General features: G+C 35.0%; 26 protein-coding genes and 1 pseudogene. 18 read left to right on the top strand and 9 right to left on the bottom strand.

Going from position 1 to position 53,869, the window contains the following annotated elements:
• Positions 1–2,031, bottom strand: a pseudogene (locus tag JE46_RS22125) (hypothetical protein); the annotation flags it as partial.
• A 1,252-nt stretch (positions 2,032–3,283) separates the two neighbouring features.
• Here JE46_RS22125 and JE46_RS22120 point away from each other — a divergent pair.
• The 3 genes from JE46_RS22120 (at position 3,284) to JE46_RS22105 (ending at position 6,941) form a co-directional block, all read left to right on the top strand.
• The gene (locus JE46_RS22120; protein WP_035137026.1) at positions 3,284–5,428 is read left to right on the top strand and encodes a TonB-dependent siderophore receptor; all 2,145 of its coding nucleotides are present in this window, start codon (positions 3,284–3,286) and stop codon (positions 5,426–5,428) included.
• Between the two features lie 118 nt (positions 5,429–5,546).
• Positions 5,547–5,903, top strand: a complete 357-nt coding sequence (locus tag JE46_RS22115; protein ID WP_236010671.1) for a hypothetical protein — start codon at positions 5,547–5,549, stop codon at positions 5,901–5,903.
• A gap of 852 nt (positions 5,904–6,755) precedes the next feature.
• Entirely contained in the window at positions 6,756–6,941 is a 186-nt protein-coding gene (locus tag JE46_RS22105; protein ID WP_236010673.1) for a hypothetical protein, read from the top strand.
• A 7-nt stretch (positions 6,942–6,948) separates the two neighbouring features.
• Here the strand turns inward: JE46_RS22105 and JE46_RS22100 are convergent, their stop codons facing one another.
• On the bottom strand, positions 6,949–7,944 hold the full coding sequence (locus JE46_RS22100) for a helix-turn-helix domain-containing protein (RefSeq protein WP_051872984.1): 996 nt from the start codon (positions 7,942–7,944) through the stop codon (positions 6,949–6,951).
• A gap of 111 nt (positions 7,945–8,055) precedes the next feature.
• On the opposite strand from JE46_RS22100, the gene JE46_RS22095 reads away from it, so the two are divergent.
• From JE46_RS22095 to JE46_RS22075, 5 genes are all read left to right on the top strand, one after another.
• The gene (locus JE46_RS22095) at positions 8,056–10,452 is read left to right on the top strand and encodes a TonB-dependent receptor (RefSeq protein ID WP_031457467.1); all 2,397 of its coding nucleotides are present in this window, start codon (positions 8,056–8,058) and stop codon (positions 10,450–10,452) included.
• Positions 10,453–10,534: 82 nt separating this feature from the next.
• Positions 10,535–11,707, top strand: coding sequence for a PepSY-associated TM helix domain-containing protein (locus tag JE46_RS22090; RefSeq protein ID WP_031457466.1), 1,173 nt, complete (start codon positions 10,535–10,537; stop codon positions 11,705–11,707).
• 105 nt (positions 11,708–11,812) lie between these two features.
• Positions 11,813–12,997, top strand: a complete 1,185-nt coding sequence (locus JE46_RS22085; RefSeq protein ID WP_051872983.1) for an alpha/beta hydrolase-fold protein — start codon at positions 11,813–11,815, stop codon at positions 12,995–12,997.
• Positions 12,998–13,364: 367 nt separating this feature from the next.
• Positions 13,365–15,752, top strand: a complete 2,388-nt coding sequence (locus JE46_RS22080; RefSeq protein WP_031457464.1) for a TonB-dependent receptor — start codon at positions 13,365–13,367, stop codon at positions 15,750–15,752.
• Positions 15,753–15,868: 116 nt separating this feature from the next.
• The gene (locus JE46_RS22075) at positions 15,869–16,972 is read left to right on the top strand and encodes a PepSY-associated TM helix domain-containing protein (protein WP_031457463.1); all 1,104 of its coding nucleotides are present in this window, start codon (positions 15,869–15,871) and stop codon (positions 16,970–16,972) included.
• Between the two features lie 106 nt (positions 16,973–17,078).
• Here the strand turns inward: JE46_RS22075 and JE46_RS22070 are convergent, their stop codons facing one another.
• The 4 genes from JE46_RS22070 to JE46_RS22055 are packed head-to-tail and all read right to left on the bottom strand — an operon-like array spanning position 17,079 to position 23,269.
• Positions 17,079–19,514: a TonB-dependent receptor domain-containing protein gene (locus tag JE46_RS22070; protein WP_031457462.1), complete on the bottom strand. Its 2,436-nt coding sequence runs from the start codon at positions 19,512–19,514 to the stop codon at positions 17,079–17,081.
• On the bottom strand, positions 19,495–20,868 hold the full coding sequence (locus JE46_RS22065) for an HTTM domain-containing protein (protein ID WP_083480922.1): 1,374 nt from the start codon (positions 20,866–20,868) through the stop codon (positions 19,495–19,497). The genes JE46_RS22070 and JE46_RS22065 overlap by 20 nt, the downstream gene beginning before the upstream one ends.
• Positions 20,858–21,973: an imelysin family protein gene (locus JE46_RS22060; RefSeq protein WP_031457460.1), complete on the bottom strand. Its 1,116-nt coding sequence runs from the start codon at positions 21,971–21,973 to the stop codon at positions 20,858–20,860. The genes JE46_RS22065 and JE46_RS22060 overlap by 11 nt, the downstream gene beginning before the upstream one ends.
• Positions 21,974–22,033: 60 nt before the next feature.
• Complete coding sequence (locus tag JE46_RS22055; protein WP_236010676.1) at positions 22,034–23,269, bottom strand: DUF4856 domain-containing protein; 1,236 nt, start codon at positions 23,267–23,269, stop codon at positions 22,034–22,036.
• A gap of 356 nt (positions 23,270–23,625) precedes the next feature.
• On the opposite strand from JE46_RS22055, the gene JE46_RS22050 reads away from it, so the two are divergent.
• A complete protein-coding gene (locus JE46_RS22050) occupies positions 23,626–24,807 on the top strand; it encodes an imelysin family protein (RefSeq protein ID WP_031457458.1) in 1,182 nt (393 codons plus the stop codon).
• 63 nt (positions 24,808–24,870) lie between these two features.
• Positions 24,871–26,274 carry a di-heme oxidoreductase family protein gene (locus tag JE46_RS22045; protein WP_031457457.1) on the top strand — a complete coding sequence of 468 codons (1,404 nt, stop codon included), beginning with the start codon at positions 24,871–24,873 and terminating at the stop codon, positions 26,272–26,274.
• Between the two features lie 295 nt (positions 26,275–26,569).
• Here the strand turns inward: JE46_RS22045 and JE46_RS22040 are convergent, their stop codons facing one another.
• Complete coding sequence (locus JE46_RS22040) at positions 26,570–27,430, bottom strand: helix-turn-helix domain-containing protein (protein WP_031457456.1); 861 nt, start codon at positions 27,428–27,430, stop codon at positions 26,570–26,572.
• 227 nt (positions 27,431–27,657) lie between these two features.
• Here JE46_RS22040 and JE46_RS22035 point away from each other — a divergent pair, with 227 nt between their 5' ends.
• From JE46_RS22035 to JE46_RS22025, 3 genes are all read left to right on the top strand, one after another.
• Positions 27,658–29,835 (top strand): TonB-dependent receptor plug domain-containing protein, encoded by a 2,178-nt coding sequence (locus tag JE46_RS22035; protein ID WP_035137025.1) that lies wholly within the window; start codon positions 27,658–27,660, stop codon positions 29,833–29,835.
• A 28-nt stretch (positions 29,836–29,863) separates the two neighbouring features.
• The gene (locus JE46_RS22030) at positions 29,864–31,087 is read left to right on the top strand and encodes a hypothetical protein (protein ID WP_157505979.1); all 1,224 of its coding nucleotides are present in this window, start codon (positions 29,864–29,866) and stop codon (positions 31,085–31,087) included.
• 89 nt (positions 31,088–31,176) lie between these two features.
• A complete protein-coding gene (locus JE46_RS22025) occupies positions 31,177–31,590 on the top strand; it encodes a hypothetical protein (RefSeq protein ID WP_157505978.1) in 414 nt (137 codons plus the stop codon).
• Between the two features lie 151 nt (positions 31,591–31,741).
• On the opposite strand, the gene JE46_RS22020 is transcribed toward JE46_RS22025, so the two are convergent.
• Together JE46_RS22020 and JE46_RS24415 are read right to left on the bottom strand one after the other, a co-directional pair.
• The gene (locus tag JE46_RS22020) at positions 31,742–32,050 is read right to left on the bottom strand and encodes a 6-pyruvoyl trahydropterin synthase family protein (RefSeq protein WP_317041415.1); all 309 of its coding nucleotides are present in this window, start codon (positions 32,048–32,050) and stop codon (positions 31,742–31,744) included.
• 276 nt (positions 32,051–32,326) lie between these two features.
• A complete protein-coding gene (locus tag JE46_RS24415) occupies positions 32,327–32,773 on the bottom strand; it encodes a molybdopterin-binding protein (protein ID WP_209445167.1) in 447 nt (148 codons plus the stop codon).
• Between the two features lie 780 nt (positions 32,774–33,553).
• Here JE46_RS24415 and JE46_RS22010 point away from each other — a divergent pair.
• The 5 genes from JE46_RS22010 to JE46_RS21990 all read left to right on the top strand — a co-directional run.
• Positions 33,554–36,373: an ATP-binding protein gene (locus JE46_RS22010; RefSeq protein ID WP_051872982.1), complete on the top strand. Its 2,820-nt coding sequence runs from the start codon at positions 33,554–33,556 to the stop codon at positions 36,371–36,373.
• Positions 36,374–36,797: 424 nt separating this feature from the next.
• A complete protein-coding gene (locus JE46_RS22005) occupies positions 36,798–37,181 on the top strand; it encodes a hypothetical protein (RefSeq protein ID WP_031457451.1) in 384 nt (127 codons plus the stop codon).
• Positions 37,182–37,214: 33 nt separating this feature from the next.
• On the top strand, positions 37,215–38,327 hold the full coding sequence (locus JE46_RS22000) for a hypothetical protein (protein WP_031457450.1): 1,113 nt from the start codon (positions 37,215–37,217) through the stop codon (positions 38,325–38,327).
• 234 nt (positions 38,328–38,561) lie between these two features.
• Positions 38,562–40,115, top strand: a complete 1,554-nt coding sequence (locus tag JE46_RS21995; RefSeq protein ID WP_051872981.1) for a T9SS type A sorting domain-containing protein — start codon at positions 38,562–38,564, stop codon at positions 40,113–40,115.
• 390 nt (positions 40,116–40,505) lie between these two features.
• Positions 40,506–53,869: BspA family leucine-rich repeat surface protein (locus tag JE46_RS21990; protein WP_157505977.1), on the top strand; the 13,364-nt coding region annotated here is incomplete at its 3' end.

Genomic DNA, 53,869 nt, shown 5'->3' with positions numbered 1-53,869 from the left:
AACGGTATAACTGTCGTTTACTGCAACCGGAACTCGATTAATAATCTGCAATAACGCAGCATTAGATGAAAGTTGCGCACAAACATTTGAAGTACTAGTTACATCTAATCTGTACTGATAGTTATTATATGAAAGCGGAATATTCGTTAAGGTTAAAGAATTTGTAGCTGCATTTGAAAAAGCAGGATTCGTTCCTCCATTAGTAACAGTTGTCCAGTTTAAACCATTATCAATACTTTGCTTCCAAACATATACAAGTTGATTTCCTGTAACTGTAGCTGTAAAAGTTGCATTTAAGCCCGGATTTGTATTTATATCCGTAGGCTGGGCTGTAATTGAAACTTTATTTGATACTAAATAATTTGCTTTTGATGTACCATTAGTATTTACAGGAACGGTATATGGTGCTGCAGTTACCTTACCATCTGCCGCATTTGTTACCGGAGGATTTCCAGTACCATAATATCCATTTGAATCTGGATCTACCGTAGTACTTCCATATGCTTCGACTGAATCCGGACATCCATCATTATCTGAGTCTAAATCCAGTTGGTTTATAATTCCATCTAAATCCTCATCATACCTATCATCAATACCATCAGAATTTGTATCCACAAATCCGGCAGCATCTTTATCTACATAATTCAATTTTTTATCCCCATCTGCATCTCCAAAAGGATCTGTTAAACCTCCTATTTCAACCGTATCTAAAATACCATCATTATCATCATCTAAATCACATTCTACATTAAGACCGTCATTATCCTGATTCCCTTCATAATTAGGATTTTCTATAGGAATATATAACGAAACACTTCCTCCAGTTGATCCATTTTGAGATCCATTTCTTTGTCCATCCAAATGCTGTCCTCCTATACCTCCGGTAGAAATTAATGTTACGTTAGCAGGAAGACTTGCTAAAGAATAAAGCAAAGCACCTCCACCACCTCCACCACCTGGGCCATGATAAGTGTTTGTATTTAAATCCTGACCGTCACCACCTTTAGTAGATACTGTCAGATTACTTGTAAAGACAGGTGACTTTAAAACTACGGTTCCTCCGGCACCTCCACCACCTCCACCATCTGGTGCACCTGTAGGATTAACCGCTAACGGTGCGAAACCATCAGCAATAATTGAATAACCATTTCCTCTAATTTCGTTAGCGAAAATGACAACGATACCTCCGCCATCTGCTGCAGAAGATGGGTTACTTGTTGTTACGTATCCCGATCCTCCGGCTCCACCAAGGAAAACTTTATCCTGAGCAAAATAAGTTGATAAACTTACACCACCTATCCCACCGGCATTTAGTCCATTAACATCACACCAACGTTTTCCTCCTTCTCCTCCGGCTCCGTAGTTGGATCCTCCTCCACCTCCTGAATCACCAGAAACACCCGAGCCTCCTCCATTCGCACGTGGAGATCGTCCTCTGTTGTTATTTGTATTATCTATAACAATACCATCCCCTTTTGTAAAAGAAGCTGTATAAGCACTATTTTGAACGTATTGAATATTAGGATTGATGGTACAATCATTATTAGGTCCATTTGTTAACATTTGGATTCCCTGATATCCCTTTCCTGCAACATCTATATTAGCATTAAAAGTTACTTTATCGGCCTGAATAGCCAATACACCTCCAGTTTTATCTGCATTAATCCAGTCTTTCGCCGTTAAAGTTCCATTAATATTTACTGTTCCTGTGTATTTTGGAACCCTCACAACCTGAACCAAACCACTAATTGTATAGTTTTTAATTAAAGGATATAGAGGTGTTATTACATTACCCACAATATTTTTAATTTCAAAAAACTCATAATTACCTGTATTGTTAATAGCTGATATATTTCCACCTGTACTCGTATTGGTTACATCTATGGCAGCTCCCTTCATTTGAATAATCAAGGCCTTATCTCCAACAGAAAGCCCACCTGAATTACTAACTGTAATCGTATTAACACAGGTTAAATCACAAGGCGCACAGACTGGCTGATTGATCGCTGTAACCGAAAAATAGCTATTCACTATCCCTGAAATATTAGTCTGGGAAAAACCATTCAGGTTAAAAAATAAAAAGAAAAAAAACAGATGTAGATTCAATATTTTTTTTTCATTAATCAATAACATTTTAAGACTAAAAATCATGTGTTCCTTTTTACACAGTTTTTGCAAAAAAGGCTTAAGAAAAATTACCTCAAATAATGGCAACATTTTTAGTTTTTGAAAGACTTCCCAAAAATTAAAGAGTCGTGTTTTTTTCATAAAAATAAATATTCTATTTAGTAGCGTGCAAAAGAACAAAATGAAGTAACCTTTAATTGATGAGCGCGACTAAACCTTGTCCAAAAACGAAGATTTTGGCAAACAAAAATATTTCAGACCAACTCTTCTCTCTCTAACAACTTTAATTCAAAAACTTAACTTAACCCCTTAAGGTGATAATTACTTATAGATATTTTTAAAAAAATATTTTACTTTTAATTGAACTTAAAAAAACTCATTAAAATTCTTACACCACCACTTTTAGTTATTTTTTTCTAATTAAATGACCTATTAAAAATCGAACATTATTCATAATTTCATTTTCTTTGATTAGTTAAGCCCCCACATAACTATTGTCTAATATGGTTTCGTCTAAATCTGTGATGATGGCGAGATTCTTTTTTTTGAGATTCTTTTTAGGGATTTCATTCAATAGCAACGTTGCCAAATTAAAAGCCTGATAGCACAAGGCTCTATATTCTGCCTATGTTTGTTCACACAAAAGGGGGAATATAGTAAATTGACTTTCGGTCTTGTATGCAGTTGATTCTTGTGCAATTATTTCTTTAGAATGAAGAAAGAATGCTAGAAATAGAATGGTAAAACCAATGTAATTGGGGTTTTGTGTTTTCATAAATAAAGTTTTAATCTGTTATTCTTGTTTGTTTTTTAAATGAAATTTGTAGTTTATAAAATGTCCAATTATCATTCCGAAACCTCCCAAAAAAATAAAATCGGTATGGATATTTCGATAATAATACTAGATAAAATAAGTGTAATTGAATTTAAAAGAATAACAATAACAAGCAAATTGGCATTTATTATAATGTTGACAACTACCCAAATGCTTTTCATAAAATAAAAACACCTCTTATTACAAAATCCTGAATTCAAAACACATAGTAGATATAAATATAATAAATTAAACTTTATTTTTATTTATTCTAAATAAACCTTGAAAAACAAAATTAGTTTTTAAATTTGCATCATTATTTTAACCAAACTAAATAAAAAAATGAAGAGTATATTATTACTTTCAACAGCAGTTCTATTTTCGATAGGAACTTTTGGGCAAGATTCCAAAAAAGATACTGTCAGCAATCTAAAAGAAGTAGAAATCAACAACAAGTACAAATACAAACGAGAAAAAAGTACTACTGTTTCTAAAATGCCTTTAAACAATATTGAAAATCCACAGGTGTACAATACTGTTACAAGTGAATTAATGAAAGAACAAGTGGTTACCAATTTAAACGATGCCTTAAAAAATGCTACTGGTATTACTCGCGTTTGGGAATCTACTGGTCGTGGTGGAGATGGAGCAGAATTTTATACCATGAGAGGTTTTGCAGTACAACCTACAATGATTAATGGGTTACCTGGAATTAATAATGGAAGTGTTGATCCTGCCAATGTAGATAATATTGAAGTAATCAAAGGCCCATCAGGCACACTATATGGAAGTAGCTTAATTTCATACGGAGGTTTAATTAACATTGTAACCAAAAAACCATACTCCAAATTTGGTGGGGAAATTGCTTATAATTCCGGTACTTATGGAATGGATAGACTTACTGCTGATTTAAATATTCCATTAAACGGTGATGTTTCTGTTAGAGTAAATACAGCTTACCAAAAAGAAAACTCGTTTCAGGATGCTGGTTTTGGCAAATCATTTTTCTTTGCTCCATCATTGAGTTATAAAGTGAGTGATAAACTTTCGTTCTTTATAAATACTGAATTTACCGATAGAACTTCTGCAAATGCACCGATGATGTTTTTAGGCGGAGATGCTCCAGTACCTGCTCAATCTATGGATCGTTTTGACCAAAATTATAAAAAATCATATACTTCGAATGAGCTTACGATAAGTAATCCCTCTTTTAATTTACAAGCTCAAATGAGTTATAAATTATCTGACCAATGGACTTCGCAAACCGTACTCTCAAGAAGTAACAGTAAAACAGATGGTTATTATTCTTATTTATGGGATTTCGCCAATAAAGATGAATTCACTCGATATGTTTCAAAAAGAAATGGTCAAACTTTAGGCACAGATATTCAACAAAATTTTATTGGAGATTTCAAAATAGGCAACTTAAGAAACCGATTGGTAGCTGGTGTTGATTACTATGTATCCAACATACAAAATGGAAGTTCAGGATGGGTTGATAACGGTACAGTTTCATTAACAAACCAAACTGACACAGGAGATGTAACACAAGCTGGTGTAGACAATTTACTAGTGGGTTCTTTTGAAGGAAATTCAACCGCAGAGACAAAAGTTTTGAGTGCTTATTTTTCGGATGTATTGAATATTACGGATAAACTTTCGGTTATGGGAAGTTTGCGTGTGGACAATTTTAAAGGAAGCGTGTCTTATTGGTCAACTGATGAAGTTAAAAGCCAAACCTCTTTTTCTCCAAAATTTGGTGCAGTATATCAAATCATCGAAAATAAAGTATCTGTTTTTACAAACTATATGAATGGTTTTATAAATCAGGCTCCAGCACAAGTTTCGGATGCTGATGGTTCGAATACCAGAATGCAAAATTATGATCCAGAACACGCTAATCAATATGAATTTGGAGTAAAAACAAACTTATACAAAGATATTATATCGGCAACCATCAGTTATTATAACATAGATGTTACCAATAAATTGATGACCGATCCAAGCAATCCAAATAATTCTATTCAAGGTGGAGAAATTGAAAGCAAAGGATTTGAGGCGAGTTTTACCGCTAATCCAGCAAAAGGATTCAACATTATTGCCGGATATAGTAACAATCAAAATAAAGTAATAAAAGATACCGCAGGAAGTGGACATATAGGATTACGCTCAGATAGTGCTGGTCCAGAAACATTAATTAATTTATGGGCAAATTATGCTATTCCAACAGGTAAATTAAAAGGATTCGGAATTGGATTTGGCGGAAATTATGTCAGCGAAAACAAAACATTAAATTCAACTATAAATGGTACTTTTTCATTGCCTGAATACACTGTATTGAATTCGGCTTTATCCTATAACAATGATAAATTTAACATCTCATTAAAAGTAAACAATTTACTTAACGAGAGATATTATACAGGTTGGTCAACAGTTAGCCCACAAAAGTTAAGAAGCTTAATTGCTGGTTTAACTTATAAATTTTAGTTTCAGAATTAGTAGTTAGTTTAGTTAAGACTCTTCATTACAGTGGAGAGTTTTACTTTTTTTTTAAGCTAAAAATTAATTCAAGGAGATAAAATCAATAAATCAAACATTTAAAATTATGAAATCAAATACATTCAAAAAATTATCATTTATATTATTAATGTTAGTTGTAAGTCCAACACTATTTGCTCACGCTCTTTGGATTGAAACCAAAGCCATTGGAACCAAAGGTAAACTACAGACTATCGACGTATATTTTGGAGAATTCTCCGAAAAAGATATTGAAAAAACGGCAAAATGGTTTTCGGACATCAAAGATTTTTCGTTGATATTGATTACGCCTTCTAAAAAAGAAATCAAATTAACAGCTACAGCTTTGGAAAATAAATACCAAGCTTTTTTTATGATTAAACTAGTGATAGTTGCACCTGTTGTCTTCGCTTTATACGATGGTAATCAGGAAAAACTATACTAGAGTTTAGATAGCACCGTGCCTTATGAATATAAAAAACACCCTTAAAAGCGGCTTATCACATTAATGAATTAATGGCGATGCAAAAAACCAAATGGAATGATTTTGATTTAACCGAAATCAAAATTGAAAATTTGGATATGTTAACATACACCTTACCATTGAAGGGCCAATTATAGCCAATCCAAAAATTTACTGGAACTGGTGAAGTGGTATATAAAGTGGCCACTGGAAAAATCATAAAAGAAAAAGACCCTTATACACAAACTACCTATTTAGATAGTGTAAAAAGTATATTATATCGCATTCATTTTGGTGATTATGCTTTAAAATAATCAGTTTTGTTTTGGGAATTATTACTTGTTTTGTTATTATTTCCAGAGTCATAATTTGGTTGGTTGCAAGAGAAAAAAAGAATATCCCCGAGAAAAAAAGGCGTTTCAATCGTAGGGTAGTTCGGATTTATTTGGCCGTTTGTTTGAGTATGTATCCTATTACAGCTTTAACATTCATAGCATGTAAACTACTTTATTCGCTGGGACAATCTGGAATTTGCACCTTTTATTTTGTGGGATGGCTCTTGCTGACTGGTTTTTTTATAGTGAAAAAAAACGATGCTTTCACCAATAAATACTGTTTGCTTTCTGGAAGTATTCTTGGTTTTTTAGTTCCAATTGCTAATGGAATCGTTAGCAGAAACTGGTTTTAGAATTCTTTTTTTAATAACTGGATTCATCTCTTTTTTGTGGATGTTTTTTGGATTGTGCTGACTTCTATAAGTCTTTATGTTGGTATTAAACTTAATAAAAAAGACAAATATATTATTTCAAAAAACAACATTTAATTTCTGTAGTATTGTTAGACTATACCATATTAATATTAGAAAAAGTGAGTTTTGCTCCCTTGCTATTTTCAAAAGAACTGCAAAAAGCAATGCACACTTTAACACCAGAAGAAATTCAAAAATTAGGCAAGTGGTTTTTGGATTATTCTCAATCACATACTGAATTGGATGAGTTTAAAATTTTGTTTTTGAATTAATGATGTATTACACTATCTTTTTTAGCTTACTAGGCAAATATCCAAACGTTTTTTTGAAAGCTACTGTAAAATGCTGTGGATTTTTATACCCTAATTCTTCCGAAACTCTGCAAATAGAAATATCCTTTTCTAAAATTAATTGCTTGGCATATTCCATACGAAGTTCCGTCAAATATTGAAAAACGGTGGTGTTGAAAACAATCTTGAACTGTTTTTTTATTTTAAAATTATTCAAGCCTACTTGTGATGCAATGCTCGCCAGTGTATGTTTTTCTTTGAATTGTGTCTTTAGAATTTGCTCTACTGCTACAATTTTGAGATAATCACTTTCGCTAAGGTCTTCATTTATTTTAGTATTTTCTTCTTCATTGATAATGGTAAATAGATGGGAAAGAACCTCAACTACTTTTGATTCTAAAAATGCTTTTTTGATAGCTCCAGTATAATTGCATTGAATAATATCTTCAATCAGAATGTGCAGTTTTGGCGAAATGCTTTTGCTCGTATTCCACATGGTGTAAGCCGTATTATTGGTAATAGCATCTGCTAATAGTGGTATGGTAGTTTTCAAATTGGGATAAAATAATTGCTCTAAATAAGCTTCGGTAAATGTGATTTCGAGTGTTTTTCTTCTTTTGGTTCGGTAATTCAAAACCCCTTTTATATTAGGGATATAAAACAAATTATAGTGCCCTTCTGGAATATAAATCCCTCTTCCTAAAGGGTTTTCAGGAATATATTCATTATCACCTTCTATTTCAAAATGCAGTTTTACAAACGAAAAGCTGTGTTCTATTTCAATCGAATAAGATTCATCTCTCATAGTCAAATCCCGACTTACCAGATGAATTCCGTTCAACATAATATCAGTGATAACTCCCGTAATACCTTTATGATTGAAGTCTATTTTTTTTTCAACAAGATCTTCTTTATTAAACTGAATTGGATTCTTTATCACAACCAATTTCTTCTTAAATATCTCGCTTCTCATCTGTGTCTGCATATAATCCGTTTTGCGTTTATTATAATACTGATTGCGTTAGTACTCCCATTTAAAATAAAAATACTTTTGTGTAAAATTAATAATTTTTAATAAATCTAAATAAAAATAGTAATGATTTCTATCAAGCCAAAGACCCAAAAGGTGTTTATAAACACTTTTAAAACCACATTTATATTTATTTTTCTGTGTGCTACAGCATTGGCACAACAAAATACAGGAACAATTAACGGAACAGTAACTACATCCGACGATCATGTTGGAGAATCAGTTACCATTTCTATATCTGAACTAAAAAAAACAACCATTACGGATTCGAACGGTAACTTTACTTTTAATAAAGTACCAACAGGAACTTATCAATTACAAATCAGCATGATGGGACATCAGTCGTCTACAAAACAAGCTATTGTAACTACCAACGAAGTAACAACAGTTAACTTTCAGCTCGAATCTTCCTTAAAAGAATTAAACGAAGTAGTTGTAGTTTCGGCAGCTAAGAAATTTGCCGAAAAGAAGAGTGAATATGTAGCAAGACTGCCAATAAGCAATCTTGAAAACCCACAGGTTTATACCGTTGTACCCAAAGAACTTTTCCAGGAACAAATTGCAGTTGATTTTAGAAGTACTCTAAATTCGGCTCCTGGCTTGAGCAATGTTGTACAAAGCGTGGGCTCTGGTGGTGTAGGTTTGAGTTTGAGAATGCGTGGTTTTAGCGGTGCGTCGGCAGCTGGATCTATACGTAACGGAATGAACACGAACTGGGTAACAATGAGCGATCCCGTAAATCTGGAAAGTATTGAAGTTATCAAAGGGCCATCTGGAACTTTATTCGGATCTGCATTGACTACTTACGGTGGTCTTATCAATAGAGTTACGAAGAAACCTTTTGAAACAGCCAAAGGCGAAGTAAGCTATACTACAGGAAGCTGGGCTCTGAGCCGTACCGCCATAGATTACAATACGCCCATTAACGAAGAAAAAACAATGCTTTTTAGAATCAACGCAGCATTAGACAATCAAAAAACTGGACAGGATTACGGCAAAAGCAAAACCTTCATAATAGCACCGTCATTTACACTTAAGGCAAACGATAAATTGACTTTTGATTTTGATCTAGAAGTGTACAACGGAAGCCGAAATTCAATTTCAATCGGAATGGGTTCTGGCACGCCAACCGCTAAAAGTTTTAATGACTATAATTTTGATTTCAAAAAGTCGTATGCAACAGATGAGTTACAGTCTGAAGCGAAAAACACCAATGCTTATGCAAGAGCCACTTACTTGATTTCGGATAAATGGGTGTCGCAAACCAATTTCTCCAATTCATTTACAGACAACAAAGCTAATTACTTATTCCTGCTGATTAATACCGCAGCCAATAGCAACACTACATTACAAAGACGTTTATATAACATTAACAGTACTTTCAAAACTTCGCAATTACAGCAGAATTTTATTGGTAATCTGAAAACAGGAAGTATCAAGCACCGATTATTAGTAGGTTTGGATTACACCTATATAAGCACTAATGATAACAGATGGTTAATAAATAATTATGATGTTGCCGCTGGAAATCCTGCTCTAACCATAAATGGAAACGCAGCATTTATTAATTTGGAAAAATACAAATCCCTGATTGCCGCAATGCCAAGTCCGACAGTCATTAACAATAGGGATTTTAGAACAACGAGTGCCTATGTGTCGAATGTTGTAAATTTTACAGATAAATTTATTGCAATGGCAAGCGTTCGTTTTGACCACTACGAAAATAAAATTGCCAACTACAATCAAAATACCGTTTCACCAAAAATGGGTTTGATCTATCAAGTGGTAAAAGATAAAGTTTCTGTTTTTGGAAATTATATGAATGGTTACACTAACGTTGCTCCTGGAGCGACTGCCGAAAATCCGCAGACTGAATTTAAACCCGAACAAGCCAATCAATTAGAAGGTGGTGTAAAAGTGGAATTATTAGGTGGAAAACTGAACGGAACTTTGAGCTATTATGACATTGAAGTTAAAAACAAATTGCGCACCGATCCGAACAACAGTTTGTTTTCCGTTCAAGATGCCACGCAGAGAAGCAAAGGTTTTGAAGCGGATTTGATTGCCAATCCATTTAGAGGTTTCCATATTATTTTGGGATATGGCTATAATGAAAGTGAATATACCAAAGCCAATCCAGTGATCGAAGGCAAAAGACCTTACTCTACTCCAGCCAATGTTGCTAATCTTTGGCTGAGCTATAAAATATTGGACGGAAAAGTGAAAGGACTTGGTTTTGGATTTGGTGGAAATATACAAAGCGACAGCTACCTAAATGATGCTAACACTTTTACCGTAAATGGATATACAGTAATGGACGCCACTGTTTTTTACGAAAAACCAAAATTCAGATTGGGCGTAAAACTAAACAATATTGCCAACAAAGAATATTGGTCAGCCGATTATTGGGCAAACATGATGCCTACAAGACAATTAGTAGCCAATCTTACCTTCAAATTTTAGGTTTTAAATTAGTTGAGTTATTTTTTTTCCAGGCTAGCAATGAATAAAACCATTGATAGCTTGGTTTTTATTATTAATGCTTATGACAAAGAATCCACAAAAAAAGGAAACATCAAAAAACACCAAACAAAAAAGCAAATGGAGCAAACTAAACCATTGGATGCATTTATGGTTAGGATTGAGTTCTGGAATAATCGTTTTTATTGTAGCATTTTCTGGTGTTTTATTTATTTTCTGTGATGATATTATTGATGGATTGGCTTACAATTCGTTATATGTTTCAGAAATAAAAGAACAAAAACTCACTCCGGAAGAAATTCTAAAATCATTCAAGCAACAATTTCCTGACAGAAAAGCAAGTTATTACATCAATTACAGAGATCCTGAACGCACCATTAAACTAGCCTCATCGACCAAAGATAGAGATTTGCAGTTTTCGTGGATTGACCCTTATACGGGAATCGTTTTGGATTCTGGCAAAGCCTATGATTTTTTCTATATCGTGGCACACGTTCACAGCGGTGAAATGCCTTTTGGAAAAACAGGAAACTTAATCGTAGAGATTTCTGTTTGGATATTCTTAATAGAACTAATTACTGGTCTTATTTTATGGTGGCCAAAGAAATGGAATAGTTCTACAAAAAAACAAAGTTTTACTATCAAAACAAACGCCAGTTTCAAAAGACTGAATTATGACTTACACAATGTTTCTGGCTTTTATAATTTACTACCTGCATTACTAATTACCATTACGGGATTAATCATTGTCAATAAACCATTAGGAAATGCCACACAAAAAATATTTGGAGGCACGACAAAAGCATATTCAAAACTGCGCGACATCAAACCCGAATACGACAAAACCAAAACTTACGCACCGCTAAGTCCAATCATAGAAAAATTATTCGCTGAAGATAAAACGGTTGAACAAGTTAAATTATCCGTTGCTTTAAAGGATAGCATCACTACAATATTTGCCGTTACAGCCGAAGATATTGGATTAAAAGGTGTCGTAAACGGAAAAACATACGCTATCAACCGCTACACAGGAAAAGAAATGAAAATTCCCATAAAAGTGATGAATGGCCTTGAAATTAATGATTGGACAATGAACCTGCATATTGGTTTTTGGGCTGGCTGGCTTGGAAAAACCCTTACTTTATTTGTGGGGCTTATTTGTACCGCTTTACCTGTTACTGGATTTATAATCTGGTACGGACGAAATAATAAAAAGAAAAAAGAACAATCAAATTAAATCTGTAAAGGCAAAAAACTGCAAATTATGCGCAAAAAAAACAGCATCCAGATTTTGCTGGTTTACGCCGATAAAAAAATAAATTCTTGATATAACACAAACAAAATGAAAAAAACTTTTTTGATACTACTCACACTATTTAATGTAATTAGCTCTTTTTCACAGGACAGCATAACCATTGGAAGCAAACATCATATTTTTTCCAAAGCTCTGAATGAAGAGCGAAACTTTTGGATCTATCTTCCGCCCGATTATGACAATAAAAAATTTGCTCCTGCCAAATATCCTGTCGTTTATTTATTGGATGCCGAAAACAATTTCCATTCCTACACTGGGATTCAGCATTCATTAGCAAAAGGACCTTATGCAATGATTCCGCAGATGATTGTTGTTGGAATTACCAATACCGATCGAACCCGCGATTTAACCCCTACTGAAAGCAATCGTGATGCCTTTTATGACAAAGGCAAAAAATTCTTCAAGCAAAGCGGAGGCAACAAAAACTTCATTACTTTTTTAGAAACCGAATTGCGTCCTTATATCGATTCGCATTACAGAACTTCTGGCTATAATATCTTGAACGGACATTCCTTTGGCGGATTGACAGCTGTGAATATTTTACTGCATCATACTAAATTGTTTAATGCTTATACCATTATAGATCCAAGTCTTTGGTGGGACAATGAAATTATGATTAAAAAGGCTGATTCCATTTTCAAAAACAAAGATTTCAACAACCACAGTATTTATGTGGCTATGGCTAATAAAATAAGTATTCCTCAGGACACTACAACCGACATGGCGAGAGGAATCCGAAAATTTGAAAAATTATTAGAATCTAAAATTCCAAGTAACCTGCGATGGGCATTTAAGTACTATGAAAACGAAGACCACGGAACTATTCCTATTCCAGCAGAATATGATGGCTTGCGATTTATTTTCAAAGACCATTTGGTGAAGGTGAAAGAAGCTGTACAAAATCCATCTTTAGTTGAAGAGCAATATGCAAAACTTTCTAAAGCAACTGGTTTCATATTTCTTCCTTCAGAAAGTTATCTGGATTGGATGGGTAATTTTTGTTTAGAAAGAGAAAAAACCGATTCGGCTCTTGCTTTTTTCCAAATGGCAAAAATGTACTATTCCAATAGCAGTAATGTGTTTATAAGTTTAGGACAGTGCTATGAAAAAAAAGGCAACAAGACCCAAGCCCAACTTTCTTACAAAAAAGCATTGCTTCTGTCTCCCGAAAACAAAAAAGTAATAACATTTTTGAAAAACCTAAATAATTAGAAGAAATTATCATCTAATGAAATCCGTGTAGTCTTTCAATTATAATCCCAAAAAGGGAGGGGGTGTTTTTTCCTGTCATCAATAATATAGCTTAAAAAAACCTTACAATTAAGACTGAAAAAGCATTAGTTAGATGGTCTAAAATAAATAATATAAAATGATCTCAAAGGTGTTTTTTATATTATATCATGTATAAGAGTTTTTTTTATAATTAGTGTAATTAATTATAAAAAAATTACTAATTCTTCAAAAGTCTAAACTATTTAAAATTAATCTAAATAACTTACCGTTAAATATATCTTAATTTCTACATTTGCATTATTCTTATTTAGAATGAATAAATATAATTTAATCAAATTTAAAAATAATGAAGATTATCACCTCACAAACAAAGTGTTTTGTTTTTATAACTTGTTTTCTCTTTGCCTCAATTAACCTTTTTGCTCAACAAAATAAAGGAAAAATAAAAGGAACAATTACCACTTCTGATGGTCAACCAGCTAATGATGTAACTGTAAAAATAAAAGAAATCAAGAAAAATTTTGTTACAGACAGCAATGGAGAATTTGAAGTTAACTCTTTAGCAGACGGAACCTACCAACTTACCACAACATTAGTAGGACAAGAAACCCAAAAACGTACAGTTACTATTACACAGGGAAATACGCTAACTATAGTGATACAACTCAAATCTTCTGAACAACAACTAGATGAAGTTGTAATTAACTCCAATAAAAAATATATAACCGAAAAATTATCTTCGTCTTTACGCTTGAATGCAGAATTAATAGAAATTCCGCAAAATATTATGGTGACCACCAGACAAACTATTTTAGATTTTGGAGCTTTGAATAAAAATGATATGATACGTTCTGTAAGTGGTATTACAAAAACTTATGGAAACGATTTGGATTCCAGCCTTTTGATAAGAGGTACAGACGCAACTTATGGCACCTATCGTAACGGTGTTGGAGGACCAATTTGGTGGAATGCCCAAGAAGATGCCGCAATGATTGAACGCATCGAGTTTGTAAAAGGTCCTGCAGGCTTTATGCTTGCCAATTCTGAACCAGGAGGTTTAGTAAATACCGTTACCAAACAACCAACTCACAACCGTATTAACGAAGTAACTTTTGGTTTAGGTAGCTTTAATATGATGCGTGCATCACTTGATTTAGGTGGCGAATTATCTAAAAACGGAAAACTAACGTATCGTTTAAATACAGGCTACCAACAAAATGCACAATTTTATAAATTAGGGAATTTCAATCGTGTTTTTGTAGCTCCTGTCTTAAAATATGAATTTGATGACAACACATGTCTAACCGTAGAACATGATTATGTAAAAGCAGTTACGGCAAACAATGAATTACAACATATTACTATTAACAAAAAATTCTATGCTCTGCCTAGAGATATGACAACCAACGACCCCAATATTGGGACGTTTACAGGAGCCGATGTTTACACCAGAGCTCATTTGCAACACAAAATCACTGAAAATTGGAAATTGAATGCTCAAACTGCTTTTATGACTACTGATTGGGACGGAATGAGTCTGTATGTAAATAAACTTTCTCCAACCAAAGACACTATTTATAGAACCAGTTCTATGAGTGATTGGTTTGGAAAACTCTTTAATACACAAGTCTTTTTAGATGGAAAATTCAATACTGGAAAGAAACTTGAACACAAAGTATTAATAGGTCTGGACTTTGGAAATGGTTCGGAAGGAAGTACTTATGGTGGAGATTGGAGCAATGCAGAAAGGTTGAAATTAGCTATCAATAATCCTATATACTATGTAGCAAAAGATAGTTTAAGATTATTACCTAAAGACAATACTGGCAGTTGGCTTTCTACCAACAAATGGCAAGCTTTGTACGTTCAAGACCATCTAAAAATTGGTCAAAAAATTATTGTAACACTCGCAGGGCGATATACACAACTTATTACTGGACAAGATTACAATAGTGCTGAAGATCCTGAATATGAGATTACTGATAATAAGTTTACACCTCGATTTGGTCTTACTTATTTGCTATCGGATAAATTTTCGTTTTTTGGACTTTATGACGAAAGTTTTCTTCCCCAACGTGGAGCTGTTTTTGGCAAAGGGCGACTCAAACCACTTACAGGTAGCAATACAGAGTTTGGTGTGAAAGGATTATTCTTCAACAAGCAATTGGTTATGAACGCTTCTCTTTATAATATCAAGAAAAATGATGTAGGTATATCCGATCCCATTTATGATGGTTTTTATCTGCAAACAGGACAAATAACTAGTACCGGTGTAGAAATTGATTTGGTAGGGCAAATTACTCAAAACTTATCCGTAAACGCCAACTATTCGTTTACCAATGCCCGTGTAACAAAAGACAGCGATCCCGATTTAATTGGAATGAAAAACCGAGGAACTCCAGACCAAACCTTTAATGGTTTTGTAAAATACAAAATCAATAATGGAATTTGTAATGGATTAGCATTTGGAGCAGGGATGCAATATATGGGCAGTAGAGGTGCTGTATATACAGGATGGGGAAGCGAATTTGGTAACAAAGATTTACCAACTTACACCATCTTTGATGCATCCGTATCGTACACTTACAAAAAATTAAGTATTGGTTTTAATCTTTATAACTTAACCAACAAAGAGTATGTTGCTTCGGGTTATTACAATCCAGATGCTGATGAATTTAACTATGCGCCTGGAGCACCTATCAATTTTAGGTTGCAAACCGCTTATAGGTTTTAATTAAAAAAAACAAAAGTTTCTCTTTTTATTGATTCAAAAAAGAGAAACTTATTTTGTTCATAGATTCAATGTTGGGACAAATGGATGAAAGATATTTTTAACAATTAACATATGTAATGAACTTAAAAAAAGCAATCCGACAAATTCACTTATGGCTAGGACTAGCCACAGGATTGGTCGTTTTTATAATATGCCTCACAGCTGCAATTTGGGCATTTTCGCCAGAAATAGAAAGTGCAACCCAACCGTATAGACACGTAACGAAACAAGACAAACCATTTTTATCTGTTTCAGGAATTCAAAAAATTGCCCAAAAAGAATTGCCTAAAAAGAAAGTAAATAGAGTTTCTTTTGAAGGAAGAGACAAGGCTGCAACAGCTGATTTTTATGGAGATGACTATTATTACACCGTCTTTATTAATCCATACAATGGAAAAATTTTGGCTTTTATCAATAATGAAAATGGCTTTTTTAGATGGATTATAAAAGGACATTACGAATTATGGATGGGCGAAATTGGAGGAGAGATTGTGCACTGGTCAACACTTATTTTTGTATTGATGCTGATTACAGGAATTGTACTTTGGTGGCCAAAAAATAAAGCCGCCCGTAAACAACGATTTAAAGTAAAAATGGGAACTTCACCCAAACGACTTAATTATGATTTGCACAATGTTTTGGGTTTTTATGCTTCGTGGATTGTAATTTTTGCTGCACTCACAGGAGTAATTTGGACTTTTGAATGTGTAAGCGAAGCCGAATATTGGTTAGCAAGCGGTGGCGAAGAAGCAATAGAATATCCAAATCCTATTGCTAAAAACACAAAAAAAGAAAACCTAAAACCAAATGGAATTGATAGTGTTTTTACGGCAAAACTAAAAAAATACAACAATCCACATTCTGTATCTGTGGGTTTTCCTCAAACCGACAGTACGGCTTATAATGTATCAATATATCCAAATGAAACAGGTTATGATAGCGATGACTTTTATTACAATCAATATACTCTTGAAGAAATTCCTGTAAAAGCTTATGGTAAATATGCCAACGCTAATACTGGAGAAATAGCCAGCCGGATGAATTATGACATTCATATTGGAAGCATTTTTGGACTAACAGGCAGAATCGCAATGTTTTTGGCGGTACTTATTGGAGCTTCCTTACCAATTACTGGATTTTATATTTGGTGGGGACGAAATAATAAAAAGAAACAAAAATAAATAGGTTGTTTATAAATTTTCCAAATATTTTTTTTATTGGTTTAAAGTGCGATAATTGCTGTTTTTTGTGTTCCTTTTAGGGATTTAAACTTTTAAATTAATAGGTCTAGAAAACAAACTCCAGCGTTGTATAAAAAGTTCTTTGGTCAGATGGAATAATTCCAGGACCTGGATAGCCAGTAGCTCTTCTTGTAAAATAACTGTTGTTGGTAAAATTGGTAATTCCGGCTTCGAGTTTAATTTTTTTCCATTTGTAGGAAGTCGAAATATCGGCAACATAATAGGACGGAATTTGCCCGAAAATCCCATACGTATTATCATTTACATCTGTTTTACTGTTGTTTGCATCTGTAAATTGCGACGATACATACGTAAATTGTAGGCTCGACATAAAGTTTTTATATCCAACTCCTGTTCCCGTTTTGATGTTGTAAAGCGGCACAAATTCTACCTTATTTCCTTGAATATTGGGAGCATCCGATTTGAGGTATTCTGAATCTGTGAGGGCAACATTCGAGAAGATATTCCACACAAAGTTTTCTTTTTGCTGGAAGAAAGTTTTGCTTACACTCCAATCCAACATTGTTTCAAAACCGTAGGTTATTGCGGTTCCTATATTGGCTCGATAGCGCACAATGGCAGCGGATCCATTGGGGTTTCTTGTTTCGTATTCGCCAATTTTGTCATTATAATACAAGGTATAAACACTAGCGTCAAAAGTGATTTTGTTGTTTATTTGTCCTCTAATTCCAATATCGGAGGTAAACCCTTTTTCGTCTGTAATATTGGGGTCAATTACTTGGCTTGGCGAAACGGTTCTAATATCATTGAAGGTTACGGAACGATAATTTTGGGAAATGTTTCCATAAAATTCGATTTTGTTTTGGGGTTTGTAACTCATTCCAATTCCCAATAAAACAATTTTACGATCTTTGATATTGTCTTCAAATATGGTTTCATCCAAAATCACATTTCCAGCTAAATCTAAATTTATTTTTCGGTAAGAACCTACAGCTTGTGTTTTTATTTTTTCGAATCGAAAACCCGGTGTTACCGAAAATTGAGGTGTTATTTTAAAAATATTTTCTCCGAAAACAGCAACATTCAAATTCGGAAAAGTATAATCCGATTGATTGGCATAAAATGGAAATTCCTTTGTAGCAAGGTTAAAATTAGCATCACTACCCGAGCTTCCGGGACCTTGAATTCCTGTGTTTCGAGATTGGTAATATTTGGCTCCAATCAGGAAAGCGCTTGTGTTATCTTTAATTTTATATTGTTTCAAATACCGTGCTTCGGCTCCCCAATTGACAAAATCGCCTACAATTAAATCTCGTACTGTTCCCTCAATGTCAGGGTTTGAAACTCGATTGGAACGAAATCCTACTGCTTTTCTACTAGCATCCAAACCAAACAATTGCAAAGAAAAATCAGCGTTGTTTTCAAATTTATACTTCAATCGCAATGCAAATAAATTCCAGTTTACGGCAAACCAGTTTCTGGTTCTATTACTTTGGGTTGGGCTATCCAGAAACATTTTATCGGTTAAACCTCCGGCTTGTTGGGCCAGATAATCGAAATAGGTATAATCAAAATGTAGGGACGTTTTGGGTGTAAATTGATAGATTAAATTGGCAAAATAATTATTGCTTTTAAATTCCGAATTGGGTCTGAAACCATCTCCTTTCTTAAAATTATAAAAGGTGTAATAACTAAATTTTCCTTTTGTTCCAGATAATGAACTAAAATTGGTGTATAAATTATAAGACCCGAGCGTGTTTCTGGTAACAAATTCTATTGGTTTAAGACTAGGAGTTTTGGTTTTAAAATTGACTAATCCGCCAAACTGTGTTCCGTATTGCAAGGAAGCCGCACCACGAACCACCTGAATTTCTGCCAATGCTTCGGTTGGTGTGGCATAATAACTTTCGGGATAACCCAAAACATCGGCACTGATGTCATATCCGTTTTGACGTATATTGAAGTTGGATGTTCTATTGGGATTCAATCCACGACCACCAATGCTTAATTGCAAACCGCCATCCGAACTTTCGTTGATGGTTAGCCCCACAACTTGTGCAAATATTTGACGGGCATTGTTAGTGGCTTTGTTGGCTGTTAATTTATTTATTGAAATAACCTCTGTTTTTTTGCCTGCATAGATAGCCGTTTCGTCTATATCTTTTAGTTTGCTTATGGCGAAAAATTTATCTCTTTGGTTATTAATAACTACTTCTGATAAGTTGGTTATTTTGTTTAATACCACAGAAATAATTGTTTCAGACGCAGAGATTGTTTGCTCTAGCAGTGAATAATTTTCTTTGTAAAATACCAATTCAGAACTACCTGTTGCACTTTTTTCGATCTTAAATTCGCCATTTTTGTTCGAGACCGTTTTGGTTTCAGTAGTTTTATTATAAACAGAAACTAGCGAAATAGCTTCGCCTGAATCGGTTTTGATAACTCCCGAAATTTTGTTTTGAGAGAACGTATTTATAGAAAACAGTATCAACAATAGTATTCTAAAGTCCTTTAATTGCATCGTTAAAAGGTAAAATCCAGTTTTTGTGTTGGAAAGATTCATATTCTTTGGCGAGATTTATTTTTGGGTCAATGTAGGGTTTGCTCAATCGTCCGTTGAGGGCAACGTAGCTTTCTACTCGAACTTCGGGATCATTGACCCCTTGTTCTTTGTAAAAATCGTGTAAAAAATGGGCGTATTCTAATATAAAATCAGGCTGAAAAGCCATTTGTTTCTCCTGAAAAGTGGTCAAAAAACAACCGTTATTGACCATTATTGTTTGGTGTGTCGTGGCATCAGTAACGGTAAATTGGGTATAACCTGCTTTTTCCATCAGCATAACCCGCCACGAAAATCGAAATCCTTCTTCTGTCCAAAACAGTTCGTCTTTGTACAATACATACCGAAAGGGGAATGCAATTTGGAACACCAAAAAACAAGTTATTACAGCTAATTTTGTTTTATAAATCAAGTCGAAATTTTGAATTTTTTCTTTTCCATTTTCAAAAATAGTGCTACTCAAAGAGAAGAATTTTGCAATGTATTCCAATACCTTTTTGTGAAACGAACTATCAAAAAACAACAAAGAAGATACAATCATTATGTATGGAAATACACCAATCGGGAATAGTATTTTTGTCAAAATATGAAAAACAACTACCAATACAAATGCGAAGATTCTAGTCCTTTTGTAAAGCAATAAAAAAGGAATGCTCAAATCGTAGATCATCCCTGTCCAGCTAAAAGCAAAATGCACCCAATTTTCGTTTAACAAAAACCCAATTATGGGTAAATCAGCATTATTGGGCAACCAAATTTTTAATGGCATCGCTTTGAATAGCCAATCCGAGTTGAGTTTGGCAAGTCCGGCATAAAAATAAACGATTCCTAATACTAGTTTTAAAATATCCGTAGTCCAGCGGGGAATTTTCTGGAACACTTTTTTAGAATTTTTATAGGCATCGACCGAAAAATAAGCATTTGCAGGAAGGAATATCAAAATAAAACTAACAATAGTAATAAAATAATAGTGATTCAAATAGGTGGTTTTGTCCATCAATTCGATATAGGTAAAACTCAAGAAAAAGCTAACAATAGCTGTTTTATATTGATAACCAATGGCAACAAACAAAGCCGAAATTCCGCAAATTATAAATAATAAGTAGGTATAAATTCCCAGTGGTTTAACCCACTCAAAACCATAATAGGTAAAATGAAATTGTGGTTTTATGTAGAAATCTTCGATCCAGCCATAACTCGCAAAACGAATCAGGCTAAATAGCATCATAAAACCAAACGCTAGCCTAAAAAAAGCTAGCGTTGAGGCTTGTGTATACGTATTCAGGTATTTTGAAATGCTGTGATTAATCGCCATCGCCATCTACATAATCAATTGTAATGTTTAAGGCTTGCATCATATCGAGTTTAGTGTAAACCACGTTTTGTTGCAAAGCGGTGTAAGCAGCAATCATTTTGGAATTATCAGTCGTTATTTGATCTGAAAAATTATTGCTCAATGCGTTATTCGAAGTCGTGATTGCTGCAAATTGTGTGTTGATGATGTCGCTTAATTTTTTCCCATCTCGAACGGCATTTACATAATCCAAATACGATTTTAAACTTGGTCCAGTAGTTGCACTATTGAAATATTTACCGTTAAAAAAATCTTGTTGGGCTTGCAAAGCTACCGTCAACAAGGCTTTAGAAATGTCTTTTTTATAGAATGCTTCTACTTTTTCAGGATATTTTACCCCTCCTGAAAACACTCCAGCAGGAATGCCTAATTTACCTGTACGAATGTCTTTCTCTAAATTTTTGACAAATAAATTGGTTGTTTTATTTACGGCACTCGTTACCGATGTACCACTATTAGCAATATAGGTGGCTCTGTATCCCGAATTCCAATCGGTTACTACTGCATCGGCATTGGCTTTTAGTTTGGCAATTACATCTGTTAGGTATTTTTTGTAATTGGTAGCCTTGGCATTCGATTTGTAAAATTCTATTGCCAAGACATCATTGGTACTCAATCCGTTGATTAAATAATCCAATCCTGGAAAACCTTGTTTATCAAATTGTGAAAGGAGAGACAAATTATAACTCCCACTAGCCACATTCGCTTCAATTCCTGCAGCATCTGTAGGGTAGGTATTGGCTGCCATATTGAGGTTTAATTCTTCGGTTTTGCCAAAATTATACAGCGATATATATTGATAGGCTTTGTAACTTTCTAACCAAGATGTTCTCAAAGTTTGCAAATTGGTTTCGGTTGGTGCTTTTGCAAATTCGTTGGCACTTACAGTCAATGTTTGCAGTTTGCTTTGATAATTGGTATAACTGGGAATGATTATGTTATCTGCCCAATTGGTCAAAAGTGCGGTTCGGTCAAAATTATTTTCACTTTTATCATCATCCCCACCATTGGAGGAACAGGCTACTAAAGCAAGAATAAAACCAAAAATTAGTGCTATTTTCTTCATTTTATCAAATTTTCATCAAAATTACAAAAGCAATTTATAATTATCTGTATTTGTTCTAAATTAATTTACAGTTGCGGCTTGAGCAACTGTAAAACCAAATTTAGTTGCTATCTGTGTTGATATAGCATCCAATTTTGCTCCCAAAGTATCGATTGCCCACAAACCATTTGTTCCGCTTAACATAGATGCCAACATAGTATCTACTTCTGCTTTTGTGAAATACGGATTGTTTGTACCTGGTTTATTGGTGTAACGCAATGCCATAATAAAGCCATACGCCTCTGATAATGCATGTAGCGATTTTGCTCCAGCATCTCCTGTTGCCAATTTTGCTTTACCTTCTTGCAAATAAAATACCGCTCTTACAGCCGAAGTTGTTGCAAGTTTTGCTTTTATGATGTCAATTTGAGCATCACGAACTTTATAATCGTTAGCTACTATAGCTGCTCTACCTTTGCGAAAAGCCAACTCGATATCAGCCTTAACGGAGTTGAAATCAGCATCTGCATTCACTTGATTGATATAACTACTCCAAAACTTGAAAACATTTGGAGTAACAGTTACGTTATCCGCACCATATACATAACCATAAGCTTCGTCCCAAGTATGTTCCATTGCAGTGTATGATTTACCAGACACCAAAGTTTTAGCAGTATTGTCTGCTTTATTAGTACTTTCGTCCAACTTGTTTAAACTTAAATAGTTATTAGCTATTTGATCCATAAAACAAGCCCCCATCATTCCTTTTAATAATACTTGTTGAGGCTCTAATCCATTTGCCGCAAATAATCTTTTGCTCGTTCCGTCTAAATATACTCCTGCTACACCCGCAGCAGCAGTTGCACCTTTACTGGCTGTATTTCCATTTTTGAATTGGGTTTCAAAAAGGTCACGAACAGCAACTTGTTCAACAGTTGATCCGCCACCAAGATATAAAGAAAAATAATCTTTTGAAGCTGCTGTCTTGTCTTTGAGCTGTTTTCCAGAAGCATTTAAACCAGTTCCAGCAAAACGATTGTTGGTGTTGTTATACATTTCAGACAGCACTGCGTTATCTACTATTGTTCCGTTTGTTGCTGCGGTTTTATAATAGTTCCCCATTTCGTCAAGCATCAATAAACGACTACTTTGACCTGAATAATCTACGGTTGTTGCTGCGTTTCTATCAAAAGTATAAGTAGCAGGAACGGTATAATTGAAAGTTTCTTCTGCCACTGCATCATCATCTTTAGAGCAAGATGTAAATGTGAGTGCCGTAATTGTTAATGCGTAAAGGGATAGTTTTTTAAAGTTCACAATAATTATTTGTTAAAGAGTTACTAATTTTTTACAAATGTAATTTAGAGAAATTTACAAAGCAATATTTATTTAGAACAATTAAAAACAATGTAAATTTGTGTATTTGAAATAACTAATGTTGATTTATATTATTTTTTCTTTTTATAGCACTAAATGCCTTCTATAAGTGAGGTTAAACCAAATACTATCTGCTGTATTTAGTTGTGTTATTACGTTAATATCCTTAAAAACAGTAACAAAAAAACTATAAAATGTTATTAATTATTTAAAACAATTATAAATAAAACTTGTCGGATTAACAAAACTTTATACTTTTGCTTAAATTTAATTATTCTAAATAAAAAAAATGCTTTATGAAAAATATACACACTAAATTGGCTTTGTTTGCCTTTGGAGCAATAACTTTGTTCGCTTGCAACAATAACGATAATGACAATACTGTAACCAAAAAACAAGTAATAGAAAACTATGCTAACATTGCTTTTGCTAATTATCAAAAGGCATACAATGATGCCGTTTTATTAGAAACTGCCATAACTACTTTTACAACAACGCCAACTGATGCTAACTTTACAGCTGCCAAAACCGCTTGGAAAACATCCAGAGAAAGTTACGGAACAACAGAGGGCTTCCGTTTTGCTAATGGACCAATTGACAATGAAGACCCAAAATTTGCAGAAGGACCAGAAGGATTTGTAAATTCTTGGCCATTGGATGAGAATTTTATTGATTATACTGATGGCGCTTCAACATCAGGAATTATAAATGACCCAGCAGGTTTTCCATCAATAACTAAAGATGTTTTAGTGGGAGAAAACGGAAAAGGAGATAACGAAAAATATGTAACTGTAGGCTATCACGCTATCGAATTTTTACTTTGGGGGCAGGATTTAACTTTGCCGTCTGCCAACAAACCCGGACAAAGACCTTATACAGATTATTTAACTACTGGAGGAACAGCAGCTAACCAAGCAAGAAGAGCTACTTATTTAAAAGTATGTGCTGATTTATTGACAGACCATTTATTAGAAGTAGTAAACCAATGGAAAGTGGGTGGAACGTATAGAACTGCTTTCTTGGCATTAAAAGAAGACGAAGCCATAAAGAATATCTACCTAGGAATTACAACTTTAGTTTCTGCCGAGTTACCAGAAGAGCGTATGGAAGTTGCCGTAGAAAATGCAGATCAGGAAGACGAGCATTCTTGTTTTAGTGACAATACACATAGAGATATTGCTTTGAACTTGCAAAGTGTAATCAATATTTATCAAGGAAAATACGGTTCTATAGATGGCGCATCGTTAGAGGATTTAGTAAAACAAGCCAACGCCGAATTTTATACAGCTACCAATACCTCTATAACTAGTGCTACGGCAAAAGTTACTACTATACTTACTCCTTTTGATTTAGCCATTTCAGGTGGAGAATCATCTGTAGAAGGTAAAAAAGTACTTGCTGCCGCTACGGAATTAAAAACATTAGGTGCTAATTTATTAGCAGGAGCTACCAAAATTGGTATTATTGTAAATAGCTAGAAAGCCTTAAAATAAGTTTAACTAAAGTGTCCTTACTACAAGGACACTTTTTTCTATTTAAAAATGAAAAATTGCATTAAAGGAATTTTGGTTTTATTGAGTGTACTTTTTTTTAGTTGCTCTAAAGATAACGACGACCAATACCTCCCACTTACAGCTGAAGAGGGCGAACAATATTCGGGTGGAGAAACTACTGTTTTTAATAGGTCTGAAGAAGCTTTTGGTTTTTCGGCTCTTAATCTAACTTTTGATGAGGGAAAAGAATTCGCAGTTGGCAATTCTTTTTTTAGACAAAATTGGGTGGTTGCACCTGCTTCTACAACAGCTAGAGATGGGATAGGACCTTTTTTTAATGCGATTTCCTGTTCCAGTTGTCATTTTAAAGACGGTCGGGGTAGAGCACCGCTGCTAGATGGCGAAACAGGTCACGGCTTATTACTTCGATTGAGTATTGCTGGATTGGATGCCACTGGAGCTAATTTGCCTGATCCTATTTATGGCGGACAGTTGCAAGACGGAGCAATTTTAGGACAAACTTTAGAGGGAAAAATTACAATTATATACCAACCCATAATCGAAACATTTGCCGATGGAACTACGGTGGTGCTACAAAAACCATCCTATCAAATTTCTAATTTGGGTTTTGGAGCCTTGGCTAGCAATCTTCAAATTTCGCCTAGAGTTGCCAATCAGGTCATCGGAATGGGGTTATTAGAAGCCATACCAGAAAGTACGTTACTTGGTTTTACGGATGAAAATGACACGAACAAAGACGGAATTTCGGGCAGGTTAAATTATGTACACGATGTAGCTTCCAATTCCAAAAAAATAGGTCGCTTTGGTTGGAAAGCCAATCAACCCAATGTGCGTCAGCAAGTTGCCGGAGCTTTTTTGGGCGATATGGGCATTACCACAAGTTTGTTCCCCAACGAAAACGCACCCTTTGGAGTCGATTTATCCTTAATTCCAAACGGTGGTACTCCCGAAATATCCGATATTAATTTTGAACGGGTAGTTTTCTATTCCAGTACGCTAGCCGTTCCCGCCAGACGAAATTACACTGACGAAAATGTATTGAAAGGCAAAAAAACATTCAACACCATTGGCTGTACCAGTTGCCATATACCCAAAATACAAACCGGAAACACACATACTATTGCCGCCTTAAACAATCAAACCATTCGCCCTTACACCGATTTGTTATTGCACGATATGGGAGCTGATTTAGCAGACAATACGCCCGATTTTAAAGCCACAGGTCAAGAATGGAGAACCCAGCCTTTATGGGGAATTGGACTGATTGAAACTGTAAACAATCATACTAACTTAATGCACGACGGGAGAGCCAAAAACGTTACAGAAGCTATCTTATGGCACGGTGGCGAAGCGAAAGTTGCTAAAGATAGATTTAAAAAATTGACATTAGCTGAAAGGAATGAATTATTAGCATTTATTAATTCTTTGTAAATGATGGAATTTACCCAATATAACACTCTCCAACCTCCACAAAATTTTTATTGGTTAAAGCGTAATCCCCAATTGATTTTCCTGTGGAAGCAAGGATTTTAGAGTATCATAAATTTGAAACTCTTTTCTCAACAGTCTAATTTTTAGATGTTTTTTGGATTGTTTTGGCTTCTATTAGTCTTTATGCAGTATTGAAAAAGCAAAAAAATAGTACTAATAATCGAAAACCCATTTAAAACAAAGAAGCCGTCTCATTATATATTTGTGACGGCTTCTTTTATTGTTTTTTTTATAATTATTTCAACTTACTTGGTATATATCCAAAATATTTTTTAAATGCTACCGTAAAGTGTTGTGGATTTTTATATCCAACTTCATAAGCAACTTCCGAAATATTCACACCTTTTTTTGAAAGGATTTCCTTTGCCTTTTCCATTCTAATACGGGTTAGATATTGAAATATAGGCTCACCATAAATGTGTTTAAAATTTCGATTTAATTTATTTCGATTTATTCCAACTTCAAGTGCCAATTCTTCGACGGTAATTGATGTTTGAATTTTTTTGTGTAGTATTGTTTCAACTCTAGTTATTTGTTCTTGTTCAATTCCGCTTAAATATACTAGTGAATTTATTTCTTCTTTATCATTGATTTTAGAAAACATATATTGAAATATCTTAATCATCTCCGATTCCCAATACACTAAATCTACTTCTTTCTTTTGTGAATTTTTAATTATATTTTCAATACTACTTTTCAAAACTTTGGGAATACTTTCTGATTGTTCCCACATTTTAAAAGGAATCTTTTCTCTTAATGCTATTCCAAAAGATCCACTTATTTTATGAAAATCATTTTTAAAAATTTTTCGTACAAAATCCTCTCCACATTCTATTTCTACAGTACTTCTTACTACTGGATGTAGCGTTAGTATGCCATCTATTTTAGGTAAATAAAAAAAATTGTATTGACCCTCTTCTATTACAATTGCTTTTTCATTTTGATTGGTTGGTTGGTAATCCATCTTTCCTCCAAGTTGGAAATGGATTTTAATAAATGGAAAATCTTGTTTGATGTCAATTATCAAGGGAGCTGTGAGATTAAAATCAGTTATTGACACAACTGCTCCGTCCAGAATAATCTGCTTATTTGCCATATTTTAAAGTCTTATATATTGAAAACGAATTTATTTTTTTTTGTATGAATAGTTTCCAATATGTCCAAATGCGTAGGGAATAATGCGTTTTGCGTTGGTTTTTATTGGTGCTGGTATCATAATTTTGTGTTTAATTTTTATTTAAACTAAATAAGAGCAAATATACATAAAACAAGCAGTTTTTTGTTTTATGTATTTGTTTTTTAAACCCTTGATTTGCATTTATAATGAATTCTAATAGAAAATACACTTTTATTATTTTTACAATTTTGTCGATTCAATTGTCATTTGCACAAAATAAAATTCAGAACGATTCCATTAAAAATAATTTGCTAAAAGAAATTGTTGTAAAAGGAAAGTCTAAATCGGAAATAGTAAGTGAGCAAGCCATAAAAGCAGATATAATTACTACAAAAAACATCCAAAACGAAGCATCAACACTTACCGAAATTATAAATAGAACTTCAGGAATCAGGGTAAGGCAAGTAGGTGGTTTGGGGTCTAATGCCAATGTGTTTATCAATGGTTTTCAAGGAAAAGCTGTCAAATATTTTAAAGACGGAATTCCGCTGGATTATCTAGGTTCAGGCTTTAATATCAATATCGTGCCTGTGGCTATTCTGGAAAGGGTTGAAATATATAAAGGAGTTTTGCCTACCTATTTGGGTGCCGATGCTATGGGAGGAGCTATTAATTTGGTTACAAAAAATAGTTCAAAAAACTATCTTGATGTTTCCTACGAAGTGGCTTCTTTTAACACCCATCGAGCTACGTTTAACACACTTTATAAAATCCCAGAGACTTCTTTTTTTGTTGGTTTGGATGGTTTTTATAATCATTCAGACAATAATTATAAAGTGGATGTAAAAATAGTTGACCCTTTTACCCGAAACTTAAAAGATGTAACTGTAAACCGATTTCACGACGATTTCACTAATTATTATGGAGAATTTTTTGGAGGAATTACTAATTCGAAATGGGCAGATTTGTTTAGAATTGGCATAACTTATTTTGATATAGATAAACAAGAACAACACGGAGCATCAATGGCAGAACCTTTTGGACAGGTGGTTACAAAGCAAAAATCGTTTGTACCAACACTATTGTATAAAAAGAAATTCTGGAATCAAAAAGCCGATTTTAGTCAGTTTTTGGCATTAAGCAAACTAAGCGCAACCCGAATAGATACTTGCCATTGCACTTATGACTGGAACGGTAACCGAATTGACAACCCAGCCCGACAAGGCGAAGCCGATTCTGATGGTTCTTTGTCGAATATTGATTTTAAAAATTTTATATCCAGAACATATTTTAGTTATTCCTTAAATCCTTCACAAAAAATAGATGCCAATTTGGTTTACACTACTTATGACCGAATAGGGAACGATCCTTTTGGCAGTCGCTATCTTTATTCTGGTCGTGATATTTTGACCGTTCCTGCGGGTTATGACAAATTGGTGGGAGCAGTTGGACTGGAATCCAAAATCAAAGAAAAGTTTAGCAATACTTTTATTCTAAAATATTATTATTTCAAAACTAATGGAACCGATGCGCTTTTTGCAAGTCCTACCGAAGAGCAAGTTAGTAATTCGAGTCATCGATTTGGTATTGCCGAGGCTATAAAATATAACCTAACCGAAAATTCATTTTTTAGAATTTCGGGAGAATATGCTACAAGACTGCCTGAAAATTCGGAGGTCTTTGGCGATGGATTGTTTGAAATGTCAAATTTTAACCTTAAACCTGAGCAAAGCATCAATCTCAATTTAGGCTATCGAACACAAAAAATACAACGCTATTTACTAGAGATTAATACTTTTTTCAGACGAGCTACCGATATTATTGTGCAAGTACCCACCAATGTAATTTTTCTTCAGCATCAAAATTTTGATAAAGTTAAAGGCTTTGGACTAGAAGCCGATGCCTCTATTAATTTAAAAAAATGGTTGATTTTTGGAATTAACTTTACCTATCAAGATCTTCGTTTGTTTGGCATTACTAATCCTAATGTCAAATTTTTAGAAGATTCAAGAGTTAGAAACACGCCTTACTTTTTTGGAGGAGCAAGTCTTAAAACCATTCACAGAAATGTCTTTATAGCTAACGATGCCCTGCAAGCGTATTGGTATTACAATTATGTAAACGAGTTCTACTTGGAACCCATACCTAAAAATAGAGAAGCAAAAGGTTTTTTGGGCATTGGAAGCAAAGCCAATATTGATTCAGAATTAGCAATCCCTAATCAAAACCTGCATACCATTGGACTTAATTATGCCCTTAACAATGATAGGCAAAGTTTTGGTATAGAAGTAAAAAACCTATTTGACGCCAATCTTTATGACAATTTTAAGATTCAAAAAGCAGGACGGAGCCTCCATTTTAAAGCAAGATTTTCAATTTTTTAAATATTTTATAACAATCAATAATCAAATAATGAAAAAAACAATTCTTAAATTTTCAATCGCTTGCCTAGCAAGTCTTATTCTATTTTCAGCTTGTAGTAAAGACGATGATCAAGCCACAACAGCAGATACTTCCAATTTTGTAGTTGTTTCTGCCTTAATCACATCTCCATATTCAGGCTATATAACTTCATTTGGTTCTACAATGCCCAGTGGTACAATCTCAAATGTAAAAGGGACTTCAAAACAAGCACAATGGCTGGTAGGTATTCGCCAATTTGGAAAATATATTTATAGATTTCATAACGCATCAGGCGAAAGAGGTATCACAAAATATAGTGTAGATGCTACTACTCAAACCTTTAAAGAAGAAGGTTATATTGCAACCGACAAAAGTATTTTTGGGTCTGGCCAACACGTAATTGTAAACGAAACAACGGGTTTTTATTTTGACCCAGCACTCGGATTACTAAAAATTCAAAAATTCAATCCAACCACAATGCAACGTACAGGAGAGTTTGATTTTACTGCTAAACTTCAAGATGCCACTAAAGAATTTGTTAGCCTTGGTCAAACTATGATGATGGTAAAAGAAGGAAAACTTTATGCCAATATTCACTATGGTACAACTGCCAGAAAAGGTTATCTTGATTCTAAAGACGGTATTATTCGATTGGCAGTGATTGATATTGCCACTGGAAATCTGGATAAAACAATAACTTTCGACACTGGCAACAAAATTGTACAAACGGGTTGGTTTTTTGAGAATCCAATGTGGGATTTAGGCGATGATGGTCATCTTTATTTCTGCGATATGGCTGGTATTGGGTCAGGTGGATCTAGCTTACACCGTATCAAAAAAGGAGAAACAGAAATCGATGCTAATTGGATTGTAAAAATGGATGATATTACCAAAAATGGATTCTTTCATAACATTTTAGTTCGCAATGGTAAGATTTATACTCGTATTCCAAACGAAGGTATAAAACCTGATTTCTCGAATATTGGTGGCGAAATTTGGGAATATAGCACTATTGATGTAAACACAAAGACGGTTCAAAAAATTACAGGTACACCCATTGTATCATTCAACGGAAATGCTAATGCAATTGTAGAAATAGACAAACAAATTTATTTGATGGTCGAAAACAAAACCCAAAAAATAAATGGTTTCTTTAAAGTAAACGGCACAACTGCAACCCAATCTTTTCAGGTTTCTGAAGGTGGCAGTATTTGTGGTTTCGCAAAATTATAATAACTATGATTTGGGATACTTTTTTAGTATCCCTTTTTATTTACAGACACTTTTTCAAAATAAAAATTAGCCAATTAAAAAATATCAAAATGAATAACAATAACACCATGAAAATCAGTTTCTTTTGGGCATTAATAGTCCTAGGTCTCAATTTTCATACACAATACGAACTTCGAGGATTGTTTTTTGGAGAAGAAATCAAAATAGCAGGAGCAACAGGTAATATGCCATATTCTTTGCACTATTTCACTTTGTTAGTAAACATAGTGCCATTATTTTTTAGTCTTTTGACACTCTATTTAAACCATAAAGTTTTTAAAATAATCTCGTTGCTTTATGCCAGTTTATTTTGCCTATTGAATGGTTTTCACTTTATTTCTACAGCTATCGAAAGTTTATCCGATTTATCGCAAATTGGTTTACTCGGTTTTGTTTTAGTTTCTAATGTTTTATTAGTGCTTGAATTGTTCAAATGGTATAAAAATGATGTTCTAGCATTATAATTTGCATAAGTCAGTATATTTTATAAGTCAGTATATTTTAAAAGTTATCCAATATAACCCAGTTTTACACTTTATCATTTTATTTTACCGTTGTGTTGGCAACGAATAGATGATTTTTTTTTAGCTGGGTTATGTTTTTCATAAATTCCTGTTACTCCCCAATCTCCACATAATTCTTATCCGTTTCATAAAGCGTAATCGCCAATTGATTTTCTTGTGGAAGCAAGGGTTTCACGATACCATAAATTACCCATGCAAAATTTTCGGTAGAGGCTATTTTGTCTTTGAATTCGGGACAATCAAGGTTTAGGTTTTTATGGTCAAAACGGGTTTCGATTTCGTTTTTTATAATAGTTCCCAAGACTTTCATATCCATTACATAACCTGTTTCGGGATTAATTTCTCCTGTTATTTTTACAATAAGCCTAAAGTTATGTCCGTGATAATAGCGTTGTTGCATATTCCGAATATTTCTTTGTTTTTTGGGTCAGACCAATTGAGACTGTGCATTCGTGACAGGCATTAAAATGGGCTTCTCTGCAAATGGTAGTTGTCATTGTTTTACTTTTACTCGAACAAATCGATACAATATTGAATTACTTCAAAAATAGCTTTAGGCAAGGCTCTATGGTACTGGGCTTTAAAGGTAGATTTACAATTAAGTTTTGGTCTCTAATACCCACTTTATGTAGTGATAAAATGGCGGTAGGCACATGATACAAACTTTCTTTTCCCATCAGTTCGCCAAAACCGAGAGCATTTTCTGGCAGGCTTTTTCGGTGGCTTCGGGTCTAATGTCACGCAATGCAGGCCCTTTGACTCCGGTGGTAAAAATCAGACTATAGTTTTCGTCATCGGATAGTACTATTAATTTTTCGAGTATTAAGTCTCCTTCATCGGGCACTAAACAATAACGAAAGTCACAATTATCAAAAGTGTAATTATCAACAACTTTCCTGATTTCCTCCCCAGATAGGTCTTCGTAAACATCTTTGCTGGCGGGGTCTGACACAGTAAGAATTCTAATTTTTATTTTCTTCATTTTAGTTTTATCTATTTTTAAAATAGCAGGTTTAAGGATTCGTTCTATGGTTTTCATTTCCAATTCTTTTCCGATAAATACCAATTGGCACTTGCTTTTTTCCTGATTATTGGCTAGTTCTATAAAGACTGATTTTTCCACTGTCTGTAATAAAGCTACAAGATATTCCTTTTCAGAAAAAAGTATCTTAATTAGAAGAGATCCTATCGAATAAAAAAATGAAAAACTAAAAATCAAAGATTAGAAACAGCCTATATATAAGTGGCATCAAAAAAATATTTTCAAGAACAATGCAGTTACACTGAGTTACGCTTCAAATATTTATTAAAAAGCTAACCTCATTTGTATTTAGCTACAATTGAGTAAATCCATTAACTATCAACCTAAATTAATTCAAAAACATCTTTTTCTGAACAAAAAAATTACTTTTGAAATCCATACAAAATTATATTTGATTATGATTCTATAGAGAAAATCAGGATTAGCATTTAAAAATCATTTTTTGTAACCAGAAATAATCCTAAATATTTATTTTTGACGTTTTATAAATATGCTCTAACAATATATAAAATAGAAATACTCTAATAATATTCATATGTTCGCTTGTCTTTTCTTAATAAATATTATTATAAAGCTAGGCTACTTTTTACACCAAGATTATGTTTAGCATTTTGTATTATTCTACTCTCCTAAAAAAATGAAAAAATAAGTTTTTTTTCTTACAAAATATATAAGAGATTATTTTTTTATTTATAATGTTAAGACGATAAATTAGCTTTTCTTTTTAAAGTATCATTGTGCTTTTTTATAAAACCAAACCTTACTTTACCTAAACAGTACATTGTTTTTGCCAGAAAAATATAATTCATTACATTCGCAATCCATTAAATATAAAGCTCTTGAAAACAAAAAAACGTTAAAATGACAAAGTTTATATTTTTAAATAGAATTTATTTTGTCATATTATTTTCTATAGTTACAAACCAAAATTATGCCCAAACAATAAGCCTAAAAGAAGGCCAAAAATACCCATATAACTTAACTAATTCTGTATCAACATTTAAAGATTCAACAGCCAGTTTAGGTTTAAGAGAGGTTCAAAAACAAATTTTCACTAAAACAAAAAAAGAATATCTTAGTTTTCCTTTTTCTAATGCTGTTTATTGGATAAAATTTAAAATTAAGAACAACTCTTCGACACATAGACAAGAGTTATTTTTACTATGGGCGAACCCATTAGTGGAACAACTTGATTTTTATATTTCTAATTCTTCCCAAAAAAAATATTTTCATAAAACACAAAAAATTATTACATCTGAGAGAGAGAAAACATTGATAGACGAATACCCTAAATTCCCTATTACATTAGAATCCAACCAATCTAAAAGTATTTTTATAAAAGTTAGTAGCAAACGGGGACATTTTGCAATGGTACGGCTTTATTCAAAACAGGCTTATTATTTTTCTCGTATTGATAATTGTACTACCCAAGGCTTGTTAAATGGGTTAATTATTTTTAGACTTTTTTTAATTTTCACTCTTAGCTTTTTTGTAATTAAAGAATTGGATTTTAGGTTATATTCAGTAATTATTGTTTTTAAAACTTTAGCTTATTGGGGGTATACTAATATAGCAGGTCCTTTATTTACAAACAATCCGGAACTAGCAGTCAAAATAAATTTTTTATGTTACAGTAATTTCTCAACTGGTGTTGCCATTTTTCTATTGTATGCTGTGGACATTAAAAAAATATCAAGTTCGGTGAAACGATTTATTTTAATTTCAATTTTCGTTTCGTTATTTCTGAATGTTATGACTTTTTTTGATTATCAATGGTATTGGCTCAAAGGAGGAATTTATAATGTCGTTTTATCTTGTATTTATTTTCTTGTTTTAATTATCTATTGTCTTTACAAAAAAATGCTGATTGACATTTATTATGCAATACCAATCATTTTAGGATTAATTGGCACCACTCTACTCTATTTTCCACTTACCGGATGGATAGAGTATTTCCCATTTTACGGCTTATCATATGCTCTTTTTACCATTGAAATCATTGTTTTTATATTTTTCTTAGGTAGAATCATTAAAAAATCAGAACAGAAAAAAGTATTTTCGGAGAAACAATTACAACTAAAACAATTACAAAACAAGCAACTTCAAGAACTTGATGACTTAAAAACAAGATTTTTCACCAACATTTCCCATGAATTCCGCACTCCACTTACCTTATTGGTAGGTCCTGTTGACGATTTGCAAAAGAAATACCCTAACGAAAGTATTCTGAAAATAATGCAGCGTAACTTAAGCAGATTGCAAAATTTGATCAATCAAATACTCGAAATCTCAAAACTCGAAGCTGGAGAGATGGGGATTCAAAGAGAAAAAGCAGATGTCGTTTTATTTTTACAGCAACTAATAGGATCTTTCGAATCGTTAGCACAAGATAAAAGTATTGTTTTTAATCTATCTATAAGCCAAAAACAAGAGTTCGGTTATTTCGATTTGGACAAACTAGAAAAAATAATTGTCAACTTACTATCAAATGCTTTTAAATTCACACCAAAAAATGGAAGGATTACAGTAACGATTCTGTTTGATACTTTTAGCTTTTCATCAATGAACAAACACAAAACTGAGCGCAGTCTAGAAATAATCATCGAAGATTCAGGCATTGGAATACCTCAGGAAAGATTACCCTATATCTTTAATAGATTTTATCAGATTGATGATTCTAATCAACGTTTACATGAAGGAACAGGTATTGGTCTGGCACTTGTAAAAGAATTGATGGATGTATTAAAAGGAACTATTAAGGTAGAGAGCAAAGTGAATAAAGGTACTCGTTTTTCCTTAAACTTGCCCTACGAACATTTAGACACACCTACAAATTATGTGCATACTTACAAAGTAAGCACTAATTTACTACCCCATTTTGAAATAGGCAAACCAGATTCAGAAAATCAGCAAAATAATAATGATGATGCAAAAATTATGCTCATCATAGAAGATAATCCGGATTTGCGTTTTTATATAGCTTCTATTTTCGAAAACCAATACCAATTGATTATGGCAGCAGATGGTGAAGAAGGATTAATAAAAGCAATTGAATTTGTTCCAGACATTATAATTTCTGATTTGATGATGCCAAAATTAGATGGATTGTTTTTTTGCTATAAACTTAAAAATGATGAAAGAATTAGCCATATTCCTGTAATTTTACTTACGGCAAAAGCAACTGTAGACGATAAATTAATGGGGCTACAACAGGGTGCCGATGATTATTTATCAAAACCTTTTAATAAAGAAGAACTAATCTTGAGGGTCAACAATTTAGTTCAGCAAAGACAATTATTGCGAGAGAAATATACCACCCAAAGCATTGTAATTAATCCCGAAATAGTCATAGTGCCCGAACCCACAATAGAGGATTTGTTTATCGAAAAAGCACAAACTATTATCGACAACTATCTGGATCAGAGCGAATTTGACGCCGCTACTTTTGCCAGAGAAATGAAGCTGACTTCTGTGCAATTGCGTAGAAAATTAAAAGCCATTACCAACCAAACTACTAACGAGTTTGTAAGAAACTATCGTTTAGAGAAAGCTTCTGAAATGCTCAAAAAAGGTAACAAAACCGTCTCACAAATTGCATTCGAAGTGGGCTTTGAGAGTCTGCCGTATTTCTCTAAAGTATTTCAGGAGAAGTTTGGGAAGACGGCTTCAGAGTGGCGGTAGCTATAATTTAGACAACTGATAATTTCCATCTTTACGAGGAACAAACCAATGACTCTAAAAAAAGTAACAAAATATAAATGTTTTGTTCTACGCAAATTAGAACGATTGATTTTTCAGGAAGCTATATTAACTATAAAATTCATTAATAATGAACGTATTAGTTTTAAAAAACTATTAATTAGTACAAAAAATTTGTTTTGAGGAATAAAAAGTTTAAAACAAGGAACGAAATAATAATTATTTAAAAAAAGCGGCTATTTCAATTTGAGACAGTCGCTTTTTTTGTCAAAATGAGGAATAGAAAGTATTTTTTGGAGAATAACATTGGGAAGGTTTTCTTATAAATTTGTAAGGCTATTCGTAATCAAAAATCGATTGATTACGAATCTAATTAAATATAAATAATTAATTAAAACACCAACAAATGAAAAAACATTCTGTTACAATTAACAAAATTACGTGTAATTCTGCTTCAGAAATTGGACACGACGAAGTCTATTTAAAATACCAAAGTGATGCAGGAGTTACTTTTAGGATACCTAAAAACAGAGACGACTCCGAATCCATGAAAAGTGGCAATACTTGGGTTCCTGTATTATTAGACCCTAATGGAAGCCAAATCCCACTGACAATATATTTTGATTACGAGGCACTTGTAACCTTGTGGGATAAAGATGAAACAAATTTGTATATCAATGATACTTATTTACAAAGCTATGATTTTAGACCTGGATCGGGATCGGGACAAGTTAGGCTAAGCAATCTTAATGGTCAAAATTACAGTATTGAGTACACTTACAACAAATAAAAAATCATTTAATAATTTAAAAAATACTATCCAATGAACAAACAATTAATAGCCGATTTGGCTCCTTTTATAGAAAATTACGATAAAACAAAACAACCTTTAGGACAGGTATTTAGACAAAACAATACTATAACTATAACCGAGAAAGAGCTGTTTATTGAAGCCTTTAAAGCTTGGAAAGCCTATCAAGCGTCAGCCGATGGTCTGGAGTTAAACCTCTTAATTAGTGAATCTAACTTGCTTGGAATTCAACAAAAACTAAAATCAATATTTGACAATAAAGTGTTTGATTCACTTAAAAAATTATTAGACATCACTGGGCTAGATGCAGGTAGTTTTTCTATTGGTCTTAATATTGAAGCCGAATTGGTTTTTGGTTTTACAGCAACAATAGGTCTAGCAATAGGAGTAGGAATTAACAAAGGAGTATCTTCTTCCGAGTTTATTTCGGTTGAACTAACCGAAGGAATAGACGAAGGAGTCCTTTTAGGTGTGCATTTTGGACTTTGGTCTAATGCTCCTGCCGATTTAGGAGGTTTTTCACTAGCCACAGAAGTTGAATTAGGATTTGCTTCAGAAATTGCCACAAAAATAGTTTATGCAAAAAGAGGTTCTAATAAAACATTAGGAGTTACAGCAGAGATAGGTGCTCGTGAAGAAAATGGAGTGAACGAGCAAGAGAGTTACACTATTGTTCTAGATTCTCAATATTTAGAGGGATTTAGTCGAACTTATCAACCCGTAAAAAACAATTTATTGATTATAGAATCCATAAAATGTATTCATCCAAAAAATGATGGTGGAGGAAATGAGAATGAGATTTATTTTACATTCAAAGCCGATGAAACAATCACTCCATATCGCTATCCAACATACGACTATATGTCTGTAAAAGAAGGCTATACTTGGAATTGCGGACGATCTATTTGGTTTGACAATACTATAGAAATTAAGCTTTATGATGATGATGGAAATGGATTAAACGGTAGTGACGAAATAACTAAAAACCCTATTAAAATAAATATTTCAGACTTTGTGTCAATCAATTCATCTAAAATTTACATTATTGATTATAAGGATGGTTTAGATCATATAGAATACGAGATTACCACAACCTTAATTGCAAGTAATGTAAATCACAAATAATTGGTTTTATTTTTTGTCTAATTAATGAAATTCAAAAAAATAGATTTGGCAACTTCTTACAAGTTGTCAAATCTATTATCTATTTCTGGACATCCATAAATTTTACAAAAAACCCGCAAAATAAGCCCTCCAATTCCCATTCTGTCCAAAAAAAGGAACAGAAAGTCCATTTTGAGGAAAGCAATACCTTGTTTTTTGACCGAATTTTGTCGCGATTAAAAAACAAAAATATTTATGAAATTATCTGTACTCTTTTTTCTATCCTCCTTACTTGGTTTTGCACAATACACCGCTATTCCCGATATTAATTTTGAAAACAAATTGATTGCCTTGGGCATTGATTTAGGGGTTGCTGACGGACAGGTTTTGACCACAAAAATTAACACTATAACAGCATTGGATGTTTCCTCCAGTTCTATAACTAATTTAGCGGGTATTGAGGGGTTTGTGTCTCTTAAAACTTTGTATTGTTATAATAATAAATTAACTACTTTGGATGTTTCTAAAAATACTGCTTTGCTTGATTTTTCTTGCGACACCAATCAATTAACAACTTTAGATATTTCTAAAAATACCGCTTTGACGATATTATCCTGTAACGAAAATAAATTAACCAGTTTAAACATCGCAACAAATACCAAACTCAATAAATTTTATTGTTTTTCCAATCAATTGACAACTTTGGATGTTTCTAAAAACATCGATTTGAACTTATTATCCTGTAGCCAAAATAAATTAACCAGTTTAAACATTGCAACAAATACTAAACTCAACACGTTTTATTGCTTTTCCAATCAATTGACAACTTTGGATGTTTCTAAAAACACCGCTTTGCTTAATTTTTCTTGCGACACCAATCAATTAGCAACTTTGGATGTTTCTAAAAACACCGCTTTGACGATATTATCCTGTAACGAAAATAAATTAACCAGTTTAAACATTGCAACAAATACCAAACTCAACAAGTTTTATTGCTTTTCTAATCAATTGACAACTTTGGATGTTTCTAAAAACATCGACTTGACCATATTATCCTGTAGCCAAAATAAATTAACCAGTTTAAACATTACAACAAATACTAAACTCAACAAGTTACATTGCTTTTCCAATCAATTGACTACTTTAGATGTTTCTAAAAACACTGCTTTGACCGTTCTGGATTGTTATATAAATAAATTAACTGCATTAGATGTTACTAAAAACACCAGTTTAATTACATTTAACTGTGAAGGCAATGAATTGACGGCTTTGGATCTCTCTAAAAACACCAGTTTAGAGAATTTTTATTGCCCCAATAACAAATTAAGTAATTTAAACGTTTCTAAAAACACCGCTTTAATTGCATTATATTGTAATTCTAATTTGTTAAGCAGTTTAAATATAAAAAACGGAAACAACACCATACTTACCTACTTTGACGCCACCAAAAACTCCAATTTAAGCTGCATTCAAGTAGATGATGCGGCGTATTCCAACACTAATTGGAGTACCCAAAAAGATGCTACGGCAACCTACAACACCGCCTGTTCTAATTTAGGAGTACCAGAAACTGTTTTCGAAAAAATGAGCCTCTACCCCAATCCAACCCAAGGCGAATTGCATATCGACCATATTGTTTTAGAAAAAGCAACGCTTTATGATGCCTCAGGAAAACTTTTGAAAACAACAAAATTTACATCCGCAACCCAATCCAACACCCTCAATATGGAAGCATTCTCAAAAGGGATGTACTACCTCTTTTTGGAAAGCGAAGGAACGCATACAGTCAAAAAAATTGTAGTAGAATAATCTAGAAGCAAACAGGAAAATACCATTGTTGTTTTGCCACAAAATCCTGTCTTGACTAGACCTCCTTCGGCGTGGTGGGGCAAGGACAACCCAATTTGTCCAAAATGAGGAACAGAAAGTCCATTTTGAGATAACACTTGCTTCTTGTTTTGATGCAATTTTGTAACCAGAATTCAGACCGTTTAGCCTGTCAGGGTTCAAAACCCTGACAGGCTAAAGAAACAATTAACAACGGTTTTTCTGAACAAAATACCAAGGGCAAGCCAATAAAATGTTCTTATACTAGTTTTTTTAGGTTTTAGAACATTTGTACAATAAAAAAGTTTTTGGAAACTGTAATTATGCAAAAAAATAAAAAGACATACCATACCCAACTATAAATACTCGTATATGAAAAAACTTTACATCTTATTATTCCTTTTGGTTGCTTTGGCACAAATGCAGGCGCAATGCTTGTCGTTGGCAACACCTTATAATAGCGACAACTCGAATAAAGGAGTTATGTTCAATATTGTAACGGGTGCTACACCAATTACAATTACCAGTTTTGATATGAATTTGATTGGTACTAACACGGGTATTTTTGAAATATATTACAAATCGGGTACTTATGTTGGGTCAGAATCTAATGGTGCGGCCTGGACTCTTGCCGGAAGTGCATCTGCAACTAGTTTAGGAACAAATCAATCAACACCCATTCCTTTGGCTTTGAGTATTCCTATTCCTGCCAATACCACTTACGCATTTTATATTACAAACAATAATCCTATTATACCTGCCGGAGTGCGCTACACCAATGGCACTTATACCACTTTGGCATCAGACGCCTATATGAGTATTGCTGGCGGAATAGGCAAAGCCTACCCTTTTGGACAAACTTTTATTGATCGAAGAGTAAATTGCACACCGCATTATTATATTAATTCGAACGCTTGCCTACCCGAAATTAACCTGAAAGGCAACAGCGTTTCGATTGTGAGTGGAGATGCAACTCCGAGTGCCGCCGACCATACCGATTTTGGTTCTGTAGATCTAGCATCAGGAACGCAAGCACGTACTTTTACAATTGAAAACACAGGGGTTATAGGTTTAAGCCTAACCGGCACTCCAAAAGTAGCCATCAGCGGAACCAATGCAGCCGATTTTACAGTAACAACCCAACCTACAAGCCCGATAAACACCTCGGGAAGCACAACTTTTATAGTTACTTTCGATCCATCGGCAGCAGGAACCCGAACCGCAACCGTTTCTATTGCCAATAATGATACGGACGAAAACCTCTATACATTTGCTATTCAAGGAACAGCTACTTTATCTAGCAATCCTTTCATCACGCGTTGGGATTTGTCTAAAGCAGGGTCTGGTACAAACGAAATTAGTTTTGGTGCATCTACCGTGGGCAACGTGCATTACACCTGGCAACAAGTAGGTGGCGGTGGTGCAACTGGTTCGGGTATGTTTTCGGGTTCGTCGGCTGTAATTACGGGTTTGCCTACATACGCCATTATCGATTTGAGCATTGATAAAACCAATTTTAGACAAATAGCAATCTCTAATGGCACAAGCAAACTGCGGTTAGCAGATATAAAACAATGGGGCGGTGTAGCCTGGACATCGATGCAAGCTGCTTTTTATGGCTGTAGCAATTTGACTATTTCGGCAGCAGACATTCCAAATTTGAGCAGCGTAACCTCTATGGAAAGTATGTTTAACAATTGCAGTAAGTTGAATGCTCCTGCCAATATCAATAGTTGGAATGTAGCCAATGTAAGCAGTATGAAAGATATGTTTTATCAAGCTACAGCTTTCAATCAAGATATAAGCAATTGGAATGTGTCTGCGGTTACCAATATGAGTTCTATGTTTACCAAAGCAAGTGCTTTTAATCAAAATATTGGTGGTTGGAATATTGCGGCGGTTACAGATATGAATACGATGCTAAAAGAAGCGACCGATTTTAATCAAAGTTTGGCCGCTTGGGGAAGCAAGTTTAATACCAATGTTAGTATCGCCAATTTATTAGACGTAAGTGGTCTTAACCTTGCCAATTATGATGCTACCTTAATTGGTTTTCAATCGGGCAGCGTTACTGGCAAATCCTTGGGTGCATCTGGATTACAATATTGTGCTGCAACGGCAGAAAGAACCAATCTTATTTTGCCCACAACTAGCGGAGGCAAGGGTTGGTCTATTACTGGCGACAATGTTAGCAGTGGATGCGTTTCGGAAATCAACATTAAAGGAAATGGCAACACGATTCTACATAATGACAACAACCCAACTACTACCAACCACACCGATTTTGGTTCGATAGCTTTTACTTCGGGTACTATTGCACGAACTTTTACTATCGAAAATACAGCAATTGCTCCTTTGAACTTATCGGGCACTCCAAAAGTAGCTATTACTGGTGCAAATGCAGGAGATTTTACAATAACAACCCAGCCTAGTTCTCCAATAGCTCCTACCACAGGAACAACTACTTTTGTGGTTACTTTTGATCCACCAACAGTAGGCTTGCGTACTGCAACTATTTCTATTGCCAATACGGATACCAACGAGAACCCTTATACGTTTGCTATACAAGGCACAGGTACAGGTGTTTGCACACAAGTTGCCACCGCTACCGATAATATGACTTGGAACGGAATTGCAAACACTGACTGGAGTAATCCTTGCAACTGGACACCTAATGGTGTGCCAACGGCGACCAACCCAATAATCATAGATAATGTAGCCAACGACCCTATTGTATCAACTACTGCCGTTGCCAAAAATATTTTTCTAAATACCGCATCTATTTTAACAATAAGTAGCACCGGAAATTTAACTATAACCGAAACATCTCCAAGTGCTAGTGCTATAGATGGCATTGGTATTTATCCTAATGCAACCCTAACAAATAATGGTAATTTAACCATTAGTTCTAACAATTATGGTCTAAATTTGAATAGAGCTAATGCAACATTTACAAATAATGGAACAACGGTTGTTAATAGCCCGCAAGGACTAATTCTTTACAACAACAACCAAACTTTTACCAATTCGGGAACAATAACTTTCAATACAACAGGAATAGGGATTAATTTCATACCGGGTTACACTGGCTATTCAGTTGTTAATAGCGGAACAATCAATCTTACCGCTGGATCGGGAATTTCTAATGTAACTGGGGGTACAATTTCCAACTTAGCTTGCGGAAAAATTATAATGACTGCTGGAGATTATGAAAATGGGGGTACAACCACCAACGCAGGACTTATTCAAATAACCAATGCTTTAACCAATACAGGCACATTTACCAACAATGGCATTTTAAATTATGGTAGCAAAACAGGTACTATTAACAATGCTGGCGGTGGTTCTGTACTTGTTAATAATGCACAAACGCCTATTTTTACCTATGGCGGTATATTTAATGGCACCATCGATGGTATTTTTAGCAATGCCACCGCTACGACATCGGCAGGGACATTTACGGCTCCTAATACTTTTGTACCCTTGGGAGCATTGCCTACTGTTTCGCAAACATTGTATGCCAAAATCACCCCTAGCGGAGGAAGCTGTAGTTATGTAGTGCCTTTTATATACAATAACTTTAAATCATTTATTACCACCTGGAAAACCGATAATTTGAGTACAGGTTCTACTAACGCTACATCGATAAGGATTCCTACTACTGGCACAGGCTATAACTATGATGTGGACTGGAATAACGACGGCTTTTTTGAACAAACAGGAATTACAAGCAGCGTAACCCACGATTACGGCACAGCAGGCACTTATACCGTAGCCATTCGAGGCACTTTTCCTAGAATTTATTTTGCTGGAGGCGGTGATAGAAACAAAATACGCAACATAGACCAATGGGGTAACATTGCTTGGACTAGTATGAATAGAGCCTTTTATGGTTGTACCAATTTGAACAGTACCGCTATAGATGCACCCAATTTGTCGGGGGTTACAGATATGGGTTATATGTTTCGAAATGCCACCGCTTTCAATCAAAATATTGATTCTTGGAATGTGGAGACTGTTACCGATATGTATGGTATGTTTACTGGAGCTACGGCTTTCAATCAAGATATTAATTCTTGGAATGTAGCCAATGTTATCAATATGAGTGATATGTTTAATACTGCCACAGCTTTCAATGGTAACATTAGCTCTTGGAATGTAGCAAAAGTTACGGATATGAGCAGTATGTTTACTGGAGCTACGGCTTTCAATCAAAACATTGGCTCTTGGAATGTAGAGAAAGTTACCAGTATGAATAATATGCTTCGAAATACCACCGCTTTCAATCAAAACATTGGTTCTTGGAATGTAGAGAAAGTTAACAGTATGAGTTTTATGTTTTCTGGAGCCACAGCTTTCAATCAAAACATTGGCTCTTGGAACGTTGCGAATGTTACCGATATGAGCTTTATGTTTTCTGAAACAAAGGCTTTCAACCAAAACATTGGCTCTTGGAATGTAGGGAAAGTTATTAATATGGCTGAGATGTTTTATAGAGCCACGGCTTTCAATCAAAACCTTAATTCTTGGGATGTATCCAATGTTACCGATATGAAAAGTATGTTTTATGGAGCCACCGCTTTCAATCAAAACATTGGTTCTTGGAATGTGGGGGCTGTTGAGAAGATGGGTTTTATGTTTTATGAAGCTACGGCTTTCAATCAAAGTCTAGCCCCTTGGGGAACAAAATTTAATACTGCGGTTATTTTGAATAGTATGCTAAACAATTGCGGTATGGACGTAGCCAACTACGATGCCACACTAACTGGTTTTAATGCAGGTACTATAACAGGCAAAACATTAGGAGCAACAAACTTAAAATACTGTGCCTCGGTAGCCGATAGAGCCAATTTGGTTCAATCAATAGCTACAGGAGGTAAAGGTTGGACTATTACTGGCGATGCCTTGAGTGCTACTTGTGTACCCGAAATTAACATTACAGGCAATACCACAACTATTGCCAATAACAATACCACACCAACCCTTGCCGACCATAGCGATTTTGGTTCGACAGATGTCGCTTCAGGCACTATTGCAAGAACTTTTACTATTGAAAATACAGGAGCTGATGCTTTAAATCTAAACGGAACGCCACTAGTAACCATCAGCGGAAGCAATGCGAGCGATTTTACAGTAACCACACAACCAACAAGCCCAATAAATGCTTTTGGAAGCACTACTTTTGTAGTTACTTTCGATCCATCGGCATTAGGCACACGCACAGCAACCGTTTCTATTGCCAACGATGATGCCGATGAAGGCAGTTATACGTTTGCTATACAAGGTACAGCTACTTTATCTAGCAATCCTTTCATCACGCGTTGGGATTTGTCTAAAACAGGAACTGGTGCAAACGAAATTAGTTTTGGCATAGAAACTTCAGGTACTGTACACTACACTTGGCAAGAAGTGGGCGGCGGCGGTGCAATAGGTTCGGGTTCTTTTACAGGCTCATCGGCTACAATAACGGGCTTACCTACAAATGGTAGTATCGATTTAAGCATTGACAAAACCAATTTTCAGCATATTGTCATTAATAATGATTTAGACAACCTACGTTTAACCGATATAAAACAATGGGGTGCTGTGGCTTGGACATCTATGGAAGATGCTTTTTTTGGTTGCAACAATTTGAATAGTACAGCTACAGATATTCCTAATTTAGCAGCAGTTACCAATATGAGGTTTATGTTTGCCGACTGTATTGCACTTAATGGTCCTGCAAATATAAATAGTTGGGATGTTAGTTCTGTAATCGATATGTATGCTATGTTTTCTGGAGCTACGGCTTTCAATCAAAACATTACTTCTTGGAATGTGGGTGCTGTTTCTGATATGAGTGTTATGTTTAGTAATGCCAAAGCTTTCGATCAAAACATTGGCTCTTGGAATGTAGGGAATGTTACAGATATGAGATCTATGTTTGAAGGAGCAACGGCTTTTAATCAAAACATTGGTTCTTGGGATGTGAAGAAAGTTACCAATATGAGATCTATGTTTCAAGGAGCAACAGCTTTTAATCAAAACATTACTTCTTGGAATGTGAAGAAAGTTACCAATATGAGATCTATGTTTAAAGAAGCGACGGCTTTTAATCAAAACATTAGTTCTTGGGATGTAGCCGATGTTACCAATATGGGTTCTATGTTTCAAGGAGCAACAGCTTTTAATCAAAACATTACTTCTTGGAATATAGGAAAGGTTACCAATATGTTTGAAATGTTTCAAGATGCTACGGCTTTCAATCAAAGTCTAGCCTCTTGGGGAACAAAATTTAATATTGCGGTTACTTTGAATAGTATGCTAAACAACTCCGGTATGGATGTAGCCAACTACGATGCCACACTTACCGGTTTTAATGCAGGCACTATAACAGGCAAAACATTAGGAGCAACAAACTTAAAATACTGTGCTTCGGTAGCCGACAGAGCCAGTTTGGTTCAATCAATAGCCACAGGAGGCAAGGGCTGGACGATTATAGATGCGGGCACAGCTTGTGTACCCGAAATTAACATTACAGGCAATGCCACAACGATTGCCAATAACAATACCTCACCAACACTTGCCGATCATACCGATTTTGGTTCGACAGATGTCGCTTCAGGCACTATCGCAAGAACTTTTACTATCGAAAATACAGGAGCTAGTGCTTTAAACCTAAACGGAACGCCACTAGTAACCATCAGCGGAACCAATGCGGCAGATTTTACAGTAACCACCCAACCAACATCGCCAGTAGCTGCTACCACAGGAACAACTACTTTTGTAGTTACTTTCGATCCATCGGCAACAGGAACAAGAACCGCAACCGTTTCTATTGCCAACGATGATGCCGACGAAGGCAGTTATACGTTTGCTATACAAGGTACAGCTACTGTAGCAGCAACTCCTTTTGTTACCACTTGGAAAACCGATAATTTAAGCTTTAATTCTTCTAGCCCCACCTCCATAATCATTCCTGTTAATGCAAATTACACCTATAATTATGATGTAGATTGGAACAACGATGGCATTTTTGAGGAAACAGGAATTACAGGAAACGCAACCCACGATTATGGCACAGCAGGTACTTATACCGTAGCCATTCGAGGGGTTTTTCCTAGTATCTATTTCAATAATGACGGAGATAGAAACAAAATACGCAACATAGACCAATGGGGAAGCATTGCTTGGACTAGTATGAACAGAGCCTTTTTTGGTTGTACCAATTTGAACAGTACCGCTATTGACGCACCCAATTTGTCGGGAGTTACAGATATGAGTTTTATGTTTCGAAATGCCACGGCTTTCAATCAAAACATTGACTATTGGAATGTAGAGACAGTTACCAATATGAATGCTATGTTTGGTAATGCTATGGCTTTCAATCAAAACATTGCCTCTTGGAATGTGGGAGCTGTTACCGATATGAGTGGTATGTTTGGTAATGCCAAGGCTTTCAATGGAGACATTACTTCTTGGAATGTTACTAATGTTATCGATATGAGTAATATGTTTACTGGAACTTTGGCTTTCAATCAAAACATTGGTTCTTGGGATGTAGGGAAAGTTACGGATATGAGCGGTATGTTTTTGGTTGCCACAGCTTTCAATCAAAATATTACCTCTTGGAATGTAGCGAAAGTTACGGATATGGCAAGTATGTTTTATGGAACCACGGCTTTTAATCAAAACATTGGTTCTTGGGATGTAAGGAAAGTTATCAATATGAATTCTATGTTCTTTGAGGCCAAGGCTTTTAATCAAAATATTGGGTCTTGGGATATAGGAAATGTTACCAATATGGGTTTTATGTTTTATGGAGCCACGGCTTTCAATCAAAATATTGGGTCTTGGAATATAGGAAAGGTTAGCAATATGTCATCTCTGTTTTCCGGAGCAACGGCTTTCAATCAAAGTCTAGCCCCTTGGGGAACAAAATTTAATACTGCGGTTACTTTGAATAGTATGTTAAACAACTGCGGTATGGACGTAGCCAACTACGATGCCACACTTACAGGTTTTAATGCGGGTACTGTAACAGGCAGGTCTTTTGGAGCAACAAACTTAAAATACTGTGCCTCGGTAGCCGATAGAGCCAATTTGGTTCAATCAATAGCCACAGGAGGCAAGGGCTGGACAATTACTGGCGATGCCTTGAGTGCTACTTGTGTACCCGAAATTAATATTACAGGCAATGCCACAACTATTGCCAATAACAATGCCACACCAACACTTGCCGATCATACCGATTTTGGTTCGACAGATGTCGCTTCAGGCACTATCACAAGAACTTTTACTATCGAAAACACAGGAGCAGGTGCTTTGAACCTAAACGGAACGCCACTAGTAACCATCAGCGGAACCAATGCGGCAGATTTTACAGTAACCACCCAACCTACTTCGCCAGTAGCTGCTACCACAGGAACAACTACTTTTGTAGTTACTTTCGATCCATCGGCAACAGGAACAAGAACCGCAACCGTTTCTATTGCCAACGATGATGCCGATGAAGGCAGTTATACGTTTGCTATACAAGGTACAGGTACAATTGCGGCAACTCCTTTTGTTACCACCTGGAAAACCGATAATTTAAGTGTAGGTTCTTCCAACTTTACTTCTATAAGGATTCCTACTTCTGGCACAGGCTATAACTATGATGTCGATTGGAACAACGATGGCGTTTTTGAACAAACAGGAATTACAGGAGATGCAACCCACGATTATGGTACAGCAGGCACTTATACCGTAGCCATTCGAGGCACTTTTCCTAGAATATATTTTAATGCGGCTGGAGATAGAAACAAAATACTCAACATAAACCAATGGGGAAGCATTGCTTGGACAAGTATGGCTAATGCTTTTTATGGCTGTACTAATTTGAACAGCACCGCTATTGATTCACCCAATTTGAGGGGGGTTACAGATATGAGTGCTATGTTTCGAAATACCACGGCTTTCAATGGAAACATTACTTCTTGGGATGTATCCAATGTTACCAATATGAATATTATGTTTGGTAATGCCACGTCTTTCAATCAAAACATTGATTCTTGGAATGTAATCAATGTTAACAATATGAATGCTATGTTTGGTAATGCCAAAGCTTTCAATCAAAACATTGACTCTTGGGATGTGAAGAAAGTTACCAATATGAACTCTATGTTTTTTGGAGCCACAGCTTTCAATGGGAACATTACTTCTTGGAATGTAGCCAATGTTACCAATATGGGAGAGATGTTTAAAGGAGCCACGGCTTTCAATCAAAACATTACTTCTTGGAATGTGGTCAGTGTTATCAATATGTTTGAAATGTTTTCCGGAGCCACGGCTTTCAACCAAAGTCTAGCCTCTTGGGGGACAAAATTTAAGACTACGGTTTATTTGGGTAGTATGCTAAACAACTGCGGTATGGACGTAGCCAACTACGATGCTACACTTACAGGTTTTAATACTGGTAGCCTAACAGGCAAAACATTAGGAGCAACAAACTTAAAATACTGTGCTTCGGCAGCCGATAGAGCCAATTTGGTTCAATCAACAGCTACAGGAGGCAAGGGCTGGACGATTATAGATGCAGGCACAGCTTGTACACCCGAAATTAACATTACAGGCAATGCCACAACTATTGCCAATAACAATACCACACCAACACCTGCCGATCACACCGATTTTGGTTCAACAGATGTCGCTTCAGGCACTATCGCAAGAACTTTTACTATCGAAAACACAGGAGTTGGTGCTTTAAACCTAAACGGAACACCACTAGTAACCATCAGCGGAAGCAATGCAGCCGATTTTACAATAACTACACAACCAACATCGCCAGTAGCTGCTACCACAGGAACAACTACTTTTGTAGTTACTTTCGATCCATCGGCAACAGGAACAAGAACCGCAACCGTTTCTATTGCCAACGATGATGCCGACGAAGGCAGTTATACGTTTGCTATACAAGGTACGGCTACTGTAGCAGCAACTCCTTTTGTTACCACTTGGAAAACCGATAATACGGGTTCATCAAATAGTACTTCTATAAGCATTCCTACTAATAGCACTTATGGTGCTTATAATTATGATGTAGATTGGAATAACGATGGTGTTTTTGAGGAAACAGGAATTACAGGAGATGCAACCCACGATTACGGCACAGTAGGTACTTATACCGTAGCCATTCGAGGTACTTTTCCTTCTATTTATCTTAATAACACAGGAGACAAACTCAAATTAGTAGAAATTAATCAATGGGGATCGGGCATTTGGAATAGTATGGATGCCGCCTTTTATGGTTGCGAGAATATGATAGGAAACTTTTCGGATGCACCAAAATTTGCACCGAATACTACGCTTTACAAAATGTTTCAGGAGTGTAAAAAATTCAATTCCGATTTGAATACTTGGGACACGACAAATGTTCGAGAAACAAGTTTCTTATTTGCTGGAGCAACTCTTTTTAACGGAAATATTGCATCGTGGAATCTAGCTAATGTTACCAATGCCGACTCGATGTTTCTGGAAGCCAAAGCTTTTAACCAAAACATTAGTTCTTGGAATGTAGGAAATGTAAATAGTATGATTGCTATGTTTCAAGATGCTACCGCTTTCAATCAAGATATAAGTTCTTGGGATATAAGCAAGGTTACTCTTATGCATTTTATGTTTTATAATGCCACCACTTTCAATCAAAGTCTAGGAGCTTGGGGGACAAAATTGAATGCTACGGTTAGTTTGGATAATCTACTAGACAAATGCGGTATGGACGTAGCCAACTACGATGCTACACTTTCGGGTTTTAATGCAGGTACTGCTACAGGCAGAAATTTAGGTGCACTAGGACTGCGATTTTGTGCTTCGGAATTTGACAGAAATAATCTAGTAAAACCAATTAGCAGCGGTGGCAAAGGCTGGACAATTGCTGGCGATAGGATTTGTAGAGAAATCAATCTAATAGGTAACAATACCTATATTGCCAGCGGAAGTACAACACCAAGTCTTGCCAATTTTACGGATTTTAGAAGCGTAAACGAAGCGGTTGGCTCAATTTCGAGAAGGTTTTATATTGAAAATACAGGAGCACTTTCTTTAACCCTAACAGGCACACCATTAGTAAGTATTAGCGGTGCCAATGCCAGCGATTTTACGGTAAGCCTAATGCCTGCTTCCGCAACAGTGGTAACTAATGGTGTTCGTTATTTTGAAATTAGCTTCGACCCATCGGCAGTAGGCCTGCGAACTGCAACCGTAACTATTGCCAGTGATGATTTAGACGAAAATCCTTATACTTTTGCCATTCAGGGCACAGGAAACGCTGGCTGTATTCAAGTAGCCGATGCAACCGAAATAATGACTTGGAAAGGATTCCATAACTCCGATTGGGCAAATCCTTGCAACTGGTCGCCCAATGGCGTACCAACGGATACAAATCTTGTTATAATAGAGGATGTTACAAACGATCCAGTGGTATTGAATGGTACCACTGCCAAGGCTTTTCAAGTGGACATTAAAACAAATAGTACCTTGACTGTAAATGCTGGTGCTACAATGGATTTAATAAACAGCAACAACGACGAAGGTTATTTAAAATTAAACGGTCCAAACAGTTCGTTTCTTAATGAAGGAACTATTACTATAGGAGCTGGAAATACAGGTTTATATTTCGGAATTTTTAGTACTAATGTATCAAATAGTATCACTAATAAAGGAATTATAAATTTGAATACACTAATTGGATTTGTCAACATTACTAGCAATACCACCTTTACTAACGAAAGTACAGGAGTTTTTAATGGTAATTTTCATAGCCAATATGGCACTATTGATATTACCAACCACGGAACAATAAATACACCGACACTAGCAAATGATTTTATTAAATGCTACTCTCAAACAGATGCAATAAACCTGGTTAATGATGGTACTATAAACATAACAACTGGAGGTGGTATTTCAAACGCTACAACTAGTACCATTAACAATTTGGCTTGCGGAAAAATTGTAATGACTGTAGGAAATTATGAAAATGCAGGCACAACCACCAATGCAGGTTCGATTGCAATAACCAATACCCTAAACAATACAGGAAGCTTTAGCAATACAGGCGTTTTAAGCTATGGCATATTAACTGGAAATGCAATTAGCGGTACCGATTTTGTTACCGTTAACAATAGTCCAATGCCTATATTTACGTATGGAGCAAGTTTTAGCGGTACCATAAACGGAATTTTTACCGATGCTGCTGGCACGATATCAGCAGGAACATTTGTAGCACCCAATACATTCACGACATCGGCCAATGTGCCAGCAGGCTTGCAAACGCTGTATGCCAAATTTACACCAAATGGTGGGGCTTGTGGACATATAGTAGCGTTTACGTTTGATAATCCATTCCCAGAAATCAACATTACAGGAAATGCCACAACTATTGCCAATAACAATACCACACCAACTCTTGCCGATCATACCGATTTTGGTTCGACAGATGTCGCTTCAGGCAATATAACAAGAACTTTTACTATCGAAAATACTGGGGCAGGATTTTTAAATTTATCTGGAACTCCCTTGGTAAGCATCGGCGGAGCAAATGCAGGAGATTTCGCTGTTACAACTTTGCCAAACAGTTCGATAGACACAGCTGGAAGTACCACTTTTGCCATTACGTTTGATCCTTCGGCAGGAGGTCTTAAAACCGCTACGGTTAGTATTACTAATAATGATGCCGACGAAGGCACTTATAGCTTTGCCATTCAAGGAATGGGTTGTGATGCTACAATTAGTGCAGGCACAACAAACAATCCAACCACTTGTTTGGGTACGGATGGAAGCATCGCTTTTACAACCACCAATTTAGCTGACGGAAGTTATTCTTTACAGTATTCTAAAAACGGAACGCCAAGCACAGTCAGCATTGTCGTTGCCGCCAACAGATTTAGTTTATCCGGTTTAACGGCTGGAATTTATACCAATTTCGAGATTATTTATTTGGGTTGTACGGCTTCGGATGGAAGTTCAAAAACACTATCCGACCCAACGCAAGCGACAATTAGTGCAGGAACAACAAACAATCCAACCACTTGTTCGGGTACGGATGGAAAAATTAATTTTACAACCACCAATTTAGCTGACGGAAGTTATTCTTTACAGTATTCTAAAAACGGAACGCCAAGCACAAAAAGTATTGCCGTTGCCGCCAACGGATTTAGTTTATCCGGTTTAACGGCTGGAATTTATACCAATTTCAATATTAATTATTTGGGTTGTACGGCTTCGGATGGAAATTCAAAACAATTGATTGATGATGCCGATACTACCGCTCCAGTTGCCGCTATTTCGACCTTGCCAACTATAAACGCCCAATGTTCGGTTACAAATCTAACCGCTCCAACAGCTACGGACAATTGTGCAGGAAGTATTGTTGCAACAACCAATGCAGTTTTCCCAATCACAGCTTCCACAACGGTAACTTGGACGTATTCGGACGGGGTAAATTCATCCCAACAAAATCAACCCATTACGATTGCGGATACCACAGCTCCAGTTGCCGATGTTTCGACCTTGCCAACTGTAAACGCTCAATGTTCGGTTGCGAGTTTAACTGCTCCAACAGCTACGGACAATTGTGCAGGAAATATTGTTGGAACAAGCAATGCGGTTTTCCCAATCACAACTTCGACAACGGTAACTTGGACGTATTCGGATGGTATTAATTCATCCCAACAAAACCAAACCATTATGATTGCCGATACCACAGCTCCAGTTGC

The sequence above is a fragment of the Flavobacterium chungangense LMG 26729 genome (assembly GCF_000735715.2).
Taxonomy (GTDB): domain Bacteria; phylum Bacteroidota; class Bacteroidia; order Flavobacteriales; family Flavobacteriaceae; genus Flavobacterium; species Flavobacterium chungangense.
Note: the sequence above shows the minus strand (reverse complement) of the source record. Positions and strands in the feature narration are given on the sequence as shown.

Coding starts and splice junctions, on each gene's coding strand:
- JE46_RS22120 (WP_035137026.1), top strand. CDS start 3,284: ATGAAGAGTATATTATTACTTTCAACAGCAGTTCTATTTTCGATAGGA.
- JE46_RS22115 (WP_236010671.1), top strand. CDS start 5,547: ATGAAATCAAATACATTCAAAAAATTATCATTTATATTATTAATGTTA.
- JE46_RS22100 (WP_051872984.1), bottom strand. CDS start 7,944: ATGCAGACACAGATGAGAAGCGAGATATTTAAGAAGAAATTGGTTGTG.
- JE46_RS22095 (WP_031457467.1), top strand. CDS start 8,056: ATGATTTCTATCAAGCCAAAGACCCAAAAGGTGTTTATAAACACTTTT.
- JE46_RS22090 (WP_031457466.1), top strand. CDS start 10,535: ATGACAAAGAATCCACAAAAAAAGGAAACATCAAAAAACACCAAACAA.
- JE46_RS22085 (WP_051872983.1), top strand. CDS start 11,813: ATGAAAAAAACTTTTTTGATACTACTCACACTATTTAATGTAATTAGC.
- JE46_RS22080 (WP_031457464.1), top strand. CDS start 13,365: ATGAAGATTATCACCTCACAAACAAAGTGTTTTGTTTTTATAACTTGT.
- JE46_RS22075 (WP_031457463.1), top strand. CDS start 15,869: ATGAACTTAAAAAAAGCAATCCGACAAATTCACTTATGGCTAGGACTA.
- JE46_RS22070 (WP_031457462.1), bottom strand. CDS start 19,514: ATGCAATTAAAGGACTTTAGAATACTATTGTTGATACTGTTTTCTATA.
- JE46_RS22065 (WP_083480922.1), bottom strand. CDS start 20,868: ATGGCGATTAATCACAGCATTTCAAAATACCTGAATACGTATACACAA.
- JE46_RS22060 (WP_031457460.1), bottom strand. CDS start 21,973: ATGAAGAAAATAGCACTAATTTTTGGTTTTATTCTTGCTTTAGTAGCC.
- JE46_RS22050 (WP_031457458.1), top strand. CDS start 23,626: ATGAAAAATATACACACTAAATTGGCTTTGTTTGCCTTTGGAGCAATA.
- JE46_RS22045 (WP_031457457.1), top strand. CDS start 24,871: ATGAAAAATTGCATTAAAGGAATTTTGGTTTTATTGAGTGTACTTTTT.
- JE46_RS22040 (WP_031457456.1), bottom strand. CDS start 27,430: ATGGCAAATAAGCAGATTATTCTGGACGGAGCAGTTGTGTCAATAACT.
- JE46_RS22035 (WP_035137025.1), top strand. CDS start 27,658: ATGAATTCTAATAGAAAATACACTTTTATTATTTTTACAATTTTGTCG.
- JE46_RS22030 (WP_157505979.1), top strand. CDS start 29,864: ATGAAAAAAACAATTCTTAAATTTTCAATCGCTTGCCTAGCAAGTCTT.
- JE46_RS22025 (WP_157505978.1), top strand. CDS start 31,177: ATGAATAACAATAACACCATGAAAATCAGTTTCTTTTGGGCATTAATA.
- JE46_RS22020 (WP_317041415.1), bottom strand. CDS start 32,050: ATGCAACAACGCTATTATCACGGACATAACTTTAGGCTTATTGTAAAA.
- JE46_RS22010 (WP_051872982.1), top strand. CDS start 33,554: ATGACAAAGTTTATATTTTTAAATAGAATTTATTTTGTCATATTATTT.
- JE46_RS22005 (WP_031457451.1), top strand. CDS start 36,798: ATGAAAAAACATTCTGTTACAATTAACAAAATTACGTGTAATTCTGCT.
- JE46_RS22000 (WP_031457450.1), top strand. CDS start 37,215: ATGAACAAACAATTAATAGCCGATTTGGCTCCTTTTATAGAAAATTAC.
- JE46_RS21995 (WP_051872981.1), top strand. CDS start 38,562: ATGAAATTATCTGTACTCTTTTTTCTATCCTCCTTACTTGGTTTTGCA.